General features: G+C 71.9%; 50 protein-coding genes (1 of these 50 running past the window's edge). 27 read left to right on the top strand and 23 right to left on the bottom strand.

Going from position 1 to position 57,671, the window contains the following annotated elements; genetic code table 11:
- Positions 1-121, top strand: partial view of an imidazolonepropionase gene (hutI, locus tag IF19_RS0126450; protein ID WP_030115419.1) — the final stretch only. It extends 1,052 nt beyond the left edge of the window; 121 of the gene's 1,173 nt are visible here — the last part of the coding sequence; the start codon falls outside the window, past its left edge; its stop codon occupies positions 119-121.
- Positions 122-281: 160 nt separating this feature from the next.
- Here hutI and IF19_RS0126445 read toward each other — a convergent pair whose 3' ends face one another.
- Complete coding sequence (locus IF19_RS0126445) at positions 282-1,253, bottom strand: RNA polymerase sigma factor SigF (RefSeq protein WP_030121557.1); 972 nt, start codon at positions 1,251-1,253, stop codon at positions 282-284.
- A 284-nt stretch (positions 1,254-1,537) separates the two neighbouring features.
- Here IF19_RS0126445 and IF19_RS0126440 point away from each other — a divergent pair, with 284 nt between their 5' ends.
- The 6 genes from IF19_RS0126440 (at position 1,538) to IF19_RS0126415 (ending at position 7,337) form a co-directional block, all read left to right on the top strand.
- Positions 1,538-1,906: an STAS domain-containing protein gene (locus tag IF19_RS0126440; RefSeq protein ID WP_030115416.1), complete on the top strand. Its 369-nt coding sequence runs from the start codon at positions 1,538-1,540 to the stop codon at positions 1,904-1,906.
- Between the two features lie 223 nt (positions 1,907-2,129).
- A complete protein-coding gene (locus tag IF19_RS0126435; protein WP_030115415.1) occupies positions 2,130-2,621 on the top strand; it encodes an ATP-binding protein in 492 nt (163 codons plus the stop codon).
- A gap of 212 nt (positions 2,622-2,833) precedes the next feature.
- The gene (locus IF19_RS0126430; protein WP_030115414.1) at positions 2,834-3,553 is read left to right on the top strand and encodes a hypothetical protein; all 720 of its coding nucleotides are present in this window, start codon (positions 2,834-2,836) and stop codon (positions 3,551-3,553) included.
- Positions 3,554-3,676: 123 nt separating this feature from the next.
- Positions 3,677-4,777, top strand: coding sequence for a hypothetical protein (locus tag IF19_RS0126425; protein ID WP_234313244.1), 1,101 nt, complete (start codon positions 3,677-3,679; stop codon positions 4,775-4,777).
- On the top strand, positions 4,774-5,898 hold the full coding sequence (locus IF19_RS0126420) for a hypothetical protein (RefSeq protein WP_030115412.1): 1,125 nt from the start codon (positions 4,774-4,776) through the stop codon (positions 5,896-5,898). The genes IF19_RS0126425 and IF19_RS0126420 overlap by 4 nt, the downstream gene beginning before the upstream one ends.
- Before the next feature lie 14 nt (positions 5,899-5,912).
- Positions 5,913-7,337 (top strand): hypothetical protein, encoded by a 1,425-nt coding sequence (locus IF19_RS0126415; RefSeq protein WP_030115411.1) that lies wholly within the window; start codon positions 5,913-5,915, stop codon positions 7,335-7,337.
- A gap of 191 nt (positions 7,338-7,528) precedes the next feature.
- Here the strand turns inward: IF19_RS0126415 and IF19_RS0126410 are convergent, their stop codons facing one another.
- Positions 7,529-9,028 carry a peptide MFS transporter gene (locus IF19_RS0126410; RefSeq protein ID WP_030115410.1) on the bottom strand — a complete coding sequence of 500 codons (1,500 nt, stop codon included), beginning with the start codon at positions 9,026-9,028 and terminating at the stop codon, positions 7,529-7,531.
- Positions 9,029-9,520: 492 nt separating this feature from the next.
- On the opposite strand from IF19_RS0126410, the gene IF19_RS0126405 reads away from it, so the two are divergent.
- Positions 9,521-10,198 (top strand): response regulator transcription factor, encoded by a 678-nt coding sequence (locus tag IF19_RS0126405; RefSeq protein WP_030115409.1) that lies wholly within the window; start codon positions 9,521-9,523, stop codon positions 10,196-10,198.
- 58 nt (positions 10,199-10,256) lie between these two features.
- Positions 10,257-11,522: an ATP-binding protein gene (locus IF19_RS0126400; protein WP_030121561.1), complete on the top strand. Its 1,266-nt coding sequence runs from the start codon at positions 10,257-10,259 to the stop codon at positions 11,520-11,522.
- Between the two features lie 200 nt (positions 11,523-11,722).
- Here IF19_RS0126400 and IF19_RS0126395 read toward each other — a convergent pair whose 3' ends face one another.
- Positions 11,723-12,244 carry a GtrA family protein gene (locus IF19_RS0126395; protein WP_030115406.1) on the bottom strand — a complete coding sequence of 174 codons (522 nt, stop codon included), beginning with the start codon at positions 12,242-12,244 and terminating at the stop codon, positions 11,723-11,725.
- 96 nt (positions 12,245-12,340) lie between these two features.
- On the opposite strand from IF19_RS0126395, the gene IF19_RS0126390 reads away from it, so the two are divergent.
- The 3 genes from IF19_RS0126390 to IF19_RS0126380 are packed head-to-tail and all read left to right on the top strand — an operon-like array spanning position 12,341 to position 15,306.
- Positions 12,341-13,570 (top strand): 5-(carboxyamino)imidazole ribonucleotide synthase, encoded by a 1,230-nt coding sequence (locus IF19_RS0126390; RefSeq protein WP_412103920.1) that lies wholly within the window; start codon positions 12,341-12,343, stop codon positions 13,568-13,570.
- Positions 13,567-14,106, top strand: a complete 540-nt coding sequence (gene purE, locus IF19_RS0126385) for a 5-(carboxyamino)imidazole ribonucleotide mutase (protein WP_030115404.1) — start codon at positions 13,567-13,569, stop codon at positions 14,104-14,106. Before IF19_RS0126390 ends, purE begins: the two co-directional genes overlap by 4 nt.
- 9 nt (positions 14,107-14,115) lie before the next feature.
- Positions 14,116-15,306, top strand: a complete 1,191-nt coding sequence (locus tag IF19_RS0126380) for a dipeptidase (protein WP_030115403.1) — start codon at positions 14,116-14,118, stop codon at positions 15,304-15,306.
- Positions 15,307-15,321: 15 nt separating this feature from the next.
- Here IF19_RS0126380 and IF19_RS0126375 read toward each other — a convergent pair whose 3' ends face one another.
- Both IF19_RS0126375 and IF19_RS0126370 read right to left on the bottom strand, forming a co-directional pair.
- On the bottom strand, positions 15,322-16,509 hold the full coding sequence (locus IF19_RS0126375) for a GDSL-type esterase/lipase family protein (RefSeq protein ID WP_030121562.1): 1,188 nt from the start codon (positions 16,507-16,509) through the stop codon (positions 15,322-15,324).
- Positions 16,510-16,580: 71 nt separating this feature from the next.
- Positions 16,581-17,924, bottom strand: coding sequence for a UDP-glucose dehydrogenase family protein (locus IF19_RS0126370; protein WP_030115400.1), 1,344 nt, complete (start codon positions 17,922-17,924; stop codon positions 16,581-16,583).
- A 207-nt stretch (positions 17,925-18,131) separates the two neighbouring features.
- On the opposite strand from IF19_RS0126370, the gene IF19_RS0126365 reads away from it, so the two are divergent.
- On the top strand, positions 18,132-19,289 hold the full coding sequence (locus IF19_RS0126365) for an acyl-CoA dehydrogenase (protein ID WP_030115399.1): 1,158 nt from the start codon (positions 18,132-18,134) through the stop codon (positions 19,287-19,289).
- Between the two features lie 300 nt (positions 19,290-19,589).
- Here the strand turns inward: IF19_RS0126365 and IF19_RS0126360 are convergent, their stop codons facing one another.
- The 6 genes from IF19_RS0126360 to IF19_RS0126335 form a co-directional block, all read right to left on the bottom strand.
- Positions 19,590-20,057 carry a hypothetical protein gene (locus IF19_RS0126360; protein ID WP_030115398.1) on the bottom strand — a complete coding sequence of 156 codons (468 nt, stop codon included), beginning with the start codon at positions 20,055-20,057 and terminating at the stop codon, positions 19,590-19,592.
- An 88-nt stretch (positions 20,058-20,145) separates the two neighbouring features.
- Entirely contained in the window at positions 20,146-20,370 is a 225-nt protein-coding gene (locus IF19_RS0126355) for a hypothetical protein (RefSeq protein WP_030115397.1), read from the bottom strand.
- 120 nt (positions 20,371-20,490) lie between these two features.
- Positions 20,491-20,910: a hypothetical protein gene (locus IF19_RS0126350; protein ID WP_030115396.1), complete on the bottom strand. Its 420-nt coding sequence runs from the start codon at positions 20,908-20,910 to the stop codon at positions 20,491-20,493.
- Positions 20,911-21,166: 256 nt separating this feature from the next.
- Positions 21,167-21,997, bottom strand: coding sequence for a helix-turn-helix domain-containing protein (locus IF19_RS0126345; RefSeq protein ID WP_030115395.1), 831 nt, complete (start codon positions 21,995-21,997; stop codon positions 21,167-21,169).
- Positions 21,994-22,518 (bottom strand): DUF6879 family protein, encoded by a 525-nt coding sequence (locus IF19_RS0126340; protein ID WP_030115394.1) that lies wholly within the window; start codon positions 22,516-22,518, stop codon positions 21,994-21,996. The genes IF19_RS0126345 and IF19_RS0126340 overlap by 4 nt, the downstream gene beginning before the upstream one ends.
- Positions 22,502-22,693: a hypothetical protein gene (locus IF19_RS0126335; protein ID WP_030115393.1), complete on the bottom strand. Its 192-nt coding sequence runs from the start codon at positions 22,691-22,693 to the stop codon at positions 22,502-22,504. Before IF19_RS0126335 ends, IF19_RS0126340 begins: the two co-directional genes overlap by 17 nt.
- A 406-nt stretch (positions 22,694-23,099) precedes the next feature.
- Between IF19_RS0126335 and IF19_RS0126330 the strand changes: the two genes are divergently transcribed.
- Positions 23,100-23,639, top strand: coding sequence for a P-loop nucleotide/nucleoside kinase family protein (locus tag IF19_RS0126330; protein WP_030115392.1), 540 nt, complete (start codon positions 23,100-23,102; stop codon positions 23,637-23,639).
- A 153-nt stretch (positions 23,640-23,792) separates the two neighbouring features.
- Here the strand turns inward: IF19_RS0126330 and IF19_RS0126325 are convergent, their stop codons facing one another.
- Positions 23,793-24,365 (bottom strand): dihydrofolate reductase family protein, encoded by a 573-nt coding sequence (locus IF19_RS0126325; protein ID WP_030115391.1) that lies wholly within the window; start codon positions 24,363-24,365, stop codon positions 23,793-23,795.
- Positions 24,366-24,516: 151 nt separating this feature from the next.
- On the opposite strand from IF19_RS0126325, the gene IF19_RS0126320 reads away from it, so the two are divergent.
- The 4 genes from IF19_RS0126320 (at position 24,517) to IF19_RS0126305 (ending at position 28,386) form a co-directional block, all read left to right on the top strand.
- Complete coding sequence (locus IF19_RS0126320) at positions 24,517-24,987, top strand: hypothetical protein (RefSeq protein WP_030115390.1); 471 nt, start codon at positions 24,517-24,519, stop codon at positions 24,985-24,987.
- Complete coding sequence (locus IF19_RS0126315; RefSeq protein WP_234313242.1) at positions 24,984-26,687, top strand: DUF6571 family protein; 1,704 nt, start codon at positions 24,984-24,986, stop codon at positions 26,685-26,687. Before IF19_RS0126320 ends, IF19_RS0126315 begins: the two co-directional genes overlap by 4 nt.
- Positions 26,688-26,720: 33 nt before the next feature.
- On the top strand, positions 26,721-27,290 hold the full coding sequence (locus IF19_RS0126310) for a hypothetical protein (protein ID WP_234310580.1): 570 nt from the start codon (positions 26,721-26,723) through the stop codon (positions 27,288-27,290).
- Between the two features lie 85 nt (positions 27,291-27,375).
- Positions 27,376-28,386, top strand: coding sequence for a DUF5954 family protein (locus IF19_RS0126305; RefSeq protein WP_030115387.1), 1,011 nt, complete (start codon positions 27,376-27,378; stop codon positions 28,384-28,386).
- Between the two features lie 101 nt (positions 28,387-28,487).
- Here the strand turns inward: IF19_RS0126305 and IF19_RS0126300 are convergent, their stop codons facing one another.
- Positions 28,488-29,804: an LCP family protein gene (locus tag IF19_RS0126300; protein WP_078580897.1), complete on the bottom strand. Its 1,317-nt coding sequence runs from the start codon at positions 29,802-29,804 to the stop codon at positions 28,488-28,490.
- A 117-nt stretch (positions 29,805-29,921) separates the two neighbouring features.
- On the opposite strand from IF19_RS0126300, the gene IF19_RS0126295 reads away from it, so the two are divergent.
- On the top strand, positions 29,922-30,491 hold the full coding sequence (locus tag IF19_RS0126295; protein WP_030197068.1) for an acyl-CoA thioesterase: 570 nt from the start codon (positions 29,922-29,924) through the stop codon (positions 30,489-30,491).
- 223 nt (positions 30,492-30,714) lie between these two features.
- Here IF19_RS0126295 and IF19_RS0126290 read toward each other — a convergent pair whose 3' ends face one another.
- From IF19_RS0126290 to IF19_RS0126270, 5 genes are all read right to left on the bottom strand, one after another.
- Entirely contained in the window at positions 30,715-32,226 is a 1,512-nt protein-coding gene (locus tag IF19_RS0126290) for an LCP family protein (RefSeq protein WP_436293305.1), read from the bottom strand.
- A 231-nt stretch (positions 32,227-32,457) separates the two neighbouring features.
- Positions 32,458-34,227 carry an LCP family protein gene (locus IF19_RS0126285; RefSeq protein ID WP_030277447.1) on the bottom strand — a complete coding sequence of 590 codons (1,770 nt, stop codon included), beginning with the start codon at positions 34,225-34,227 and terminating at the stop codon, positions 32,458-32,460.
- Between the two features lie 37 nt (positions 34,228-34,264).
- On the bottom strand, positions 34,265-36,046 hold the full coding sequence (locus tag IF19_RS0126280; RefSeq protein ID WP_030115380.1) for an LCP family protein: 1,782 nt from the start codon (positions 36,044-36,046) through the stop codon (positions 34,265-34,267).
- A gap of 224 nt (positions 36,047-36,270) precedes the next feature.
- Positions 36,271-37,860, bottom strand: a complete 1,590-nt coding sequence (locus tag IF19_RS0126275) for an LCP family protein (protein ID WP_030115379.1) — start codon at positions 37,858-37,860, stop codon at positions 36,271-36,273.
- Positions 37,861-38,036: 176 nt separating this feature from the next.
- A complete protein-coding gene (locus tag IF19_RS0126270) occupies positions 38,037-38,789 on the bottom strand; it encodes a TIGR03089 family protein (RefSeq protein WP_030115378.1) in 753 nt (250 codons plus the stop codon).
- Between the two features lie 149 nt (positions 38,790-38,938).
- On the opposite strand from IF19_RS0126270, the gene IF19_RS0126265 reads away from it, so the two are divergent.
- The 3 genes from IF19_RS0126265 (at position 38,939) to IF19_RS0126255 (ending at position 42,868) form a co-directional block, all read left to right on the top strand.
- Positions 38,939-40,561: an N-acetylmuramoyl-L-alanine amidase gene (locus IF19_RS0126265; protein WP_030277445.1), complete on the top strand. Its 1,623-nt coding sequence runs from the start codon at positions 38,939-38,941 to the stop codon at positions 40,559-40,561.
- A gap of 80 nt (positions 40,562-40,641) precedes the next feature.
- Positions 40,642-41,733, top strand: a complete 1,092-nt coding sequence (manB, locus tag IF19_RS0126260; RefSeq protein WP_030115375.1) for a mannose-1-phosphate guanylyltransferase — start codon at positions 40,642-40,644, stop codon at positions 41,731-41,733.
- A 112-nt stretch (positions 41,734-41,845) separates the two neighbouring features.
- A complete protein-coding gene (locus tag IF19_RS0126255) occupies positions 41,846-42,868 on the top strand; it encodes a DNA-3-methyladenine glycosylase family protein (RefSeq protein WP_030115374.1) in 1,023 nt (340 codons plus the stop codon).
- Between the two features lie 35 nt (positions 42,869-42,903).
- Here the strand turns inward: IF19_RS0126255 and IF19_RS0126250 are convergent, their stop codons facing one another.
- The 4 genes from IF19_RS0126250 to IF19_RS0126235 all read right to left on the bottom strand — a co-directional run bounded on the left by IF19_RS0126250 (position 42,904) and on the right by IF19_RS0126235 (position 47,787).
- On the bottom strand, positions 42,904-44,856 hold the full coding sequence (locus tag IF19_RS0126250; protein ID WP_030115373.1) for an APC family permease: 1,953 nt from the start codon (positions 44,854-44,856) through the stop codon (positions 42,904-42,906).
- A gap of 99 nt (positions 44,857-44,955) precedes the next feature.
- Positions 44,956-46,284 carry a coenzyme F420-0:L-glutamate ligase gene (locus tag IF19_RS0126245; RefSeq protein ID WP_078580899.1) on the bottom strand — a complete coding sequence of 443 codons (1,329 nt, stop codon included), beginning with the start codon at positions 46,282-46,284 and terminating at the stop codon, positions 44,956-44,958.
- Positions 46,281-47,237 (bottom strand): 2-phospho-L-lactate transferase, encoded by a 957-nt coding sequence (gene cofD / locus IF19_RS0126240; RefSeq protein ID WP_030277442.1) that lies wholly within the window; start codon positions 47,235-47,237, stop codon positions 46,281-46,283. The genes IF19_RS0126245 and cofD overlap by 4 nt, the downstream gene beginning before the upstream one ends.
- Positions 47,238-47,250: 13 nt before the next feature.
- Positions 47,251-47,787 (bottom strand): cysteine dioxygenase, encoded by a 537-nt coding sequence (locus tag IF19_RS0126235; RefSeq protein WP_050491052.1) that lies wholly within the window; start codon positions 47,785-47,787, stop codon positions 47,251-47,253.
- A gap of 739 nt (positions 47,788-48,526) precedes the next feature.
- Here IF19_RS0126235 and IF19_RS0126230 point away from each other — a divergent pair.
- From IF19_RS0126230 to IF19_RS0126220, 3 genes are all read left to right on the top strand, one after another.
- Positions 48,527-48,790 carry a WhiB family transcriptional regulator gene (locus tag IF19_RS0126230; RefSeq protein ID WP_003968728.1) on the top strand — a complete coding sequence of 88 codons (264 nt, stop codon included), beginning with the start codon at positions 48,527-48,529 and terminating at the stop codon, positions 48,788-48,790.
- 498 nt (positions 48,791-49,288) lie between these two features.
- The gene (locus IF19_RS0126225) at positions 49,289-53,164 is read left to right on the top strand and encodes a glycosyltransferase family 2 protein (protein WP_030277440.1); all 3,876 of its coding nucleotides are present in this window, start codon (positions 49,289-49,291) and stop codon (positions 53,162-53,164) included.
- Entirely contained in the window at positions 53,161-54,699 is a 1,539-nt protein-coding gene (locus IF19_RS0126220) for a DUF5719 family protein (protein ID WP_030115365.1), read from the top strand. Before IF19_RS0126225 ends, IF19_RS0126220 begins: the two co-directional genes overlap by 4 nt.
- 39 nt (positions 54,700-54,738) lie before the next feature.
- On the opposite strand, the gene IF19_RS0126215 is transcribed toward IF19_RS0126220, so the two are convergent.
- A complete protein-coding gene (locus tag IF19_RS0126215) occupies positions 54,739-55,167 on the bottom strand; it encodes a metallopeptidase family protein (protein ID WP_078580901.1) in 429 nt (142 codons plus the stop codon).
- 499 nt (positions 55,168-55,666) lie between these two features.
- Here IF19_RS0126215 and IF19_RS0126210 point away from each other — a divergent pair, with 499 nt between their 5' ends.
- Together IF19_RS0126210 and IF19_RS0126205 are read left to right on the top strand one after the other, a co-directional pair.
- Positions 55,667-56,044 carry a DUF3499 domain-containing protein gene (locus IF19_RS0126210; protein ID WP_030115363.1) on the top strand — a complete coding sequence of 126 codons (378 nt, stop codon included), beginning with the start codon at positions 55,667-55,669 and terminating at the stop codon, positions 56,042-56,044.
- 218 nt (positions 56,045-56,262) lie between these two features.
- Positions 56,263-57,633, top strand: coding sequence for a phosphomannomutase/phosphoglucomutase (locus IF19_RS0126205; RefSeq protein ID WP_030115362.1), 1,371 nt, complete (start codon positions 56,263-56,265; stop codon positions 57,631-57,633).
- Positions 57,634-57,671 lie beyond the last annotated feature (38 nt).

Genomic DNA, 57,671 nt, shown 5'->3' with positions numbered 1-57,671 from the left:
CACCCCCGGGGCCCGCGCCGACCTGGTCCTCCTCGACGCCCCGAGCCATGTCCACCTCGCCTACCGTCCGGGTGTCCCGCTGGTCGGCGCGGTGTGGCGGCGCGGTGAGCGGCTGGTGTGAGGCCCGGTCAGAAGGCGGCACGCAGGGGCCCCGGAGCGGGGGAACGGGCCCACCGGACCCTGGCGCCCCGCACGCGGAAGGACCCGCTCCCGGCGATCCGGGAGCGGGTCCTTCCGCGCTGTTCCGCTCGACCCGTGGGGCGGTGGGCCGGGCGGGGAGGTCACTCCTCCACGGTCAGGCCCTTGCGGAGCTTGGCGAGCGTCCGCGAGAGCAGCCGCGACACGTGCATCTGCGAGATGTTCAGCTCCTCGCCGATCTCCGACTGCGTCATGTTGCTGACGAAGCGGAGCGAGAGGATCATCCGGTCCCGCGCGGGCAGCGCGGCGATCAGCGGCTTGAGCGACTCGACGTACTCGATGCCTTCGAGGCCGTTGTCCTCGTAGCCGATGCGGTCCGCGAGCGCGCCCTCGCCCTCGTCGTCCTCGGGCTTGGCGTCCAGCGAGCTCGCGGTGTACGCGTTGCTCGCGGTCATGCCCTCGACGACCTCCTCCGGGGTGATGCCGAGCCGCTCGGACAGCTCCGCCACGGTGGGCGCGCGGTCCAGCTGCTGGGAGAGCTCGTCCCCGGCCTTCGCCAGGTCGAGCCGCAGCTCCTGGAGCCGGCGCGGTACGCGCACGGACCAGCTGGTGTCCCGGAAGAAGCGCTTGATCTCGCCGATGATCGTCGGCATCGCGAACGTGGGGAACTCCACACCGCGGCTCAGCTCGAACCGGTCGATCGCCTTGATCAGGCCGATGGTGCCGACCTGGACGATGTCCTCCATCGGCTCGCTGCGGGAGCGGAAGCGGGAGGCGGCGAACTTGACGAGCGCGAGGTTGAGCTCGACGAGGGTGTTGCGGACGTAGCTGTACTCGTGGGTGCCCTCGTCGAGGGTCTCCAGGCGCTCGAAGAGCGTCTTCGACAGCGCTCGGGCGTCCAGGGCGCCCACTTCGGCGTACGGCGGGATCTCGGGAAGTCCTTCGAGTCCTTCGAGCTCCTCGCCGGTCACACCGGAGAAGTCTGTGGTGGTGCTGGGGGTGCCGGTGCGCGGGCCGGGGACGGCGCTCGCGGCGGGGGAGTCGGAATTGGTCGGTCCCTGAGGACATGCCGACGACGCGTAGTGGGTACGCGCTCCGTCGAGCCGGGGTGACATGGTTCTCCTCCATCGTTCTCGGCATATGGCTGCCGATGCCCATACGTGTTCCTGCGGTGAAGCGGCGCCTCCGAAGCCGGCCGTGTTGTGGGTGTCCCTCTACCCATACCCGGTTCCGGCCAGTAGTGACAAGCGCCAATTACCGCCATATGTCCGGTTTGTGGAGGTCTCCGACTACCGCGGGACGAACGGAACGCGTACTGTTTCCCGAACGTCGGCGGCAACGACGCATTCAGCCGCACAGGCAGTGACGTGCACAGTGACGAAGGCGAAGAGGGACTGGCATGGACCGCGGGACGGTCGGCAGTGCGAACCGGGGTCGACTTCAGGTCGAGGCCCGGACTGAAGGGCGCAACGAGGTTGTGACGCCGGTGGGTGAGCTGGACCACCACACCGCGGATCTGTTGCGGGAGCCCCTGGAGAGTGCGGTCGAGCAGGGGCGTGCGCGCCTGGTGGTCGACTGCTCGCGGCTGGATTTCTGCGACTCCACCGGGCTGAACGTGCTGCTCGGCGCCCGCCTCAAGGCGGAGGCGGCCGGCGGCGAGGTGCACCTGGCCGGAATGCAGCCCGTCGTGGCGAGGGTGTTCGAGATCACCGGGGCGGAGGCGGTCTTCACCGTCCACGCCACGCTCGACGACGCCCTGGCCACCTGACCCGGCGCGGGCACACGGTCGCGGACGTCCCCGATACCGGGCGTGGTACGCGATATACCGGCGGTGGTACGCGATCGTGTGCTTCGAGTGGGTGTTGTTGCGACATGGCAGGGCAGGAGACACCCCGTCGGCGCCTCGCAGGGGCCCCGGCACATGCGGTAACTGATCATTATCCGTTCAAAGGCGACATGGCGACATGGCGAATCGGTGAGGTGAAGCGCTGATGAGCACCACCCGGCAGCATCCGCCGGGCGACCTCGGTCGTGAGCCGGACGAGGCGGCCTCGACGGCGCCCGATCCGGTCGATCGGCAGTGGCGCACGCTCTCGCTGGCGCAGGCGAGCGGCATCGTCCCGATGGCCCGTGACTTCGCCCGGCAGGCTCTGCACGACTGGGGCTGGCTCCCGGCGTCCAGCGCCGACCGCCGGGCCGCCGCAGAGGACGTCCTGCTGGTCGTCTCCGAGCTGGTGACCAACGCCTGCCTGCACGCCGAGGGGCCGGAGGAGCTGCGGATCGGCCACACCCCGAAGGCGCTGCGCGTGGAGGTCGTCGACCGGGGGGCCGGGCAGCCCGCGCCTCGTACGCCGCACCGCGCCGGACGGCCCGGAGGGCACGGCATGTTCATCGTGCAGCGGCTCTGTACCGACTGGGGCGTCCTGCGCTCCGAGGACGCCCCGGGCAAGACCGTCTGGGCGGAGCTCGCCGCTCCCGCCTAGAGCGTGCGGCGGCCTCGCCGCCCCTTTCCGTTCCGTACGCCGCCGTATGCGCGTGCGCGACACGCACTCCGAAGAGCGCGCCGATCCGGCGCGCTCTTCGTCTTCCCTCCGTCAGGCCCCCGGCGTACCTTGAGCGCCAATCTGATGCGCCGTCAGTCCTTCTCGCCCGTACGGGGCGTGGCGCGCGGCGTCCGGGATGAGGGGAGCACGAGGTGCCGAACCGTAAACGGACAACTCTCGCGCTGGCGGCCGCCCTGGCGGGCCCGGTCGTGGTGGTGGGCGCGCCCGCGGCGCACGCGGAGGTCGTGGACGTCAACTACCAGTGCGTGACGCCGATCGGGCCCAAGGGGGCGGTCTCGCCCATCGACATCAAGAGCGTGAGGAGCGGCGGCGGCCACAAGCTCACCATGTCCTTCCAGAAGGGCGTCTCCTCCAGCCCGGTCGAGCTGGGCAAGGGGGCGATGAACCCGAGCGCCGTGATCGAGGTGGGCGGCGCGGACAAGGGGAAGGTCCAGGTCTCCGGCCCGGCGAACACCGAGGCGATACCGGCCAACACGCCCATCAGGATCAGCGACCTCTCGGGGACCTACACCCCGAAGAAGAGCGGCAAGGTCACCTTCACCGCCGGGGTCCTGACCATCAAGGCCCTCGGTACGACGACCACCTGCACGCCCAGGAACAACCCGGGCCCGTCCCTCGAACTCGATGTCGTGGGGCCGGGCGGGCCGTCGGACGGCTCCACCGGCGACGGTTCCAAGGGCGGCGGCTCCACCGGCGGCACCTCGGGCGGCTCCTCGGCCGGTGGCGAGCTGCCCCGCACCGGTCCACTGGACTCGGCGGCGGCGCTCGGCACGCTCGGCGGCACCGTCCTGCTGACCGGAGCGGCCGGGGTCCTCTGGCTGACCCGGCGGGGACAGCGCCCCGCCGGCTGACCACGGTCCGCACGTCGGCACGGATCCGACGGACCGAACGGCCGGGAGACCCGCGAGGGCCGGAACGGTCCGCCGGGCCCGCACACGGCGGCACCGTCGCCGCCGGACGCAGAGGAGCCGCCCATGTCGCCACCCGCCCCACGCCCGAGCAGGACGCCGGACGACCCGCGCCCGCGCCGTACGCCGCCCACCGCACCACCCGGCAGGACGCCTCCCGGCAGGACGCCTCCCGTTCCGCGCCCGCGCCTGACGCCGTCCGTCCTCGCGGCCGTGCTCACGGCGGTGTTCGCCGCGCTGCTGCACGCCCTCACACCGTTCCCGGCTGCTGCCGACGCCGGTGCCGGTGCCGCCCCGGGCGGCGCTCCGGCCGACTGGGCGGCCCGCCCCGGTGGAGGCGCCGGCGACCGGGACGCCCGGCCGTACGTCTATCTGGAGGGCACCCCCGGCACGGCCCTCCAGGACCGGCTGACCGTGACCAACTCCGGGCGGGCCCCGCTGACCGTGCGGCTGCGGGGCGACGGCCGGGCCGGGGCGTGGGCGCGGTTCGCCGAGGACACGGTCACCGTCCCGCCCCGTACCCGCGCCGAGGTGCCGCTCGCCCTCACGGTGCCGCCCGCCGCGATGCCCGGCGACGCCTCCGGGGAACTGGTGGCGACGGGCCGGGGCGCGGAGGTCCGCGTACCGGTACGGGTCCGGATCGGCGGTCCGACGCTGGCGGCGCTGACCGTCGAGGACGTCGAGGTCGCCGGCGGCGCCATCCGGTACGCCCTGGTCAACCGGGGCAACGCGCTGCTGAGGCCCCGTCTGGCGGTCCGCGTGGAGGGCGTGTTCGGCACACTGCTGGACCGCCCGGAACGCCCCCTGCCGCTGGAGCTGGCCCCGGGCCGGCGGGTGGAGCGCACCGAGCCCTGGCCCGACGCCCCGGCCCTGGACGCCGTCACCGTACGGCTGCGGGTCGCGGCGGAGGGCGGCGCCCGGGACGAGGCCGAGGCGTCGGAGACGTACGTCCCGGTGGCCCCGGCGGCCGGTGGCGGGCTGCTGCTCGGCGGCCTGGCCGCGCTCGCCTCGCGCGCGTACCGGAAGCGGCGCACGGGACGCGGCGCGCCGCGGCCGCCCGAGCCGCCGGAACCCCCGGAGGCCGGGGCGCCGCCCGGGACCGGGGCTTCGCACCGGGGCCCGGACCCCGACCACCGACCCCTCGCACAGGCGGGAGCACGACCGTGACGCGACGGACCGGACCCGAGACCCTCCGGCGCGCCGCGTCGCCCGCCCGCCTCCTGACCCTGGCCGTCCTGCCGGCGCTCCTGGCGGCCCTCTTCCTGTCCGTCCTGGCCGTGCCCGGCGCACGGGCGGCAAAGAGCGCCCCCACGGTGAGCCTCTCCAAGAAGGAGGCGGGCAAGGGCGGCGAGATCACCGTGAGCGGGAAGGGCTGGCGGGGCGAGGCGCTGCTGATGCTGCTGATCTGCGGGCAGGCCACCCCGGAACGGGGCGTGATCGGCGGCACCAACTCCTGCGCCAACGGAGCCGGCCGCGCCGTCACGACCGACGAGAAGGGCGCGTTCAGCAAGAAACTGCCGGTCGCCGAACCGCCGGAACCGTGCCCCTGCGTGGTGCACGTGGCCACGGTCACCGGCGAACAGGCGTCGGCCGACGCGGCGTTCACGGTGGCCGGCCACCCCACGGCGGAGCTGCCGCGCCGGACCGGCGGCGGGAAGCTCGCGGTGCTGGCCGCCACCCGGCTGGAGGGCGACAGCTCGCTCCTCACGTGGTTCGGGGCCCCGCCCGCCCGCCGCCTCGTCTTCACCGTCGGCAACCTCGGGCCCGCCCCCGTCGAGGACCCCGTGTTCGAGATCGGCACCGCGCACGGCGTCTACGCGCCGCAGTGGGAGGAACGCCAGTGGCGCGGCACGGTCGCGCCCGGCGCGCGCGCCCGGATCGCGCTGCCGGTCGAACTGTCGGCGGGCGCGCACGGCGACTACCAGATCTCCCTGCGGTACGGGAAGAAGGTGCTGGCCGAACAGCCCTGGGGGGTCGGCCGCCCGTGGGGCGTCACGCTCTTCTGGGTCCTGCTCTGCCTGGTCGTGCCCGCCGCCGTCTTCCGTATCGGCATGGCGGTCGTGGACAGAATCCGGCCCCGCACCGGCGGCGCGCACCGTACCGCCAACGCGCGTCCCGGTTCGGCCGTGAGCAAGGGCCTGCCCCGGCGCACCATCCCCGTCGCGAGGACCGCGAGATCCGCCGCGGCCGGCGACGCCGACGCCACCACGGCCGTGCTGCCGTGGTTCACCCCGGACTCCGCACCGTCCGAGAACCGACCCCGACCCACGACGAAGGGACAAGCGTGAGAACGCAACGGAGGATGAGCGCGGCCGGAGTCGCGCTGATGCTCGGCGGCGCGGGCATCCTGATGGCCGCGAGCCCCGCACAGGCCGCCGAGGTCAGTTATGCGACGGAGTGCGTCCCGCCGCCGATCTCGGGGCTGCCCGCGGTGCAGGGCACCACGAAGGTGCGGCTGACCGCGCCGGCCGAGGCGAAGGTGGGCGACGAGGTCGAGATCGTCTGGAAGACGGTCGAGGCCGCGTCCAAGAACCCGGACGTGCTGAATCTGGGCGCGGACACGGTCAAGCCGACCGGGACCCTCACCCTGGGCGGCGCGGCGAGCGGCGAACTGAAGCTGGAGGGACCCCGCCAGAACCCGCCGATCCCCAAGAACAGCCCCATGGTGCTGTCCGACATGAAGGCCAAGCTGAAGCTGGAGACCGCCGGGGAGGTCACGCTGACGCCGGGCGCGTACACCATCAACGTGTCCAAGCCGATCTCCACGGACACCAAGTGCAAGCCCACGGCGCAGGTACAGCCGGGCGCCACGATCAAGGTCACGGAGGCCGGCGGAACCACGGGCGGCACGACCGCCGGAGGCACGGACACGGGCGGCACGACGACCAACGGAGGGACGACGACCAACGGAGGCACCACGACCAACGGAGGCACGACGAACGGTGGCACGGACACCGGCGGTACGACGACCGACGGAGGCACGACCACCGGCGGGACGGACGCGGGCGGAACCACCACCGGCGGGGGTGACTCCGGAGGCTCCGGCGGTGACTCCGGCGGCAACGGCGGCCCGACCGACTTCCCCGGCAAGGAGGTCTCCGTCGCCTACGCGTGCAAGACCCCGATCGGCGACAAGAACGCCACCTCGCCCGTCCGGATCAGCGCGAAGAAGAGCGGTGGCGCTTACGGCCTGACGGTGGAGTTCAGCAAGTCCGTGATGGACAGCCCGATCGACATCCCGGCCGGCCAGGTCAAGCCGTCCATGGACGTCAAGCTCGGCGGGGCGGACAAGGGCACGGTGAAGGTGGAGGGGCCGGTGAACAAGGACGTCATCAAGACCGGCGCCCCGATCGAGATCCCCGACCTCACCGGTACGTACAAGCCCGGCGCGAGCGGGAAGTCCACCCTCAGCCCCGGCGTCCTGACGGTGATGGCCGCCGGGACGACGACCACCTGCACCCCGCCCGCCGGTGTGGCCGTCTCCCTGGAGCTCGACACCTCCGCCCAGCCGGGCGGCGCGTCCGGCGGCGGGAGCGGCGGCGCGGCGGGCTCCGGGGGAGCGGCGGCGAGCGGCGGCGGCACGGACTCCGGCGGCGATCTGGCGGCCACCGGGGCCGAGGACGACGGCGCGCTGCGGGCGCTCGGGCTGGTCGCCGGCACGGCGATCCTGCTGGGCGGCGCGGTCTTCACCTTCACCCCGTGGCGGAAGCTGCGCGAGACCCGCTGACCCGGACCCCGCTGACCCGCACCCCGCCGAGCGGACCCCGCCGAGCGGGACACGGCGGCGGGCGGCCGGCGGCGGGCGTGCGGCGGCCGACGGGCACCGGGGGAGGAACGAGAACGACGGCGGGTCCGCACCGACCTCGTGCGGACCCGCCGTCGTCCGCCCCGTACGGTGCGGGGCGGTGATGTCCTGCGCTACTTCACGTCGCCCATGAGGGCGCGGATCTTGCGGCCCGCCACCATGAAGGCGATGCCCGCGGCGACGGCCACGACCGCCTGGAGCGTGTAGTACGCGGCGTCGCCCAGCGGGGCGTTCAGCTTGGTGGTCCAGCCGTTCAGGGCGTTGCCCGTCGAGGTGGCCAGAAACCACAGACCCATGATCTGGCCCACGAACATCTTCGGCGCCAGCTTCGTGGAGAGCGACAGGCCGACCGGGGAGAGGCACATCTCGCCCATGGTCTGCGCCAGGTAGACCGCGAGCAGCCAGAAGACGGTGACCTTGCCGGTGTCGCTGCTGGCCGCGGCGGCGCCCGCCAGGCCCATGATGCCGAAGGAGCCGCCGATGAGGAGCATCGCCAGGGCGAACTTCATCGGGGTGCTGGGCTCACGGTTGCGGGTGGCCAGCTTGACCCAGAGCGTGGCGAAGATCGGCGCCAGGATGATGACCAGGGCCGGGTTGACCGACTGGAACCACGAGGCCGGGAACTCCCAGCCGCCGATGAAGCGGTCCGTCTTGCCGTCCGCGAAGATCGTCAGCAGCGAACCGGACTGGTCGTAGATCATCCAGAAGAGGACGGCGGTGATGAAGAACCACACGTACGCCTTGATCTTCGGCCGGTCCTCCGCGGTCAGCGCCGGGTCCCGGAAGATCGTGAAGAAGTAGACGGCCGGCACCACGACGCCCAGCACGGCCAGGACGTTGACGATGTGCTCGATGTCGTACGTGCCCAGCGCCAGGTCGATCAGGAGCGCGGCGACGGCGATGCCGGCCCACAGCGCCACCTTGCGCAGCGTGCTGCGGCGCTCCTCGGGGGAGATGGGCTTGGCGGGCAGCTTGCCGACCTCGCCGAGGTGCTTGGAGCCCAGCGCGTACTGGATCACCGCGAAGGTCATGCCGACACCGGCGACACCGAAGCCGAGGTGCCAGTTGACGTGCTCGCCGAGGTAGCCGACCAGCAGCGGGGCGGCGAAGCCACCGATGTTGATCGCCATGTAGAAGAGCGTGAAGCCGGCGTCGCGGCGGGCGCTGGGCTGGCCCTCGTAGAGGGCGCCCACCATGGCCGAGATGTTCGGCTTCAGCAGACCCGTACCGGTCGCGATCAGGGCGAGACCGACGAAGAAGGCGATGTCGCTCGGCAGGGCCAGGGTGAAGTGGCCCAGCGCGATGACGATCCCGCCGACGAGAACGGCCTTGCGGGCGCCCCAGAGGCGGTCGGCGACCCAGCCGCCGGGCATCGCGGCCATGTAGACGACGGCGTTGTAGACACCGTAGATGGAGGCGGCGAGCGCCTCACGGCCCTCCAGGGGGCCGTCGAGCACGGCGGCCACCAGGTACAGGGTGAGGATGGCGCGCATCCCGTACCAGGAGAAGCGTTCCCACATCTCCGTCATGAACAGGGTGGCCATACCGCGCGGGTGGCCGAAGAAGGTCTTCTCGCCGGGGCCGGGCGAATCCTTCGTCAGGCTGGACGCCATGATCGATCCTTGCTGGTCGGGACGCGCCGCCTCGTGAGCGGTACGCGCCCGGTGGGGGGCAGCCGGCACCGGCGCGGCCGAACCCCGTCCCTCACGCCTGAGGGGGACGTGCTCCGCGCGGCCGGGCTCCTGGACGGAGGGGCGGCGGCGGAGCGGGGAAGAACCGCGTCGGGATCCACGCCCGGTACGCGTCCTCGCGCTCCGGGCCCGGCTCACAGGTCATTCACTCGGAAAGGCCGGCGGGAACCGGCCCCGCACACAAAAGAGACCTTTGGCGCTCATGGCTGCCCAAAGGTCCTTGAGTAGTGCAACAGGCGTCGGGACACCATACGACACGACACGGCCGGATATGGAAGGACTTGAGAGATGGATCACAGGTCCTCGTGGAACCACACTCCCATATTCAAAGGTCTACGTCGCCTTTGCGAGCCTGACCCGCAGGTCGCGTCCCGGGCCTCACGTGCGGCTCCCCGTCCGGACTACCATCAGTCCATGACCCGTGTTTTGCTCGCCGAGGACGACGCGTCCATCTCGGAGCCCCTGGCCCGCGCCCTGCGCCGGGAGGGTTACGAGGTCGAGGTCCGCCAGGACGGTCCTTCCGCGCTCGACGCCGGACTCCAGGGCGGCATCGACCTGGTCGTCCTCGACCTGGGGCTGCCCGGGATGGACGGGCTGGAAGTCGCCCGCAGGCTCCGCGCCGACGGCCACACCATCCCGATCCTGGTGCTGACGGCCCGCGCCGACGAGGTCGACACGGTCGTCGGCCTCGACGCGGGCGCCGACGACTACGTCACCAAGCCGTTCCGCCTCGCCGAACTGCTGGCCCGCGTCCGCGCCCTGCTGCGCCGCGGCGCCTCCGAGCCCGTCGCCCAGCCCGCCACCCACGGGGTGCGGATCGACGTCGAGTCGCACCGGGCCTGGATGGGCGAGGAGGAACTCCAGCTCACCGCCAAGGAGTTCGACCTGCTGCGGGTCCTGGTCCGGGACGCCGGCCGGGTCGTCACCCGCGACCAGTTGATGCGCGAGGTCTGGGACACCACCTGGTGGTCCTCCACCAAGACACTGGACATGCACATCTCCTGGCTCCGCAAGAAGCTCGGCGACGACGCGGCCAATCCCCGCTACATCGCCACCGTCCGGGGCGTCGGCTTCCGGTTCGAGAAGAGCTGACGTACGAAGCTCCCATGTGCCCTGAGAACCGTTCCGGCGGCCCCCCGAGGCGGCGGACATGCGCCGCCGCCTGATCAACTCCACGCTCGCCGTGGTGCTCGTCGTCATCGCCGTCTTCGGCGTCTCGCTGGTGATCGTGGAGACCCGCACCATCAGCGCCAGCGCCCAGGAGAGCGTGGAGTCCGAGGCGCTGCGGCTGATCAGCGTGGTCGACAGCCGGCTGCTGGGGGAGGAGCGGATCAACCCCGGGGTGCTGGCCGAACAGATCGACCCCAAGCGCTACGCCCTGGTCGAGATCCCCGGCCGGGAGCCCATCGCCGTCGGCGAGCGTCCCTCCGGAAGCGTCCTGCGCGCCATCGAGACGGGCGAGCGGGGCGAGACGGTCACCGTCGAGGAGTCCCGTACGGCCGTCACCCGCGAGGTCGGGCGCACGCTTCTGATCATCGGCGCGGTGGCGCTGCTGGCGATCGTCTCGGCGGTGCTCCTCGCCGTACGCCAGGCCAACCGGCTGACCTCCCCGCTCACCGACCTCGCCGAGACCGCCGAACGCCTCGGCTCCGGTGATCCCCGCCCCCGCCACAAGCGGTACGGGGTGCCCGAGCTGGACCGGGTCGCCGACGTCCTCGACTCCTCCGCCGAGCGGATCGCCCGGATGCTGACCGCCGAACGCCGGCTGGCCGCGGACGCCTCGCACCAGCTGCGGACCCCGCTGACCGCTCTCTCGATGCGGATCGAGGAGATCTCCGTCACCGACGACCCGGACACGGTGAAGGAGGAGGCGAACATCGCCCTGACCCAGGTCGAGCGCCTCACCGACGTCGTCGAACGGCTGCTGACGAACTCCCGCGACCCGCGCACCGGCTCCGCCGTCGTCTTCGACCTCGACGAGATCGTCAAACAGCAGATCGAGGAGTGGCGCCCGGCCTACCGCAGTGCGGGCCGCGCCCTGGTCTGCTCCGGCAAGCACGGGCTGCGGGCCGTCGGCACCCCGGGGGCGGTCGCCCAGGTCCTGGCGGCGCTGATCGAGAACTCCCTCATGCACGGCGGCGGCACCGTCGCCCTGCGCACCCGGGTCACCGGGAACCAGGTCGTCATCGAGGTCACCGACGAGGGCCCCGGCGTCCCCGCCGAACTGGGGGCCCGAATCTTCGAGCGGACCATCAGCGGCCGCAACTCCACCGGCATCGGCCTGGCGGTCGCCCGCGACCTCGCCGAGGCGGACGGCGGCCGGCTGGAACTGCTCCAGCAGCACCCGGCGGTCTTCGCGCTCTTCCTCAGCCGGACCCCGATGGACCGGGAGACCCCTGAGCGCCCGGTGCGCTGAACAACGAAGAAGGAACGGGCCCGGTTCCGCACAGGGGGCGGCGTCTCACTTCCGTACGCGGGCGAGAACTCCGTACGCGCGCGACGACCCGACCCGGTACGGCGACGGCTTCGACCCGACCCGGTAGGGCGACGGCTCCGACCCCGCCCGGTACGGCGACGGGCCCGGCGCCCGTGCCCCGCCCGGGCCCGGGAGCGCGCTCAGTTCCGTACCGGGTCCGGGGTCACTCGCTCCTCGGCCGGTCGGCGCTGCTCCAGAAACCGTTCCGCGTTCAGCACGGCCTCCTTGGCGGGCAGGGTCTTGAAGACCCAGGTCCGGTAGGACCAGAAGCGGAACAGGGTGGCGATCCCGATGCCGACGATCTTGAAGACGTTGCTCTGGACCGGGGTGTTCCATCCGAACCCGTACGTCGCCAGGTAGAGCACGCCCGTCTCGATCACCGCGCCCGCCGCGCTGAACAGCAGGAAGAGGGCCAGTTCACGGGTGCGACCGGTCTTGTCGCGGTCCCGGTAGGTCCAGTAGCGGAAGCCCACGTAGTTGAAGAGGATCGCGACGAACGTCGCCAGCACGCTCGCCCGGACGACCTGGAGGTCCGTCGTGTGCCGGACCAGGTTGAAGACCGCGATGTTGACCAGCAGGCCGAAAGCGCCGACCGCGCCGAACTTGGCGACCTCCCGGCCCAGGGCTTCAAGCCGGGTCCGCAGTGCGCCCCGTTCGCTCATGGTGATCGCTGGCCCCGTCCGTTGGAAGGCGTCTCCGTGGTGTCGACGCAACCACGTCAACTCCGCCATGCTAACCAGCCCTCCCGTGTGACGCCCGTGAGTGGACGGGCCGGTGGCCGGAGTGCGTCTGTACGGCCGTCCGGAAACCACCGGCGTGGCGGATACCCTGGAGGCGTGACGTTCCCGGTAGTCGGCATGGTCGGCGGCGGTCAGCTCGCCCGTATGACCCACGAGGCGGGCATCCCCCTCGGCCTGACATTCAAGCTGCTCAGTGACACTCCCCAGGACTCGGCGGCCCAGGTGGTGAACGAGGTCGTCATCGGCGACTATCGCGACCTGGACACCCTGCGCGCCTTCGCACGCGGCTGCGACGTGATCACCTTCGATCACGAGCACGTGCCGACCGAGCACCTCCGGGCCCTGGAGGCGGACGGCATACCCGTCCGTCCGGGCCCCGACGCCCTGGTGCACGCCCAGGACAAGGGGGTGATGCGTGCCCGCCTCACAGAGATCGGCGCCCCCTGCCCCCGCCACCGCATCGTGAGCGGCCCGGCCGACGCCGCCGCGTTCGCCGAGGAGGTCGGGGGCTTCCCCGTCATCCTCAAGACCGTGCGCGGCGGCTACGACGGCAAGGGCGTGTGGGTGGTCCGCTCCGAGGAGGACGCCGCCGACCCGTTCCGCGCCGGGGTCCCCGTCCTCGCCGAGGAGAAGGTCGACTTCGTACGGGAGCTGGCGGCGAACATCGTCCGCTCGCCGCACGGCCAGGCCGTCGCCTACCCGGTCGTCGAGTCCATCCAGGTCGACGGCGTCTGCGACACCGTGATCGCCCCGGCCCCCGGGCTGGACGAGGAACTGGCCGGCGAGGCCCAGCAGCTCGCGCTCCGCATCGCCGCCGAACTCGGCGTCGTCGGACACCTCGCGGTCGAGCTGTTCGAGACCCGCGGCCCCGACGGGAAGCCCGGCATCCTCGTCAACGAACTGGCCATGCGCCCGCACAACTCCGGCCACTGGACCATGGACGGCGCGATCACCTCCCAGTTCGCCAACCACGTCCGGGCGGTCCTCGACCTCCCGCTCGGCGACCCGCGCCCCCGCGCCCCCTGGACGGTCATGTGCAACGTCCTGGGCGGCGACTACCCGGACATGTACCAGGGGTACCTGCACTGCATGGCCCGCGATCCGCAGCTCAAGATCCACATGTACGGCAAGGACGTGAAGCCCGGCCGCAAGGTCGGACACGTCAACACCTACGGCGACGATCTGGCGGACGTGCGGGAGCGCGCCCGGCACGCGGCCGACTACCTGCGAGGAACGATCACCGAATGACTTCCCCCTCCGCACCGGCTCCCGTGATCGGCGTCGTCATGGGCTCGGACTCCGACTGGCCCGTCATGGAAGCCGCCGCCAAGGCGCTCGACGAGTTCGAGATCCCGTACGAGGTCGACGTCGTCTCCGCCCACCGCATGCCGCGCGAGATGATCGCGTACGGCGAGCGGGCCGCGGGCCGCGGCCTGAAGGCGATCATCGCGGGGGCGGGCGGCGCCGCCCACCTGCCCGGCATGCTCGCCTCCGTCACCCCGCTGCCCGTCATCGGCGTGCCGGTGCCGCTGAAGTACCTGGACGGCATGGACAGCCTGCTCTCCATCGTCCAGATGCCGGCCGGCGTCCCCGTCGCCACCGTCTCCGTCGGCGGCGCGCGCAACGCGGGCCTGCTCGCCGCCCGCATCCTGGCCGCCTCCGACCCCGCGCTCCAGGAGCGGATGGAGGAGTTCCTGCAGGAGCTGAACGACCAGGCCACCGAGAAGGGCAAGCGGCTGCGCGCCAAGGTCCAGGGCGCCGACTCCTTCGGCTTCGGAAAGTAGGGGCCGGCCATGGACCACCTCGCCCGCGCCCGCGAACTGCTCGCCGCCCACCCCGTCGTCGACGGCCACAACGACCTGCCCTGGGCCCTGCGCGAGCAGGTCGGCTACGACCTCGACGCCCGCGACATCGCCGCCGACCAGCGCGGCCTGCTCCACACCGACCTGAACCGGCTGCGGGCCGGCGGGGTCGGCGGCCAGTTCTGGTCGGTCTACGTCCGCACCGACCTGACCGGGGACGCGGCCGTCAGCGCCACCCTGGAGCAGATCGACGTCGTCGGCGTGCTCATCGCCCGCTACCCGACGCACCTGCGGCGCGCGCTCACCGCCGACGACCTGGAGAAGGCCCGCGCCGAAGGCCGCATCGCCTCCCTGATGGGGGCCGAGGGCGGCCACTCCATCAACAACTCGCTGGGCACCCTGCGCGCCCTGTACGAGCTGGGCGTCCGCTACATGACGCTCACGCACAACGACAACATCGACTGGGCCGACAGCGCCACGGACCTGCCCCGCCTCGGCGGCCTCTCCGCCTTCGGCCACGAGGTCGTCCGCGAGATGAACCGCGTCGGCATGCTGGTCGACCTCAGCCACGTCGCGGACGGCGTCATGCGCGACGCGATCGCCACCAGCACCGCGCCGGTGATCTTCTCGCACTCCTCGTCCCGCGCCGTCTGCGACCACCCGCGCAACATCCCCGACGACGTGCTCGCGGCCCTCCCGGCCAACGGAGGCGTCGCGATGGCGACCTTCGTCCCGAAGTTCGTGCTGCCCGAGGCCGTCGCCTGGACGCTGGCCGCCGACCGCAACATGCGCGAGCACGGGCTGCACCACCTGGACACCACCCCGCAGGCCATGCGCATCCACGAGGACTTCGAGGCGGCCCACCCGCGCCCCGAGGCCACGGTCGCGACCATCGCGGACCACCTGGACCACATGCGCGCGGTGGCGGGCATCGACCACATCGGCATCGGCGGGGACTACGACGGCACCGCGTTCACCCCGCGCGGTCTGGAGGACGTCTCCGGCTACCCGAACCTCATCGCCGAGCTGCTGGGGCGCGGCTGGTCCGAGGGCGACCTCGCCAAGCTGACCTGGCGCAACGCCGTACGGGTGCTGCGCGACGCGGAGGCGGTGGCCCGCGACGAGCAGAGCCGGCGCGGCCCGTCCCACGCGACCATCGCCGAGCTGGACGGCGTCCACTAGGGACAGCCGCAGCCGTCAGCCCCGACCGCCCACCGCCGCGAACGGTCCGCCCGGACCGAAGGCGAACGCCCCGAAGCGCTCGCCCATGCGGCGGTGGGCGGCGGCGTCCGGGTGCAGGCGGTCGGGCAGCGGTAGCTCGGCGTGGTCCGCCTCGCCGTACAGGTCGCGCCCGTCCAGGTACGAGAGGTACGGGTCCGAGGCCGCCCGCTCCGCCGTGATCCGGGCCAGCTCCTCCCGTACGACGCGCAGTGTCAGCTTGCCCGCGGCGGTCTCGGCCGGGTCGCCCAGCGCCACGAACTCCACCTCGCCGCCGCTCACGTCCGGCGCGGAGGGGCCCGGGGTGTCCTCGTGTGCGGGGCACAGGACGGGCGAGACGACCAGCAGCGGCGTGGTGGGGTGGCCCTCGCGCACCGTGTCCAGGAAGCCGTGGACGGCGGGCCCGAACGCGCGCAGCCGCATCACGTCGGCGCCGACGACGTTGATGCCGAGCTTGACGCTGATCAGATCCGCCGGGGTGTCCCGCAGGGCCCGCGCGGTGAACGGGTCCAGGAGCGCGCTGCCCGCCAGCGAAAGGTTGACCAGCTCCACCCCTCCCGCCGCGGCGGCCAGCGCCGGCCAGGCGGTGGCGGAGCTGTCCGCGCACGAGCCCTGGCTGATGGAGCTGCCGTGGTGCAGCCAGACCCGCCGCCCGCTCGGCGCCTCCGGGGACACGGGGGCGTCGGTGCGCAGCCCGAGCAGTTCGACGGTCTCGGTGTACGGCAGCCAGATCTCGACGCGCTTGTCCCGGGCGGGCAGACCGGTGAAGGTCACGGACCCCGGATCGCCCGGGAACACCTCGCGCGCCCCGTCGGACAGGTCGACCATCAGCACGTCGCCGCCGCTCGCCGTGGCCCGCGCGGCCGGCTCCCCGTCCACGTACAGGTCGTACGCCCCGTTCGGGAGCGGCGGGAGGCCCCGGTGGCCCATGACCGTACGCCGCACGTCGAGCGCCACAGCGGTGGCCCGGGTACGGAACACCACCCGCACCCCGGACGGCTGGGCCTCCGCCTGGGCGACCTGCTCGTCACCGCGGGCGCGGGCACGGGCCGCGGCGGGCAGCCGGTGCGGGAACAGCCCGCCGTGCGCGGTGCGCTCCAGTTCGAGCGCGCCGCGCAGCAGGTCGCCGGTCAGGGGGGTGGTGATCCAGTCGTACGCGTCGTCCATGGCCTCAGCCTGTCCGCCGGAGGCGGGGACGATGCCGCACGGCCGGGACGCGTATCCGGAGCAGGCCCGGTCTACGCCTTCGGGCGGCCCATCGCGCGGTAGGTCCATCCGGCCTCGCGCCAGACCGCGCTGTCCAGGGCGTTGCGGCCGTCCAGGATGACCCGGCGGGCCGCCACCTCGCCCAGCTCGGCCGGGTCCAGCTCGCGGAACTCGCGCCACTCGGTGAGGTGCAGCACCACGTCCGCGCCGCGCACCGCCTCCAGCGCCGAGTCCGCGTAGCCGAGCGTCGGGAACAGCCGTCGGGCGTTGTCCATGCCCTTCGGGTCGAACACGGTGACCTGGCCGCCCTGGAGGTGGATCTGCCCGGCCACGTTGAGCGCGGGGGAGTCGCGTACGTCGTCGGAGTCGGGCTTGAACGCGGCGCCCAGCACCGCCACCCGGGTGCCGAGGAACGAGCCGCCGCCCACCGCCTCCCGGGCCAGCTCGACCATGTGGCCGCGGCGCCGCATGTTGATGGAGTCGACCTCGCGGAGGAAGGTGAGCGCCTGGTCGGCGCCCAGTTCGCCCGCGCGGGCCATGAAGGCGCGGATGTCCTTGGGCAGGCAGCCGCCGCCGAAGCCGATCCCGGCCCGCAGGAACTTCTTCCCGATCCGCTCGTCGTGCCCGATGGCCTCCGCGAGCTTCACCACGTCCCCGTCGGCCGCCTCGCAGACCTCGGCCATCGCGTTGATGAAGGAGATCTTGGTGGCGAGGAAGGAGTTGGCGGAGGTCTTCACCAGCTCGGCGGTCGGGAAGTCGGTCACCACGAAGGGCGAGCCCTCCGCGACCGGTACGGCGTACACCTCGCGGAGCAGCTTCTCGGCGCGCTCGCTGGTGACGCCGACGACGATCCGGTCGGGGTGCAGGGTGTCCTTGACGGCGAAGCCCTCGCGGAGGAACTCCGGGTTCCACGCCAGCTCGGCGCCGGCGCCGGCCGGGGCCAGCTCGGCCAGCCGGTCCGCGAGACGCGCGGCGGAGCCCACGGGGACGGTCGACTTGCCGACGACCAGGGCGGGGCGGGTCAGATGCGGGGCCAGCGAGTCGAAGGCGCTGTCCACGTAGCTCATGTCGCAGGCGTACTCGCCGTGCTTCTGCGGAGTGTTCACACAGACGAAGTGGACGTCGCCGAACTCCGCGACCTCCTCCCAGGAGGTGGTGAAGCGCAGCCGCCCGGTGGAGCCCTCGATTCCGGCGACGTGCCGCTGGAGCATCTCCTCCAGTCCCGGCTCGTACATCGGCACGCGGCCGGTGGCGAGCAGCTCGATCTTCTCCGGCACCACGTCGAGCCCCAGGACCTCGAAGCCCAGCTCGGCCATGGCCGCGGCATGGGTGGCGCCGAGGTAGCCGGTGCCGATCACAGTGATCCTGAGGGCCATGAGGTGCTCCTGGGAGGTACGGACAGACGTGCGGACCGAGCATATCCGTGGGCGCGGAGGCCGGGGTTCACCGCCCGGAACGCCGGGTAGCTCCCCGGTGACCCACCCCTGTCGGCAAGCTCACGTGGCCGTCACGTATGCCGCCGGGCGGTCGGCGCACTAAAATCGAGTTACTTAACGGTAGTTAGCATCTGGGGAGTGAGCGTCTTGGCGGGTTCGACCGATTTCGACCTGTACCGTCCGGCCGAGGAGCACGACATGCTCCGCGAGACCATCCGCGCGCTCGCCGAGTCGAAGATCGCCCCCTTCGCCGCCGCGGTCGACGAGGAGAGCCGCTTCCCGCAGGAGGCGCTGGACGCCCTGGTCGCCTCGGACCTGCACGCCGTCCACGTCCCGGAGGTGTACGGCGGGGCCGGGGCCGACGCGCTCGCCACGGTCATCGTGATCGAGGAGGTGGCCCGCGTCTGCGCCTCCTCCTCCCTGATCCCGGCCGTCAACAAGCTCGGCTCGCTCCCGGTCATCCTCTCCGGCTCCGAGGAGCTGAAGGCGAAGTACCTGGGCCCGCTCGCCAAGGGCGACGCGATGTTCTCGTACGCCCTCTCCGAGCCGGACGCCGGCTCGGACGCGGCGGGCATGAAGACGAAGGCCGTGCGCGACGGCGACTTCTGGGTCCTCAACGGCGTGAAGCGCTGGATCACCAACGCGGGCGTCTCCGAGTACTACACGGTCATGGCCGTCACCGACCCGGAGAAGCGCTCCAAGGGCATCTCGGCGTTCGTCGTCGAGAAGTCCGACGAGGGCGTCTCCTTCGGCGCCCCGGAGAAGAAGCTCGGCATCAAGGGCTCCCCGACCCGTGAGATCTACCTCGACAACGTCCGCATCCCCGCGGACCGCATGATCGGCGAGGAGGGCACGGGCTTCGCCACCGCGATGAAGACCCTGGACCACACCCGCATCACGATCGCGGCCCAGGCGCTCGGCATCGCCCAGGGCGCCCTGGACTACGCGAAGGGGTACGTCCAGGAGCGCAAGCAGTTCGGCAAGCCGATCGCGGACTTCCAGGGCATCCAGTTCATGCTCGCGGACATGGCGATGAAGATCGAGGCGGCCCGCCAGCTCACCTACGCCGCCGCCGCCAAGTCGGAGCGCGGCGACGCCGACCTGACCTTCCAGGGCGCGGCGGCCAAGTGCTTCGCCTCGGACGTCGCGATGGAGGTCACCACGGACGCCGTCCAGCTGCTCGGCGGCTACGGCTACACGCGGGACTACCCGGTCGAGCGCATGATGCGCGACGCCAAGATCACCCAGATCTACGAGGGCACGAACCAGGTCCAGCGCATCGTGATGGCGAGGAACCTGCCGTAGCAGGGTTTTCGCAGGTCAGAAGCTGTTTCGAAGGTCCGGAGGCACACTTTTGGCTCTCTGCCCGTTGCGGCCCGATCAGGACCGTTCCTGAGCGTCATGCTGGGGGAATCCTGGGTGGATGCCGGGCTGAGAACGGCCACTGACCTGCACAAACAACACAGCCCCCGGCGTGCTGCCGGGGGCTGTTGCCGTGCGTGGACCAGGCGACCTCTGACGCCTCCGAGGGTCGTCCGCGCCGGACTGCTCTAACCAATCAAACGAAGTCCCGGCCGAATGGCCGGGGCTTCTTTGTTGCTTCGACTATGCGACTGGGCAGGCCAGTTCAGGAATCGCATGATTCGGGGAACACGTCACCACCGCCAGGGACAGATACAAGGGGCGTTCGAGGTAGCAGCCATAGGACACATCACTGCCCGAGTGCAGTCGTTCGGCAGCAGCGTTCACCACCTGGGCCAGGCGCGTGGTGTTTCGGTCCTTCTCCGACGCGAACCGAGGGGCGTGCTCGGCCAGGCGCTCACCGAGCCAGACCGCCGCCTCCTTGGCTTCCTCCCAGGTTCCACGAACGAGGGAGCGGGGCTTGATGAGCCAGTACGCCGTTTCGATGGGCGGCAGATCGACAGTGGGGAACTCCGTCACCACTTCCCGATAGCGCTGGATCAGTTCCGGTCTGCTCCCAGCCGGGGCCGGCTCAGGATGAGGGGGCCGTCGCAATGCTTCCTGGTCGAAACGCTCTTTCGGGCCGGTCCACAGATAGCCGTGGTGGTGCACCTGGTGTTCCCGTTCGGTGTCAGCGGTCGGAGGACCAGTCGGGCCCGACCCAGGAAAGCGGCCGGGCCCGACTGGCGGGGGAGGGGGATCAGACGTTCAGGCCGAACCGCGCCGGGTCGATACCGGCCGCGTCCAGCTCCTCCGTGGTGAACCGCAGCGGCTGCGCGTTCGGCCGCTTGCTGTCACCGAGGGCCCAGGCGTCCTCGCCGATCCGGGCCAGCGTCACGCACCCTTCGGAACAGGGGCCGCCGCACGCCTGGACGAACGCGGCCCTGTTGATGTCGAGCGCGTACAGGTCGGTTCCGTTCTGCATCACTGCACCTTCCTGCTCAACTGATCGCGGCCATGGCTGACCGCCGCCGCCCATACCGGACGGGAGTCTGTTCCCCTGGGTCAGTTGGGGACCGTGCGCGGAGAGGTCAATGGGGAGCTGTCACGTGTAGTTGGGATGCCCGTAACGCTGGTGCAGCCGCATCGCCTTGACGGTCTCCAGCGCCTTGGCCGGATTTCTGGATCGATTGGCCGTGCGAACCCGCTTGCGGAGTGTTGCGTATTGGACGCACGACGCCGGAGCCACCCGACCTGTCCGGGGTGCAAGCAGGTTCGACAGATCCGGAACGGACACGGAGTTCTCCCGAGTGATCTGGAGTTTCCAGGCGCGCGTTACTTGTTGCGAAGGGGCCAACCACTCTCTTCCGCCGCCCTCGGGCCACAGGAAGGCAACGGAGTGCTTCTGCCGTTCGCCCGGCAGTTCCCCAGGGTCCTCGCAGTCCCTCATCACGTCGCGGAGGATGCCGATCCTTCCGGAAGCGTCCTGGACCCGCATACCGATGTCCTCGGCCGTGACGCTCACGGCTGGTTCCCCGCGTGCTCGTCTCTCTGGTGCTGACGCATCCTCACGTTGGCGTCAGATACGGCGCTGTAGTCACCGCCCGAGCGGGCGTTCTCGCGGGCGACCGAGTGAGAAAGGCACGCGGGGCAGCAGGGCACGGGTGACGGCTCGCGCGGCAGCTCCGACAGGCACGTCCCCGCCGGGGGTTCGGTCGCAGGACCGGACGTTCTCTCTTCGCTCTCCATGCCGCCATCTTCGGCGGGTCATGGATGCATCTCTAGCCTGTTTCCTGTTCCCTCAAAAAGTCGTTCCGGATGCCCTCGATCAGATTCCGCATGTCCGCGCCGGCCAGCGCCATCTGCTCGAATCTTTCGAACTTATCAACGTACAGACTTACATCCCGGGGGTCTGTGACGACCACCTCTGCGTGAACCGTTTCTATGGTGACCATTCGGTCGTCACGGATGACGAACGCGTGACTGGCGATTTCCTGCTGCTGAATCGCCAGCGGAACGACACGGATGTCCACATGGGGTAGTCGAGATATGGAAGCGATGCGGTCCAGCTGTGCAGCCATCATCTGTGCCGGGACGATTCGCCAGCGTAGAACTGGCTCCGTGATGACGAACCGGAGCGACTTGGCGTTGTCGTAGAGAATCGCTTGTCGTTCAAGTCGTCCGTTGATTGTCCGCGTGAGGGCGTCCTCACTCAGATTGTGGCGTTTCAGAATGGCCCGGATGTATTCGGGCGTCTGGAGTAGTCCAGGCACGAGTGCGGGTTGGAACAACCGCAGCGTCGACATCTGGGCTTCCAGGGCCTTGGCGGCCTGCTGGCCCTTGTGAACCCCGATGCGCTTCAGGAGCCGCCACGCTGTCGCCTCAGTCGCCGATGCTCGGGCCGCGTCGGTGTATTCGGCCTTGACCTCATCCGATACGCCAATGGCTGTCAGGATGCGCTCAGCGTCCGTTGCGCTGGGTGCCAGCTTGGCATTTTCGATCTTCGATAGCTTGGACGGAGACATGAGAGCGCTGCGGGCCACCGCTTTGGCTTCCTTTCCGGATGCTACTCGCAGCGCCCGCAGGGCGGCCCCAAGCTGTGCTCTGTTCACGTCCCGTACTTGGCCCACCATTCGGGAAATGGCTCGGCGTGGGCAAGTGCCGCGTCACGGTACCGCATGAATTCCGCCGTTCGTTCTGACGGCAGCACTTCCGGGCCGAGATACTTCCCGTTTCCGTCGTAGTTCATCACGGCGACGGATGCCGAGTCGAACAACCAGAAATCCGGGACGTTCTCCAGAGGGTTGGGCTTCTCGGTGATGTCGAGAATGAAGAACTCTTCGCCACCGGTCATGTTCTTCCGGTACCCCCACCCAAGCTCGAACCTAAGATAGTCCGAGAGCGGGCGGGTCAGAACGTGGACCCGGTGGACCCTCTTGCCGTTTTCGGTGTGTGAACGGAGCTCTTCGACCCAGCCCGCGTTGTACTCGTCCGGCTGCGGCTGCCCGGCCAGGAACGCGTGATAAGCGTCCACGCTCCCGGACTTGCTGTAGTCGTCCAGGGTTTCCAGGCGGAATGCCTCACGCTCGAACGAGTCGAAGAGGTCGCCGAGGGTCTTAGATGAGGTTGTCACGAATGGCCTTCTGGATCAGTTCCATCGGGATCTCGACCAGGGTTTCGTGTGCGGGAATCTGAAGCCCGTGGTCGGTCGGTGTCTCGCCCTGAACCAGGAAGGTGCCGCGATCCGTCGCGTAGATCGTCGGACAGTCCTTGATGTCGCACGTGCTGACCAGTTTGGTGACCTTCATGGTCCGGGTTCCCCTCTCCCGTGCCGCTGCCAGGGCCTCGCATCTGGGTTGATGCTCCCGAGGGTGAGACACGCGGGTCAAGCGATCACGGTTGACGGAACAGGAAACCGCGTAACCTGCGCCGAGCTTGCTCATCTACCGCGCGGCCGGTGGTGGTGCCTCCGGCGCGGTCCCTACCTGGGCAGACCGTAGACGATCATGGGGAAATGCTGGGTAGGGCCCTCTGGCAGGGGTGTTCGTGCAGGTCGGAGCCATATGACCTGTAAAGCACCCAGATTTACGAGGGCACGAACCAGGTCCAGCGCATCGTGATGGCGAGGAACCTGCCGTAACTCCCCTCCGCGCGGCACCTCTTGCGGCCCTCGGCGACCTGCCGGGGGCCGCACGCGTCCCCTAGGGTGAGCCGATGATCATCTGGCTGAACGGAACCTTCGGCGCGGGCAAGACCACCACCTCCCACGAGGTGGTCTCGCGCCTTCCCGACTCCCGGCTGTTCGACACCGAGAAGGTGGGGGAGATGCTCAGGCACGTGCTCGGCGTGCCGGAGAAGGACTTCCAGGACTTCCCGCCCTGGCGGGGGCTGGTGGTGGAGACCGCGCGGCAGGTCCTCGACCATGTGGGCGGCACGCTGGTGGTCACGCAGACCGTTCTGGTCGAGGCGTACTGGCGGGAGATCCACGATGGTCTGACCCGGGCGGGCATCCCCGTGCACCACTTCCTGCTCCACACCGACCGCGACACCCTCGTGGAACGCATCGAGACCGACACCAAGCCGGAGAGCGCGGGTGCGCGGCAGTGGCGGCTGGACCACCTGGACGACTACGAGCGGGCCCTGCCCTGGCTGCGCCGGGAGGCGCGGGTGGTCGACACCACTGGCGTTCCGCCCGCCGAGGTGGCGGCGACCGTCCTGCGGGGAGTGCCGTCGGCTGAGGGGCTGAGGGGCTGAGAGGCCGGCGTGGCGGGCCGGCCGGCTGACGTGGTGGGCCGGCCGGCTGACGTGGGCCGGCCGACGGTCGGCTGACGTGGTGGGCCGGCCGGGCCCGTCAGAGCGGCCCGGCCCCCGCCCCCGCTCCCGTCCCCGGTGCCCGCCGCCCGTGCGTCAGCGGACCACCTCGAAGACGTTCTTCTGGATGCCGTTCGCGTACGCCTCGTGCTCGACCAGCTTCAGCAACTGCCGGTCCTTGTCCGCGGCGCTGAACAGGCGCTTGCCCGCGCCGAGCAGCACCGGGAAGACGAGCAGGTGGTACCGGTCGATGAGGTCGGCGTCCGCGAGGTTCCGGTTGAGCTCGGCGCTCCCGTGGACGATGATCGGGCCGCCCTCGGTCTCCTTGAGGGCGGCGACCTCGTCGAGCGACCGCAGAATCGTGGTCTCGCCCCAGCCGGACACCAGCGCGTCGTCGGCCAGCGTGGTGGAGACGACGTACTTCGGCATGGCCCTGTACCCCGCGAACTCCTCCATGCCCGGCCACACGGGGCTGAACGCCTCGTAACTGGCCCGCCCCAGCAGCAGCGCCGCGGCCTCCTCCTGCTCCCGGCCCTTGAGCTCGTACGCCTCCGGCAGGAACGCGACGTCCTTGAACGTCCACCCCGAATTCCGGTAGCCGGGCTCGCCGCCCGGGGCCTCCATGACGCCGTCGAGCGAGACGAACGCGGTGCTGATCAGGGTGCGCATGCGGTTCTCCCGGGTGGGTCGTGGCGGGCCCGGCCGGCGCCCGGTCTCGCCTCTCACTCTTGCGGAAGTACTGACCGTACGCCTGGCGAGAACTCATCGGTCCCGGCCGGCTTCATCCGGCAGCCCCTGGCAGCCCTTAGTCTCCCTTCCCATGACCGAAATCGACACGCTGACCGCCCTCTTCGGCGCCCTGGGCGCGGACGCCGACGCCCGGGACTGGGCCGAGTCCGAGGTCGAGGAGGGGCTGCCCCAGCTCGCCCGCTACCGGCTGCTGCGGACGGTGTGGCAGGACGTCGACGCCTGGAGCACGGCCGCCCCGCAGTGGGTGGACGCCTACCGCGCCGACGGGGCGGCGGCCGGCGCCGTCGACCGTGCCCTCGCCGCCGGGCTCACCCCCGAAGACCTCGGCACCCTGGCCCGCGAGATCGCCCGGGAGACGGCGTTCGGGGTGCTGCACGCCCTGGCCGATCCGTCCGACGGCTCGCTCCCCGCCGAGATCGAGGCGCGACTCCCCGGCTGGCGGCTCGCGGAACTCGACGCGCGGGGCACGCCCACCGGCCGCCATCTCGACGCCCTGCACGAGGACTTCGCCGAACTCGAACCGAAAGGCGTTGCGCCGTGACCCGCGTGGCGGCCCTTGAGGTGTTTCGCGGTGACCCGCGTGGCGACCCTTCCGCCGGGTCGGCCGACCGCCTCGTCCCTCCCGTGCGGCACGCCGCCCACGGCCCGGGCGTCCTGTTCGCGTTCACCTGCGAGGCGTTGCAGGTGCACTCGCCCGCGCGGCGGAGGGCGGAGGCTCAGCCGTGGAGACCGTTTGATCATGCAGGTATCGTGACGCGCGCGAAACTGGAGTCGGGCGGCCGCGACGGCCAGCTCTCCAGTACGGACGCCCGCCTCTACAGGGCGCTGTCCGGCTCGCTCGCCACCGCCACAGGGCCCGACTCCCCGATCGGTTCCCCCGGCGGCGTGACCTCGGCGTGGACCAGCAAGCTCATCACCACGGCCCGCGACGGCAACGGCCTCCCCGCGCGTCACCCCGGCTCCATCGGCGGAGGCTCCGCCACGCTGAAGGACCTCACGGACCTGATGGCCGCGGACGCCGGCGAGAACACCCCGTACGTCCCGAACAAGGGCCCCAAGGAGAAGTCGTCCCCCTGGAAGAAGGACGAGGGCGACCCGGTCTACAGCGAGGCGTTCCTGACCGAGGTCGGCGACACCATCCGTGATGGGGAGACGGGCAACGACGACGCCTACGACGGCGTCATGAAGAACTGGCAGGGCACGCAGGAGGACCCGATGAAGGGCCTCCTGAACGCCATGAGCCGCAACCCGTCCGCTGCCACGCACTACTTCGACCCGAACGCCACCGACAACCTCGCGTACTTCCTGGAAGACCGGAAGTGGCCCGGCGGCACGGTCGAGAGCGAGATGCCGGACGAGAAGCAGTACACCTCGGCCCGCGCCGAACTCGGCCTCGCACTCGAAGCCGCGTCCACGGGCCGTGCGCCCGGATCGGACATGCACCGGGTGCCGGCCCACCACGACGTCGCCGAGACCGCGATCTTCGAGCGGGTGATGAGCGAATACACGACGGAGCTCCGAAAGGACCAGACCGCCGTCCCCGTATCGATGCGGCTGCCGATGGCCGACATGATCGCCGACTACGGCTCCGACGTGCATCAGATCCTGGGCAAGGAGATGGACGGGGCGACCGACTTCAACCAGCTTGAGATCGACCGGGGCGATCTCACCCGGATCATCCGCGCCACGGCGGAGGATCCCCAGGCGTACAAGATGATCCATGCCTCGCGGAGCATGGTCATCAGCGAGGGACTCAGCCACTTTCCCGCGGAGTCCTTCCGTGAAGAGGACCAGAAGCTGCGGGCCTGGGTCCAGCAGTCCGCCAACGTGCTGGGTCATCTCGACGGTGTGCGGGGCGACGTCATCTCCGACCTGGGCCAGGCGGACAAAGATGCCAATGCCTACAGGAAGATGCTCAATTACCACGTTATCGGTGGTCTGTTGACCCCGATTCCGTTCGCTGGTGACGGGCTGCAGCGAGCAGTGGACTGGGGCCTGAGTGATGGCCTGAACGAGGACAACGCCAAGATCGATGCCGAGACTCAGGAGAACAGGATCAACCATTACGAAGATGGCGAGAAGCAGATGAACGGTATGTTGCGCGATACGGCCATAGCGCGAGGCATCTCGAAGAGGGAGCTGGACGCGAGCCCGGGCGAGTACGAGGACCACCTTCAGCCGAAAACGAAGGAGTGGTACCTGAGCGGTATGGCCCAGGCCGACAAGTTGATGGGGCAGTAGCCGATGGACAAGAAGTGGTTGCCGTTGACTGTCGTGTTGGGGGCCGCGACGGTGGCTGTGGTGACGGCGAGTGTGTGGCCGGACGATGTGGAGAAGCCGCAGCTGTCGAAGTCTCTGTGCCATGGTGCGCTCAGCCGGGAGGCGGCGGAGCTGATCGATGACGGCAAGGGGGGCGAGGTCAGCGCGGAGGAATGGGAGAGCAAGGGCAGCACCACGGACTACGCGGTATTCAGAGGCTGCCACGTGCAGCGGGCCAACTCGGAGAACGACGAATACCCCCGAGGAGTCGCCAAACTGGTTGTCGCGGACACCCGTGCCGCTCCCTACATCAAGGAGGGGTCCACCCGGCTCGGCACCGGCTTCGACGGCTGGGCGCTCCCCGACCAGGCCGAGGTCACGCTGCCCGCAGGCTGCGCCGTCCGGATGGGCTCGACCGCTCCGTACATCACGGCGACACTCGCCGTGCCCTCGCAGGACAAGGAGCGCCTGGCGAGACGGGGAGAGACGCCGCTGGTCGACGCGGACACGGCGCTGCACAACAACAAGATCGTGATGCGGGACGTGGCCACCCGGCTCGCCGAGCGGTACGGCTGCGCCGACTGAGGGGCCGCCGCCCTCGCGCGGGAGCCGGACCACCTTTTGCAGGCGAACTCCGGACAGCGGCAGCCGACTTCGGCACACTGAGTGCATGGACGATCACCCGGGGAAATCGCCGGACCATCTGACCATCAACGTCACGCACCGGGACGACCCGCTCTTCGAGGTCGCCGAGGCCGACGCGCTCGCCGCGCTCCGCAAGTACCCCGACATCGTGGTCCGGGGGCCGCTGTTCGGGCTCGCCGAGCAGCGGCCCGGCGACCGGCCGCGCTGGCGGCTGATCGGCGAGTTGGAGAACGGGGCGCCGCAGCTCGCGCGGGACGAGTTGAACTCGCACCTGTGGTTCAAGGCGAAGGACGAGACCGACGACCCGGCCGTACGGCGGTCGCTGCTGGCCGCCGTGGCGCGGCTGGAGACCGCGCCGGTCAACGAGGTGTCGGCGGCCGGAACCCGCTACCGGGTGGTGCGTGCCGACGAGTTCGCCCGGATCGGCGGCGGCCGGCTGGAGCCGCCCCGCCCCACCGACCCGGACTCCGAGAGCTGGGATCCGAAGACCGTCGATCCCTCCCGCAGCGACGGTTTCGTGATCGACCACGCGGCGGCCGTCGGCCTCTCCGAGGGCATCGGCCGGGCGAACCTGCTGTCCCTCTCCTACACCGCCGGCCACTACCCCAAGGACGTACGGGCCGATTCCGAGAAGGCGTTGACCAGCCATCCGGGCGTCGTGCTGCTGCCGCCGACGTTCCGGGTGGTCGAACGGAAGGAAGGCTCCTGGGGGTTGGTGACCGGACTGCACCCCACCCCTCAGGACGCCCGGCGTGCCCTCGTCTACCACCTCAAGGTCTACCTGCCGGACATGGTGGGGATCGACCCCAAGGAGGCCGCCGTCTACGCCAAGGCCGCCGACCGGTTCGCCCAGCGGAAGAGGCCCGACGAACTCCTCGTGCGCGGAAAGCGGTTCGACCTCGTCCGGGTCGAGCGGATGGTGCGCATCGGCCCCAACGGCCCGGAGACGCCGCGCCCCTCCGACGTGGACGAGTACGAGCCCTCCAAGATGCACCCGACCATGGACGAGCACGGCGTCATCACCTACGACGAATAGCGCCGCGGCCCGGCCGACAGTGCCCGGAACGGCGCCGGGGGCCCGACGGGCGGACATCCGCCCGTCGGGCCCCCGGCCCGTGCCGATCAGGGCCGCCGGCGTCAGTCGCTGCTGACGGTGACCTTCTCGTCGTTGTTGAGCTGCTGCACCAACTGCTTCACCTTGGCCTTGTCCCAGACCAGGTTCCCGCCGACACTGCCCGAGATCGGCATGTTCATCGACGTGCCGTCGCCGCCCGTGACGCCCTTCATCGCGAAGAACATGTTGCCCAGCGACCAGAGCGACATGTCCTTGTCCACGATCAGCGTGTCCAGGCCCGCGCCCATCGTCGGGTACAGCTTGAACGGGTTGATGATCGTGGAGGGGGTCGCCGTCTGGCTCGCCAGCGCCGCGAGGAACTTCTGCTGGTTCTTCGTACGGTCCAGGTCGCTGCCGGCGAACGCGTAGCGGGTCCGGACGAAGGCGAGGGACTGCTCGCCGTTCAGCGTCTGCTTGCCCGCCTTGAAGTCGGCCCCCGACTTCTTGTCCTTGAACGCCTTCGGGATGTCCAGCTCGACCCCGCCGATCGCGTCCACGATCTTCGCGAAGCCGCCGAAGCCGATCTCGACGTAGTGGTCGATGTGCAGCCCGGTGTTGAACTCGACCGTACGGACGAGGAGTTCGGGGCCGTCCTCGGCGTAGGCGGCGTTCAGCTTCACCTGCCGGCCGGTCCCCGGGAACTTCTTTCCGGACTCGGAGCCCACGAACGACGGGATCTCGACGTTGGAGTCGCGCGGCAGCGAGATCAGCGTCGGCCCGTTGGAGCCGTCGTGCAGGATCATCATGGAGTCGGTCCGCTTGCCCTCGGCGGAACCGGTGCGCAGCCGCTTCTTCTCCTCGGCCGACATGCCCTCGCGGCTGTCGGACCCGACGATCAGGTAGTTCGTGCCGTCGCCGGACTCCGGCCGCTCGATGACCTTCGAGAGGTCGACCTCGCGCTTGAGCTTCGAGTCGGCCCAGAAGTACGTCGAGACGGAGACCACCAGCAGGACGACCACCAGGGTCAGCGCGCCGAGCTTGATCCGGCGGCGCCAGTCCGGAGCCGGGCGGCCCACGTACCCCCCGTCACCGCCGCCCCGGCGACCGCCGCCGCCCCGGCCGGAGCCGCCGCTGCCGCCGCCGTAGACCTGGCCGGTGTTGTAACCGCTGTCGTAGCCGGGCTCGGGGTTGCCGTAGCCGCCGTCCTGGTAGCGGTCGTCGTACCCCTGGCTCTGCGGCGGTACCTGCGGTCGCTGGGGCGGCATCTGCGGCCGCTGCGGCGAGGACGGGCGGCGCTGGATGTGCGGCATCGCCCGCGCGCCCTCGGGCTGGGGGCTGGCACTGCCCCGCCCGTAGCGGTCGCTGCGGTCGCCGGTCCGTCGATCGGGCCAATCGTTCATCCGAACAGTGTGCCGTCCCGGCCCACAGCTATTACAGGGTGTAAGGGAAATCGCACCAGGGCTGTTGCCAACCTGATGCATTCTGCGGGATCGCGCGGCCCGCATAAGGTGGACGGTATGACAGATCAGGCCACTGGCGTAACAGAACCGGCCAACCGCTCAGAGGAAGAGATTCCGGGCAAGCCGACTGCGGCGTCCCGGACGACCCTCAGCCACATCATGACCGGGAGCGACACCAACCTCCTCGGGACGGTGCACGGCGGCGTGATCATGAAACTGGTCGACGACGCGGCGGGCGCGGTGGCCGGCCGCCATTCCGGCGGTCCCGCCGTGACGGCGTCGATGGACGAGATGGTCTTCCTGGAGCCGGTCCGCGTCGGTGACCTGGTCCATGTGAAGGCCCAGGTCAACTGGACCGGCCGCTCCTCGATGGAGGTCGGCGTCCGCGTGATGGCCGAGCGCTGGAACGAGTCGACCCCCGCCCAGCAGGTCGGCAGCGCCTATCTGGTCTTCGCCGCCGTCGACGGGGACGGCAAGCCCCGCCGCGTACCACCGGTGATCCCCGAGACCGAGCGCGACAAGCGGCGCTACCAGGAGGCGCAGATCCGGCGCACGCACCGGCTGGCCCGCCGCCGCGCGATCAAGGAACTGCGCGAGAAGCGGGCCGCGGACGGCATCGACGACTGAGCGCGGACCGGGGGACGGCGAACGGGGGACGGCGAACGGCCGAGCCGCTACCCGGACCGCACGTGTCGCCTGTGCGTCCGGGGCCGTACGCGCCTCAAGCCGTACGCCGACCCGGCCCGTCCCGCCCCGACCGCCCCCGTACGTGACCGACGACCCGTTCAACCCGACCCGACCCGACCCGTCCCGCCCCGGTCCGACCTGACCCGGCCCGCCCCCGCGTCGCCTACGGGCACACCACCTCGTCCCCCCGCACCGGGGAGAAGTCGCCCGCCGTCTGCCGGCTCTCCGCCTTCACCGGGTGCACCTTCGTGAAGTCCGAGCCCACCGTCACCCGCATCTGCGGCCCCTGGTCCTTCACCGGCTTCAGCTCGCTCCCGGGCAGCGCCGCGGCCAGCGACTTCGCCGAGCGGTCCCAGCGCGGGTCGTACTCCACGAGCGTCCGCTCCCGGTCCCGGGTCTCCCCGTTGAGCGGGGCCTGCGTGGTCGCGAAGCCGGTGGCCCGCAGCGCCTCGTCCACGGACCGGCCCAGACCGTCCTTCGGGGTCCCGTTGTAGACCTGCACCCGGATCTCCTTCGGCGCGACGTCCACCAGCGTGCCCGCGGCCTGCTTCTCCGCCCCGGCCGCCGGTTTCGGCTTCGGCGGGGCCAGCGGCTTGTCCTCCCGCAGATCCGCGAACAGCTTCTCCGACTTCTCCGCGTCCCACCGGACCGTCGAGCCGATGCCCTTGACCGGGAAGCTCGGATCGCCCACGGGCACGGAGGCGAACTCCGACGAGGCCGGCCCGAAGCCCTTCATCGCCTTGCCCAGCGCCAGCATCTGCTCCGTACCGAAGCCCTTGTCGGCCCGGACCGAGCCGAGCACTGTCGTCGAGACCTCCCGGAACCGCACCGGGTTCAGCAGCACCCCGCTGCTCGTCGCCTGCTTGATCAGCGCCGCCATGAACTTCTGCTGGCGCTCCATCCGGCCCAGGTCGGCCGCCACGTCCACATGGCGCGAGCGCACGTACTGGAGCGCCTGGCCGCCGTTCAGCTCATGGGTGCCGGCGGGCAGATCCAGCCCCGTGTACGCGTCCTTCATCGGCCGAGCCGTGCAGATCTCGACCCCGCCGACCGCGTCCACCGTCTTCATGAAGCTGGTGAAGTCGACCTCCAGATAGTGGTCGATCTTGACCTTGGTCATGTTCTCGACGGTCCGCACGGTCAGGGTCGGCCCACCCTCCGCGTACGCCGCGTTCAGCTTCACCGGGTGGCTCTCGTGGCGTTCGCCCGTGGTGCGGTCGGTGTGGGCGGGCATCTCGGCGTAACTGTCGCGGGGGAGGCTGACCACGCTCGCCCGCCGCCGGTCGGCCGACAGATGGACCAGCATGATCGTGTCGGTGCAGTGGCAGGGCGCGCCGCCCAGCCGGTACTTCTTCTTCTCCTCCTTGGTGATCGTGTCCCGGCCGTCGGTGCCGACGAGCAGCAGGTTCGTGCCGTGGCCCCCCTGCGGACGGTTCTTCATGTCCTTGAACGGATCGACCCGGCCGATCCCGTCCTCCAGGCCGCTCACCAGAGCGTGGCCGATCCCGCCCGCCCCCAGCACCAGCACCGAGAGACCGATGGCCACCCGCATGCCCCAGCGCGGGCGCTCGTCCTGCTTCCGGGAGCGCACCGGCCGCGTGCCCTGCGGCGGACGGCGGCGCGGGGGAGCGGGACGGGACTGCGGCGGGCGCTGCGGACGCTGCGGCACGGGCACGGGGGAGACACCTCCGGGGCGCAAGGGAGACACCTCTGCGGTGCAAGGGGACCATCGCACGTTAGGCCCATACGATCTCCGCCCCGGCCCGCGACCCGGCGGCACGCTCCGCTATCCCCCGTTCGCGGTAACGCGGCGGCCGAAAGCTGACGCGCCACGGCCGCGAACACGGCGAAGGGCCCCACCGTTCCAGCGGTGGGACCCCGTCCGTACGCGCGTTCCCCTGTTACGTCACCAGGTGTAGTTCGGATTCACCTTCATGCACGCCTTGTCGTCGTCGCCGTTGAGCGCGCCCGCCGACTCCGGGGTTTTCTCCGTGCCCTTCGACACCGGATAGGCCCCGTCCTCGCGCCAGTCCGCCCCCACGGCGAGCGAGATCCCCGAGACGTCGGTGGACCTCTTCACCTGCGACACCGGAACGCCGAGGGCCTTGGCCACGGCCTGCGCGTCGCCCTCCAGGTCCGCGCTCGGGAACAGGACCGTCGTCCGCGCCACCCCGGTCACGTTGTTCGCGTCGACGGTCGTCCGCGCGAACCCCGCCTCCGTCAACTGGTCCGCGACCTCCCGCGCCCGGCCCGACGCCGGCCCCTGCTGGTCGCTCGCGGTGGCGTTGCGTACGGCGACCACGATCTCGCCGACCGGGGCGGACGGGTCCTTCGCCTCCGCCACCGGCTTCTTCCGCTTCGACCCCTTGCCGTCCAGCGGCACATCGTCGCGGACCATCCGGAACAACTGCTCCGCGTCACCGGCCTTCGGGTAGACCCGGCCGTTGTTCACACCGGTGCCGTACACGTTCGGCATGGTCGACATCGTGATGCGCTTCGTGGGGACCTTCTTGAACTCCTCGGCCAGGTCGTAGAGCTTCTTGACCGTGTCGAGGCCCTTGTCGACGGTCAGCGCGTCGGTGGCCGCCTCCGCGAGGTTCATCAACTTCGCCGGGTCGGTCAGCTTGGTGCCCTTGCGCAGCTCGCGGACCATCGAGTTCATGTACATGTGCTGGGCCTTCGCCCGGCCCAGGTCGGTGTTGTCCTCGAAGCCGTACCGGGTGCGCAGCCACTGGAGGGCCTGCTCGCCCTGGACGGACGTGGTGCCCTTCTCCAGCTTGAGACCGGAGCCCTTGCCGTCCCGCCCCCGCGAGTTGATGTTGGCGTCGACGCAGACCGGGACACCGCCGATGGCGTCGGCCATGGACACCACCCCCGCGAAGTCGATCATCATGAAGTGGTCGATGCGGATGCCGGTCAGCTCGTACCAGGTGGCCACGGTGCACCCCGGGCCGCCGCGTCCCAGGCTCTCGTTGGTCTGCACGTCACCCTGGCTGGCCGGGAAGACCTTGCCGTCGGGGGCCGTGCACTTGGGCATCTTCAGCATCGTGTCGCGCGGCATGCTGATCACCGAGAGGTTGCTGCGGTCCGCCGATATGTGGAGCAGCATCTGCACGTCGGCGAGCGGCGGTGCTCCGAAGGTCTCCTTGGCCCCGCCCAGCTTCTGGTTGGCCTTGGAGTCCCGGGCGTCGGAACCGATGAGCAGGATGTTGATCGGGGTCTGCCCGGCGGCGTTGGCCTTGTGGTCGGCCATCTGCTTGTCGCCGAGGGTCAGATCCTCTTTCTTGATGTTGCCGTTGAGGTGCTCGTAGTAGAGGTAACCGGTCGCCCCGGTACCGAGTATCAGCACGGCGAGCACGGTGGCGCTCCAGCGCAGGACGCGCCGCTTGGGGCTCTTGGGCGCGCGGCGGCTGCTGGCGCCCCGGGCGCCGCCCCCGCCTCCCCGCCGGCCCTGCGCCGACCGGCGGCCGCCGCCCTCGGACCTCTTCGCCTTCGGCTCCGCGCCCGAGGCCGCCTCCGGGCCGCGGCCGGCGTCCCCCGCGGCGCCCCCCGGCGCCTCGCCGCCCTTCTCGTACAGGCTCTCGTCCCAGCCGAGTTCATCGGCTCGGTCGGCGCGGCGTACGCGTGACCGCGTCCGCTCCCCGGGCGTGCTGCTCCGTCCCACCGGACCCCCCATGCTGTTCAGATTTCCGCTGCGGCGCGGTGACCCGGTGTCACTTGGCGCATACCGCCTTGTCGGCGCGTGCTTGCTCGACGCCCTCCGGAGCCTTCGCCGGTCCGGTGATGAGCTGCCCGGCGCCCTTGAAGTCCGCCCCCAGCGTGAGCACCATCGCCTCCAGCCCCTCGGCGTCGGCGGTGCCCTGCTTCATGGCCGTGGCGGGCAGCCCCATCATCTCGGCGAGCGCCCGGGCCTGGTCGGCCTGGTTGGGCGCGTACTCCAACGTCGTCTTGTCGGCCTTCTCGGGTGCGTTGGCCTTGTTGGCGGACTTCAGCACCCCCTGCTCGTTCTGGAGCCAGGTGACGGTCGAACCGGCCGCACCGGGGATCTCGCCGCCGTTGAGGACGTCCACCCGTACGTCGGCGGGAGCGGCCTTCGGGCCCTTGAGCAGAGCCGCCTGCTTGCTCTTGGCGGCCTTCTCCTTCTGCTTGACCTCGGTCAGCGAGGTGTCGGAGCGCATCATCGCGAAGAGCTGGTCGCCCTTGGTCGGGTCCACGACCACGGTGACGGGCTTCGGCTCGGCCGGGTTGTCTATGACCGGCATCGTGACGAAGGTGATGTTCTTCGTGTCGACCTTCGAGATCTCCTGGGCGAGCGTCATCAGCTTCTTCGCGTCGGCGATGGCCGAGTCGACGGTCAGAGCGTTGGTGGCGGCGTCGGCCAGCTTGTAGAGCTTCTTCGGGTTGGTCAGGGTGTCGCTCGACTTCATCTCGCGGATCATCGAGCCGAGGAACTGCTGCTGCACCTTGATCCGGTCGAGGTCGCTCCGGTTGCCGAAGCTGTCGCGCGTACGCAGCAGGCCCAGCGCCTCCTCGCCCTGCACCTTCGACTCGCCCTGGGGCAGCTTCAGATGGGACTTCGGGTCGTCGATCGGCTTGGCCATGCAGACCTTGACGCCGCCGACCGCGGTGGTCAGCTCCTTGACCGCGTTGAAGTCGACCATCATGAAGTGGTCCGGCTTGACGCCCGTGATGTTCTCGACCGTCTTCATCGTGCAGCCGGGGTCGCGGCCGTTCTGCCCGAGGCTGGTGTTGAAGCGCGCGCTGGCGGTGCCGGGGATGGCGGTCGTGCTGCCGTCCTGCTGCTTCGTCTCGCACTCGGGGATCTCGGTCATCAGGTCGCGCGGGATGCTCATCGCCGTCGCGTTGGTGCGGTCCTCGGAGACGTGGAACAGGATGTTCGTGTCGGCGTGGCCCATGCTGCCCTTGTCGCCGTAGCCCTCGTTCCCCTTGCCGGTCCGCTTGTCGGTGCCGATGACCAGGATGTTTATCGGGCCGTCGGTGACGACGCTCTTGCTGCCCGCGTCGCCCACGTCGATGGCGTCGATGTTCCCGTTGAGCTTCTGGTAGACGACGTACGCGCCGACCGAGGTGCCGACCACGACGAACGCCAGCACGCCGCCCGTCCACAGCAGCGCCTTCTTCCTGCGCGACTTCTGGGGCTTGCGCTTCCGGCGGCCGGCCGCGGGCGGCTCGGCGGCCGCACCGCGCGTCCCCTGGGAGCCGCGGCGGGAGCGCTGGCCCGGGACCACCTCGCGGCGCTTTCCGGCCGCGTCGTCCTCCCGCGTACGCGTCCGCGAGCCGCTTTCGCGTGCGGCGCGACGGCCGCCCCCCTCGGCCGTCGCCGTTCGCGAGGATCCCGCGGCGGCTCCGGACGCATCACCCGACTCCCCTGTGGAGTGATCCAGTCGCAATTCGTAATTGCCGGTCTGCGGGTTGAGCACCCACTGGTCGGCGGGGTCGATACCGTCCGCCCGTCCACGACTGTGCGCGTCCACGGTTGCCTGCGTCCTCCGTCGGTGCCACGCGAGGCGCCCTCCCCCGGCAAGGCGCTCGTTCCTTCGCTCCAGCAGTGCACGACCTGACGGCCGGAAGCACCGGATCGCGTCACACTATCCGGCCGATTCCGTGTCGAGCGACGTGCGTGACACATTCCACGCCCCTTACAACCGGGCATTCTTCCCATTACGCGTCGATTTTGTTCTGTGTCTTGGCAATTGCTTTACTGCTTGCACAGGTCGTCCGCCGCACTCGACCCCGAATAGGTGGGTGTGGGCGTCGGACTTTCGGAGCCGGCGTCGTCCGGCTTCCCGTCCTGTTCCCGCGCCTCTCCCTTTTCCTGGTCCTGGCGCGCTCGCTCCAGTTCGTCGGCCGGGACCACCGCGACGGGCTTGTCCTCGCGGAGTTGCTTGAACAGCTCACCTGCGTCCGGTTCGACGAGTTCGTCCCGGTTCGGGTCCTGGCGGTACGGCTGCCTGGGCACGGTCAGGAACTGCACCTGGTCGGTGGGCACATCGCGCATCCCGCGCACCAGGTCGTACAGGTCGCGCAGCGAGTCGAGGCCCGGGTCCGTGGTCAGCGACTTGGTCGCCGCGTCGAGCACCGGGTAGAGCCGCGTCGGGTTGAGCAGGACGCCGTTGCTCTGCATCTTGTTGACCAGCGCCCCCAGGAACTGCTGCTGGCGCTCCATGCGTTCGGTGTCGCTGCCGTTGCCGAGGGTCTTGCGCGCCCGTACGTAGCCGAGCGCCTCCTCGCCGTTCAGCGTCTGCCGGCCCGCCGGAAGCTCCAGGTGCGCGTCCTTGTCGTTGATCGGCTTCTTGAGGCAGATCTCGACCCCGTCGACGGCGTCGACCATGTCCTTGAAGCCGTTGAAGTCGACGACCATGTGGTGGTCGATCCGGATGCCGGTCATCCGCTCCACGGTACGGATCGTGCAGGCGGTGCCGCCCGTCTCGAACGCCGAGTTGAACTGCGCGAAGCGCTCGCGCGACTTCTCGTCGTCCGCCGTGCGGCAGCCGGGGATCTCCACCATGAGGTCGCGGGGGAGGGACACCGCCGTCGCGCTCTTCCGGTCCGCCGCGAGGTGCAGCAGGATCGTCGTGTCGGAACGCTGGCTGCCGCCGTCGTCCCGGCCGTACTCGCGGTTCTCCCCGGCCCGGCTGTCCGAGCCGATGAGCAGGATGTTCTGGGCGTTCGTCACGACCGGCGTCGGCCGCTCCCTCTCGTACGCCTTGAGCTCGGCGGCGGCGCCCGTGTCGGTGGTGATGTTCCCGTCGAGCTTCCGGTACATCCACCAGCCGACCCCGGCGGCGACCAGGACGAGGAACGAGGCGGCGAGCGCGGACCAGCGCACCCAGCGCCGTCTGCGCGCGACGACGACGCCGTCCTTGGGATGGTCGGCCCAGGTCTGCACACCGGAGCCGGGCCCGGCTGCCGTGCCGGGGGCGTCGGCTCGCGCGCCCTTACCGGCTTCGGCGCCGGTCGCGGCTCCGGCTCCGGCGGCGTGCTGGGCCTTCGCGTCGCCCTCGGCCTTCGCGCTGCTTTCGGCCTGCGCGTCGCCCGCCGCTTCGGCGCTGCTCCCGGTGGCTTCCCCGGCGGCCGCGGGCTTCTCGGCGTCCGCGGGCTTCTCGGCTTTCCCGGCGCCCGTCGGCTTCCCGGCCTCCCCGGGGCTCGCGGTCCGCCCCTCACCGCCGTCCCCGGGGGGCGGGCCCTCGGGTCCTGACTTCTCCTGCGACCTGCCCTGCGGTGTGTCCCCGGCCTGGTGGTCCGGGTCGGACGGCGGGCCAGCACTGTCGGTCACGTCTGCGTCCATCCTTCACGTTCGGCGGCGCGAGGGGCCGCCGGTCGCAGGAGTAGACGGCTGAAACTCACGCTTGGTTGTGCACGGCAAGGAGAGTGGTCTGTACCGCTCGATCATCTACCCGCGCGGGTGCCGATCATTGAGGACTCGGCCCGCTGTGGGCCGGACGAGTGGACGCGGAGCGCTTGTCATACCGCAGTGTCGGTGACCCGCTCGCTCTCGACCCGCTTGGCCAGCCCGTCCGCGTCGAGCTGCCCGAGGTGGCGGCACAGGACCACGGACCCGTCGGCGGCCAGCGGCGCGAAGAGCCCGGCGCTCAGCCCGTCCCAGGTGTCGTACGTCCGTCCGCTGAGCAGCCGGGATCCGGGCGCGAGACCGAGGGTCGCGGCGTCCTCACGGGCCCGGGCGACGAGCTGCGCACCCGTCAGCTCGACCCCGTCGACGGCCAGCGCGGGCCCGTCGGGGTCCACCGGGGCGAACGGCGCGAAGCGGTCGCCCTGGCTCGGCGCCTCCACCGCGTAGTCCGCGAACCCCTCGGGCGGCTGCGGGAAGCGGCCGCCCAGCGGCCGCAGCGCGAGGGCGACGCGCTCGCCCCGGCAGGCCCTCGCCCGCTCCAGGGTGTCCGGGCCGGTCACCACCAGGTCGGCGGCGGCCGGGTCGCCCTGCACGTCGGCGACGACCCCGACGGAGGAACAGGCGAGCAGCCAGACCGCGGTCTGCCAGTGCGCGGGCAGCAGCAGCGCGAGCCGGTCGCCGGGCTCGGCGGCGAGGTCGCCCTGGAGCAGATTGGCGGTCTTGGCCACCCAATTGGCGAAGGTGGCCACCGAGAGTTCGACGCGCTCTCCGGTGGCGTCGTCGTAGAAGGTGACCAGGGGGCGGGCGGGGTCCGCGGCGAGGGCGGATCGCAGCAGGTCGGCGGGGGTGCGGTCGCTGGAGTTCACCCGCGCAAGCGTACGCGGGGGCGAGGCGCCGGGCGGGCCGAACGGGTGCCTGAGCGGGGGGTGCGTCCACCGGTTCGGCAGACGGCACGTCACGTCGGGGGCAATGTCCGGGTCGCCGGAGTGGTGACGCTATGGCAAATATCGTACGTATGCGTTCACTTATGGTCACCTCCATCGGCGTCACCTGCGCGGCAGCCCTGACGCTGCCGCTCGCCGCCCCCGCCCTGTCCGCCCCGGTTCCGCACGCCTCGTCGGCCCGGCCGCCCTCGGCCGCGCCGCAGTCGCCGGGAGCCGGCCCGCCGGCCGCGCCCGCCACCCCGGCCGCGCCCGCCACCCCGGCCGCGCCCGCCACTCCGGCCGCCCCCGCCGGATCCGCCACCCACGCCGGGTCCGCGCCCACCGAGTCCACCCCCACCGACTCCCGTACCGCCCCCGCCGGTGAGCCCGACGACCGTTCCGCCGGAGTCGCGGGTTCCACGCAGTCCCTGCCGCTGGAGCGCCTCGCCGCGTCCTCCGACCGCTCGGCGGCCCCGGCGCCCGGCCGGGGCCTGGACCGGCGGACCACCCGCCCGTTCTCCCTGGTGGGCGTGGTCTGGGACGACGCCGAGGCCGAACTCCACGGCACGGTCCAGGTCCGCACCCGCGCGGCCGGCGGCGAGCGCTGGTCGGACTGGCAGGACGTCGAGACCCACAACGACGAGCACGCCGCCGACCTCGGCAGCGACGAACGGGCCTCCGGCGCCGTACGCGGATCGACCGCCCCCCTCTGGGTCGGCGCCTCGGACGGCGTGGAGGTACGCGTCCACCCGGAGGCGGCCGACGAGGAGGGCCGGTCCATCGCCGTCCGCCTCCCCGAGGGGCTGCGCCTCGAACTCGTCGACCCCGGGCCCGACCCCGCCACGGAGTCCGCGCCCGCCGGGCAGGCCGGCGCCGTCCCCGGAGGCCGGACGTCCGCCACCCCGGCGTCGCTCCCCGTCCGCCCGGGCCCGCCGCCCGCCGGGACGGCCGCGGTCGTGCCGGAGACGCTCACCGCGGCGTCCGCGGCGGCCTCGGCCGTCAACGCGGAGTTCGCCCCGCTCGGCGCCTCCCTCATCCCCGCCATGACCCAGGCCGAGACCGCCGAGGCGGCGGCGGAGGCCGCGGAGGAGGCCGTGGGCGCGAAGCCGTACATCGGACCCCGGCCGGGGATCATCACCCGCAAGGGCTGGGGCGCCGACGAGAAGCTCCGTGAGCGGAACTTCGCGTACACCAAGACCGTCAAGGCGGCCTTCGTGCACCACAGCGCGACCGGGAACAACTACACCTGCAAGCAGGCCCCCTCCGTGCTCCGCAGCATCTACCGCTACCACGTCAAGAGCAGCGGCTGGCGCGACTTCGGCTACAACTTCGCCGTCGACAAGTGCGGAAACATCTACGAGGGCCGGGCCGGAGGCGTCTCCCGCGCCGTCCTCGGGGCGCACACGCTGGGCTTCAACACCAACACCATGGGCATCGCGGTGCTGGGCTCCTACTCCTCCACCAACCCGCCCGCCGCCGCCGTGACCGCCGTCGCCAAGCTCACCGCGTGGAAGCTCGGCCTCTTCGGGCGCAACCCGAAGGGGAAGGTGACGCTCGTCTCGGGCGGAAGCAACAAGTACGCGAAGGGCAAGAAGGTCAAGATGAACGTCATCTCGGGCCATCGGGACGGTTTCGCAACCGAATGCCCCGGAGCGCGTCTCTACAAGAAGCTCGGCACGGCCCGGACCAGCTCCGCCCACCTGCAGGGCCGCTGACCGGGGCGTTCCCGACCGGTCTGCTTAGACTGGCCAGCCATCAACGAGGCCAGGCCCCAGCAGGAAGCAGAGACGGTGCTGTGACAGAGGCAAAAGAAGCGATTCTCCTGGTCGGCGGCAAGGGCACCCGACTGCGCCCGCTCACGGTGCACACCCCGAAACCGATGGTTCCGGCGGCGGGTGTCCCCTTCCTCACCCACCAGTTGGCGCGCGCCAGGGCGGCCGGGGTCGAGCACATCGTGCTCGCCACCTCCTACCTGGCGGAGGTCTTCGAGCCGTACTTCGGCGACGGCTCCTCGCTCGGTCTGCACATCGAGTACGTCACCGAGCAGGAGCCGCTCGGCACCGGCGGCGCCATCCGCAACGTGGCGTCGAAGCTGTCCTCGGGCCCGGACGAACCGGTCCTGATCTTCAACGGCGACATCCTGACCGGGCTCGACATCCGGGCCCTGGTCACCTCGCACACCGTCTCCGGGGCGGATGTCTCCCTCCACCTGACCCGCGTCGAGGACCCGCGCGCCTTCGGTCTGGTGCCGACCGACGGGACCGGCCGGGTCACCGCCTTCCTGGAGAAGCCGCAGACGCCAGAGGAGATCGTCACCGACCAGATCAACGCCGGGGCGTACATCTTCCGGCGCTCGGTCATCGACTCCATCCCCACCGGCCGCCCGGTCTCCGTCGAACGCGAGACCTTCCCCGGGCTGCTGGCGTCCGGCGCCCACCTCCAGGGCATGGTCGACTCCACCTACTGGCTCGACCTCGGCACCCCGGCCGCCTTCGTGCGCGGCTCGGCCGACCTCGTCCTCGGCCGCGCCCCCTCCCCGGCGGTCCCCGGCCGCTGCGGCGACCGGCTGGTGCTGCCCTCCGCCTCCGTGGCCCCGGACGCCAAGCTCACCGGCGGCACGGTGGTCGGCGCGGACGCGGTGGTCGGCGCCGGCGCGCGGCTCGACGGCTCGACGATCCTGGCGGGCGCGGTCGTCGAGGCGGGCGCGGTCGTCACGGACTCGCTGATCGGGGCGGGCGCCCGGATCGGCGGCCGTACGGTGCTGACGGGCGCGGTGATCGGCGACGGGGCCCGCGTGGGCGCCGACAACGAGCTGCGCGACGGCATCCGCGTCTGGTGCGACGCGGTCCTCCCGGACGGCTCGGTCCGCTTCTCCTCGGACCAGTAGGACACGCTCGCACCGGCCCGTCCGGCGCCGGCGGCGGGCGTACGCGTACGCCCGCCGCCCCCGTACCCTCGAAGGGACCGACCGCACCCCCCAGGAACACCGAGGCCCCTCCGTGGCAGGACGATTCGCCCCCCGCACCGCGCGAGCGGCGCTCCCGCCGCGGACCGGCGCCCCCGTGCGGCGGACCCCGGCGCCCCGTGCAGCGCCCGCCCCGCCCGAGGCCCCGCCCGTGACCCGGGAGTGGACGCCGCCGGGGCCGCTGGACCTCCGCGTGGTGCTGGGGCCGCTGCGCCGGGGACCGGCGGACCCCACGTTCCGGATGGTCGCGGACGGAACGTTCTGGCGGGCCTCCCGTACGCCGGAGGGGCCCGGCACCCTGCGCGTCGCGGCGCGCGGCGGCCGGATCGCGGCGACGGCGTGGGGACCCGGCGCGACGTGGCTGCTGGATGGCCTCCCGGGGCTGCTGGGCGCGGACGACGACCCGGACGCGTTCGCGCCCCGGCACCGGCTGCTCGCCCTGACCCGGCACCGCCACCCGGGGCTGCGGCTGCTGCGCACGGGGCTGGTGATGGAGTCGCTGATCCCGTCGGTCCTGGAGCAGAAGGTCACCACGGACGAGGCGTACCGCGCCTGGCGCCACCTGGTGCGCCGCTTCGGCACCCCCGCCCCCGGCCCCACGGCGGAGCTGGGTCTGCACGTGATGCCGGACGCGCGCGGCTGGGCGATGATCCCGTCCTGGGAGTGGCACAAGGCGAACGTGGACGCCAAGCGGTCGTCGACGATCCTGCGCGCGGTCCGCGTGGCCCGCCGGCTGGAGGAGGCGGCGGCGATGGACCTCCCCGAGGCGGCGGCCCGCCTGGAGCTGATCCCCGGCATCGGCCCGTGGACCTCGGCCGAGACCCTCCAGCGCTCCAACGGCGCGGCGGACGCGGTCACGGTCGGCGACCTGCACCTCCCGGGCATCGTGGGCCACGCCCTGGCCGGCAACCGCGACGCGGACGACGCGGAGATGCTCGCCCTGCTGACCCCCTACGAGGGCCAGCGCCACCGGGCGACCCGCCTGATCCTGCTCTCCGGCCGCACCCCGCCCCGGCGCGCTCCGAGAATGACCCCGGGCGACATCGTGCACCTGTAGTCCGATCCCGGAAGTCCCGGCGGGCCCTCCCGGCCTCAGTCCAGGTCGGGCAGCCGGTCCGTCTCCAGGGCCTCGATGGCGTGCGACGCGTTGAACGGCAGGATCGTCACCGAGACGTGCGGGAGTCGCTCCAGGGTCCGCGCCATGCTCTCGCCGGTGCCCCGGTGGAGCGCCTTCCCGAGCGCGTTGGCGTACATCCGCCGGGGCACGAGCACGGTCAGGGCCGTCTGCCCGTCCTCGGTCGTCCGGACGGCGAGCTCCCTCATCGCGTGGCGCAGACGGCGGTCCGGGCAGGCCACCAGCTCCAGCTCGACGGAGGTGGCGGACGTCGACTCCCAGAGTGCGGCGAGCCGCTGGGCGTGCGCCTCGTCGATCGCGAAGTGCACCGCGCGGACGGAGTCGGGCCGCAGTTCGTGCGCGTGGCGCAGGGCCTTCAGCGCGGCCAGGTCCAGCGTCTCCACGAGGACGAGGACCTGGTGGCGACGGGTGCGCGGCCGGTCCGCCCCCTCCGGCAGGCGCTCCAGCGCGGCCGCCTCGCGCCGGTACTCCCGGTTGATCCGGGTCAGCGCCCAGACGCCGAGCGGGAACACCACGACCACCAGCCAGGCGCCCTCCGTGAACTTCGTGACGGCGAAGATCACGACGACGGCGGCGGAGGCGACCGCCGCCAGGGCGTTGACCGTGATCTTCATCCGGCGCAGCGGGCCCCGGCGGCGCAGGTGGTAGGCGGTGAGCCCGGCCCCCGCCATGGTGAAGGCGGTGAACACGCCGATCGCGTACAGGGCCACGAGCCGGTCCACGCTGGCGCCCGTGACGAGCAGCAGGGCCAGGGAGAGGACGGTCAGCGCGATGATGCCGTTGGAGAACGCCAGCCGGTGGCCGCGCCGCGTGAGCACCCGGGGCAGGAACCGGTCCCGTGCGACGAAGCCGGCCAGGAAGGGGAACCCGGTGAAGGGCGTGTTGGCTCCGGTGTACAGGATGAGCGCGGTCGCCAGCTGTACGAACACCAGCCCGACGGTCCCCGCGACGCCGTCCCCGAACGCGAGCCGGGCCTCCTGCGCGATGACGGTCGGGGTGCCGTCCGCGTACGGGACGGCGTGGGTGCAGTACGCCAGCGTCGAGACGCCCAGGACCAGGACGGCGAGGACGCAGCTCATGGTGACGAGGGTGCGCCGGGCGTTGCGGCCCTGGGGCTCGTGGAAGACGGAGACGCCGTTCGAGATCGCTTCGAGCCCGGTGAGGGAGGAGCCGCCGTTGGCGAAGGAGCGCAGCACGATGAAGAGCGACGCGCCCTGCAGCCAGCCGTCGCCGGGCTCTCCCAGCGGGACGACGCCCGGCGCGCCGAGATCGGCGCGCGGCAGGTCGCCCGTCAGGCCGCGAACGGCGGCCACGAGGAAGACCAGCCCCATCGCGGCCATGAAGAGGTAGGCGGGCAGCGCGAACATCCGGCCCGCCTCCCGCACCCCGCGCAGATTCCCGTAGGCGAGCAGCACGATCACCGCCACCGAGACGGGCAGCTGCAGATGGTCCAGGCCCGTCCAGCCGTCGCCGACCAGGTGGGCGAGCGAGATCAGCGCGTTCGTGCCGGCGGACACCTGGACGGCGACGGTGACGACGTAGTCCACGAGCAGGGCGACGGCGGCGATCTGCGCGACGTTCGGCCCGAAGTTCTCGCGGGCCACCACATAGGAACCGCCGGCCCGGGTGTAGATGCTGACGACGTCGCTGTAGCAGAACGTCAGAAGCAGCAGCACCAGCAGAATCGCACCGGTCACCGGCAGGACCAGGGTGAACGCCGCCGCTCCGACGACCGGCACGAGGACCCGGAGCATCTGCTCGGACCCGTAGGCGGACGAACTGATGCAGTCGGAGGCAAGCACCCCGAGCGCGGTCGGGTTGTCCAGCTTCTCCTCGCCGACCCGCTCGGTGGTGAGCGGCCTGCCCAGGAGTCGCAGTTTGGCGCGGTACAGCGGCCGGTCGGGCGTCATGCGCCCATCAGACCGGGCCCCCGGCCCGGAACCGCGCAGACACCACCGGCGGAGCGCCCGGACCCCTCCCTCGCAGGACGCGCGCCGGGCGGCCGGACCTCACCGCACCGTGATGAACTCCTCCGGCTCCCGCCGCCCCCGCTCCCGGGGCGCGCCCGCCGCGTGGCCCACCGCGACCGCCCCCAGCGGGTCCCACGACGGCTCCAGCCCCAGCGCCTCCCGCACCACCGGCCGGCAGAACATCGTCGAGGACACCCACGCCGAGCCGAGCCGTTCACCGGCCAGCGCGACCAGGAAGTTCTGCACGCCGGCCCCCGCGGCGACCACGAACATCTCGCGCTCCGCCGTGTCGCGGCGCTCGTCCCCGTACGTGTGCGAACCGTCCATCACCAGGCACGGCACCACCAGGTACGGCGCGTCGCGCAGCACATCGCCCCGCCGGATCCGCTTGGCGATCGACTCCTCGCTCCTGCCGTCGCGCCGCAGGTCCTCGATCCAGGCGTCCCGCATCGCGTCGAGCAGCCGGGTCCGCGCCTCGGCGGACTCCAGCAGGACGAACCGCCACGGCGTCGTGTGGTGCGGCGCCGGAGCCGTCACGGCGGCGGCCACCGCGCGCCGTACCGCCCCCGGGTCCACCGGCTCGTCGGTGAACTCCCGCACCGTGCGCCGCAGCGTCACCGCCTCCCGTACGGCCTCCGACGTCCCCAGCCGGAACATGTCGTCGGCCGCGCCGCGCACCAGGGCCCGCGCCCCGGGGACGTCGTCCCGCGCCGCCACGAGGTGCGGCAGCCCCCGGACCACCGCGACCGGCAGCCCCTTCGCCTTGCCCTTGACCAGGTCCCCGGCGGCGGCCAGCTCGTCGGCGGTGGCCACCACCGTGGCGCTGAGCGGATTGCCGTACGCGTCCGTGGAGCCCCGCAGATCGTCCAGGACCCGCACCCCAGCCGCACCGATCGCGACATCGGTCAGCCCGTTGCGCCAGGGCCGTCCGAAGGTGTCCGTGACGACGACGCCGACGTCCACGCCGAGGGCGTCCCGCAGCCCGTCCCGGACGGCCCGGGCCGAGGCGTCGGGGTCCTCGGGCAGCAGCAGCACGGTCCCGGCCGGGGTGTTCGACGCGTCGACCCCGGCGGCCGCCATGACGAGCCCCTGCCGGTTCTCCACGATCCGCAGGGTTCCGCGCCGGGCCACCACCCGTACGGTCTCGGCGTCGATCGCGGCCTCCCGGTCGGCGGCCTCGACGATCCGGCCCTCAGCCTTGGAGACGATCTTCGAGGTGACGAGGAGGACGTCGCCGTCGACAAGCCCTGGCTCGGTCGCGGCGATCAGCTTGGCGAGGTCGTCACCGGCCCGCACCTCGGGCAGGCCGCCGAGGGCCCACACCCGGAACGACGGGGCGCCGGCATCGGTCCCGGGGCCTCCGCTCACGGCCGGACCTCCTCGGCCAGGGCCAGCGCCTGCCGGGCCATCTCGGCGGTCGCGTCCACATCGGTCATCATCAGCGGCACCGCCCGGCAGCGGATCCCCGCCTCCTCCACCGCGTCGACCGCACCGGCGTCCACCGTGTCCACCAGCCACCCGTCCAGCAGCCCCGAACCGTAGTGCCGGGCCACCGCCGAGGCCGTCGACTCGACGCCCACCGCCGCGAGCACCTTGTCCGCCATCCCGCGCACCGGCGCGTCCCCGACGATGGGGGAGAGGCCGACCACCGGAACGCCCGCGTCCGCGATGGCCTCCCGGATGCCGGGCACGGCGAGGATCGTGCCGATCGACACCACCGGGTTCGACGGCGGGAAGAGGATCACGTCGGCGGAGCCGATCGCCTCCAGCACCCCCGGAGCCGGCTCGGCCTGCTCCGCCCCGACCGGCACGATCGCCCGCGCCTCGACGGAGGCGCGCAGCTTCACCCAGTACTCCTGGAAGTGGATCGCCCTGCTCTCGCCGTCCGTCTCGACGGCGACATGCGTCTCGACCCGGTCGTCCGACATCGGCAGCAGCCGCACGCCCGGCTGCCAGCGGGCGCAGAGCGCCTCGGTGACCGCGCTCAGCGGGTAGCCCGCGCCCAGCATCTGCGTACGGACGATGTGGGTCGCGAAGTCCCGGTCGCCGAGCCCGAACCACTCGGGGCCCACGCCGTACGCCGCGAGCTCCTCCTTGACGCGGAAGGTCTCGTCCCTCCGGCCCCAGCCCTGCTCCTCGTCGATGCCACCGCCGAGGGTGTACATCACGGTGTCGAGGTCGGGGCAGACCTTCAGCCCGAACAGATGGATGTCATCACCCGTGTTGCCGATCACCGTGATGTCCGCGTCGCGCGCGGCCTGCTTGAGGCCGCGCAGAAAGCGGGCACCGCCGATACCACCGGCCAGAACAACAATGCGCATGCACAGCAGTCTGTCAGGCGGGCACGGTGTCCACGGCTGTCGGGTCGGCGGCGTGCGCGGCGTCTACGGCCGTCGCGGCGGCGGCCTGCGTGGCGTGCATCGGCATCTCGGTCAGGCCCGGGTAGTAGACGTGCAGACTGACCGCAGGTTCGAGCGAGTCGTTGACCACCTCGTGGACGTACCCCGGGGCGAAGGCGCGCTGCGCGCCCGTACCGAGCGAGCGGGCCCCGCGCTCGGTGCGCTCGGTCAACTCGCCTTCCAGCACGGTCAGTACGCCGGCGGAGCCGCCGTGGTCGTGGAGGCCGCTGCCCTGGCCGGGCACCCAGCTGAGCAGCCACACCTCGTAGCCGGGCCCCTGGTGCAGGCGGTGGTACCAGCGGGAGGCGGAGTCGTACCGCACGAGATCCGCCCACCGTGCGCGGTCGGCCGCGATGGAGCGGGCGAGGCCGACGAACTCGGAGACGGTGGCGGGGTGCTCGCGGGCGGGCTGCAGGAGGTGCTGGACCTCGAGGATGTCGCCGGCGATCTGAAGGTCGCTGTCGCTGTTCATGGCTGCGGTGGTTCCTCGGCATGGGGGGGAGTGCGTACGGGGCGGCGGACCGGACAGATCCACGGGAGACGCGCGTACGGCGGAGCTGGGGGAAGAGCGGGGAGAGCGACTCCGCTCGACCGGAGGGACCCGGCCGGAGAGGCTCCGGGAGGGGTGGTCCGGCGGCTGGGTCGGAGCCGGAGCCGGAGCGCTACGGCGTCAACAGCTGCGACAGCTGGAACAGCAACAGCGGGCCTGGACAGCGCTACGGAACCCACGGACGTGGGTGACGTGCAGGGCTGAGGTCGCTGGCATGGGATCAAGGAGACCGGTTCGGCCGTCCGCTGTCAACCCAATGCCCGGTTTGGGGGCAATCCGTCACTCTTTCCGGTCGGCAGTGCGGCAGAAAGGTTTATGCGCCCAGGACGGGGACACGCGGCGCATGATCCGTGCTCCGAATCATGACTGACGGGCCGTGACCTGGCTGTGATCTTGATCGCTTCGGTGATCGAATCGCAACACAAGGGCGCGCTCACTCGTCTTTCCGGTGGAAGATACGCAGTCGTGGCGCCCGTGGCATATGTCAGGTTTTTGCTGATTTGAACACTTTCTGCATACGCTTGGTTCCGCAGAGTGAATCCCTGGGTCAATAGCAGATCCTCGCTTGACTGGCTCGGAGCTACACACTTGTAATTTCACTCGTGTCGTTCAGCCGCAAATGGCTGCAACACGGGACGCAAGAGACAGACGAGGGGCGCACATGACCGAGCTGTTCCAGCAACTGCTGGTCGAGGACGCGGACGAGGAACTCGGCTGGCAGGAGCGCGCACTGTGCGCCCAGACCGACCCCGAGTCCTTCTTCCCCGAGAAGGGCGGATCGACCCGCGAGGCCAAGAAGGTCTGCCTCGCCTGCGAGGTCCGCTCGGAATGCCTGGAGTACGCCCTGTCCAATGACGAGCGCTTCGGCATCTGGGGCGGCCTCTCCGAACGGGAACGGCGCCGCCTCAAGAAGGCCGCGATCTGACGAAGAGGCCCACGAGGCCACCGGGCCACCGGCCACAGGCCGTCACCGGCCCTGATCCGACGACCGGCACCCGTCGGCCACCGGCCGTCACCGGTCCTCCGGCCGCCACCGGACCGCAGGCCGCCATCGGGCCACCGGCCCTGATCGTCGCCCGTAGCCCGACGCCGGACGCCCGACGACCAGCGCCCGCCGACCGCCCGCGGTCCCGCGCCCGCCGCCGCACCCGCGGCGGCAGCCCATCGTCGCCGCACCCGGCCCCCCCCCGGCCCACCGGCTCACCCCGACGGCCCGTCCACCGCCTCCCCGAGGGCGCGGTGGGCGGGCCGTCGGCGCGTCCCCCGCCCGGCTCCTCGGCCCGCACGGAACTCCGCCACCTGTCCGTACCGTTAGTGTGGGGCCCCGTCCGAGACGCGCCAACGCCCCGCCGGGGCGCGCGTGTACACCGATGCAGCCCCCGGGGATCACGCCCCCGGACCCGGCCGGAGGGCCCGTACCCCGATGTCCGTGCACAGCCACCCGGCGGCGCCGAACGCGGCCGCCGCCGCCCCAGAGTTCCCCCGGCACGTCGTCACCGCCGTGCTCGTCTCCCACGACGGCGCCCGCTGGCTGCCCGACGTGCTGGCGGGGCTGCTCGGGCAGGAACGCCCCGTACAGAACGTCGTCGCCGCCGACACCGGAAGCGCGGACGACTCGGCCCGGCTGGTCGCGGAGGCGCTCGGCGACGAACGCGTCCTGCACCTCGCCCGCCGTACGAGCTTCGGCGCCGCCGTCGACGAGGCGGCCCGCACGGCCGGCGTCCTGACCCCGGAGGAGCTGCCCTACCTCAAGCGCCCCGGTGGCTGGGACCCGGCCACCCGCACCTGGGTGGACGAGAACTACGACCTCCCCGAACTGCCCCACGGCGAACCGGTCCAGTGGCTCTGGCTGCTGCACGACGACTGCGCCCCCGAGCCGGACGCGCTCGCCGCGATGCTGCGCGTCGTCGACACCGACCGGCACGCCGCGATCGTCGGCCCCAAGCTGCGCGGCTGGTACGACCGCAAGCAGCTCCTCGAAGTCGGCGTCTCCATCGCCAACAGCGGCCGCCGCTGGACCGGGCTGGACCGCCGCGAGCAGGACCAGGGCCAGCACGACCAGGTCCGCACCGTCCTGTCCGTCTCCTCCGCCGGCATGCTCGTCCGCCGCGACGTCTACGAGGAGCTCGGCGGCTTCGACCGCATGCTCCCCCTCATGCGCGACGACGTCGATCTGTGCTGGCGCGCCCACCTCGCCGGCCACCGGGTCCTCGTCGCCCCGGACGCCGTCCTGCGCCACGCCGAGGCGTCCGCCCGCGAACGCCGCCCCATCGACTGCGCCGGCCGCTCGGTCGCCGGCCCGCACCGCGTCGACAAGGCGGGCGCGGTCTTCACCATGCTCGTCAACGCCCGCGCCAAGGCCCTGCCCTGGGTCCTGCTCCGGCTCGTCGTCGGCACCCTGCTGCGAACCCTCGCCTACCTCGTCGGCAAGGTGCCCGGCCAGGCGCTCGACGAGGTCACCGGCCTCCTCGGCACCCTGCTGCGGCCCGGCCGCATCCTCGCCGCCCGCCGCGACCGCGGCAAGGGCGCCGTCGACGCCGCCGAACTGCGCGCCCTCTTCCCGCCGCCCGGCGCGACCGTGCGCGCCACCGTCGACCAGGTCATGAGCAACTTCGGCAACCGTACGGACTCCGACGCGGGCGGTTCACGCCATGGAGCCGTCGAGTCCGGACCCGGCGGCGACGACGCCGACTTCCTCGAAGTCGACCAGTTCGCCCGCCTCAAGCGCATCGGCCGCAAGCCCGGCCCGGTCCTGTTCGCCCTGCTCCTGATCGTCTCGCTCGTCGCCTGCCGCAACCTGCTGAGCGGCGGCTCCCTGGCCGGCGGCGCTCTGCTGCCCGCCCCGGCGGAGGCCGGCGCGCTGTGGGACCGGTACGCGGACGCCTGGCACACGGTCGGCACCGGCGGCACCCAGACCGCCCCGCCCTACCTCGCGCTGCTCGCCGCCCTGTCGGCCCTCTTCCTCGGCTCGACCGGGGCCGCCGTCGGCGTCCTGCTGATCTGCTCGATCCCGCTGGCCGGGGCCACCGCCTACTTCGCCTCCCGGCCGCTGCTGCCCTCCCGGCTGCTGCGGGCCTGGGCGAGCGTCGCGTACGCCTTCCTGCCCGCCGCGACCGGGGCCCTGGCCACCGGCCGCCTGGGCACCGCCGTCCTCCTCGTCCTGCTCCCGCTGATCGCCCGCGCGGGCGTCGCCGCCCACGGACTGCGCCTCGACGGCGCGGCGGGGGAGCGCGGCAGCTGGCGCGCCACCTGGGCGTACGCGCTGCTGCTGACCGTCACCATGGCGTTCACCCCGATCGTCTGGCCGCTTGCCGTGGTCCTCGGCCTCGGCGTGCTCGTGCTGCGCCGCCGCGACATCACGGCGTACGGGCTCCGCTTCGTCGCCGCCGTCGGCACCCCGGTCCTGGTCCTCGCGCCCTGGTCGCTGAGCCTCCTGGCCGGCCCGTCCGCGCTGCTGACGGAGGCGGGCCTCGACCTCGGCACGGGGGGCGCCTCCGGCCTCGACCTGCTCGGCATCAGCCCCGGCGGCCCCGGCGCGGCCGGCGGCGTCCTGCTCCTCGGCATCGTGCTCGCGGCGCTCGCCGCCCTGCTGCGCGAGGACCGGCAGTTCGCCGTCCGCACCGCCTGGGCCGTCGCGATCGTCGGCTTCCTCTTCGCCGCCGTCGCCAACGGTTCCACCTGGGCCGGGCCCGCCACCCTCGTCTACGGCACCGCGCTGATCGCCGCCGCCCTGGTCGGCGCGGACGGCGCCCGCATCCGGGTCGCCGAGCAGAGCTTCGGCTGGCGGCAGCCGGTGGCCGTGCTCATCGCGCTGGCCGCGGGGCTGGCCCCCGTACTCGCCGCGGCCGGCTGGATGATCGGCGGCGCGGACGGCCCGCTGGAGCGCCGCGACCCCGTCCAGGTGCCCGCCTTCGTCGCGGAGGAGAGCACCACCCGCGACCAGCCCCGCACCCTCGTCCTCGGCGGCTCCTCGCCCGACACCGTCTCCTACAGCCTGGTCCGCGGCTCCGGCGCGCGGCTCGGCGACGGCGAGCTGACCGAGGCGGGCGGCGGCAACCGCCACCTCGACAAGGTCGTCGCCGCCCTGGTCGCCGGCTCCGGCGCCGACCAGGGCGGCCAGCTCGGCGGCTTCGCGATCCGCTACGTCCTCGTCCGGGACGGAGCGCCGCGCCAGATGAGCCGCGTCCTCGACACCACCCCCGGCCTCAGCCGCCTCAGCCAGCTCGACGGCAGCGCCCTGTGGCGGGTGGACCGGCAGGTCGCCCGGGTCATGATCGCCCCGGCCTCCGGCGAGGGCGAGCACGTCGCGGTCGGTTCGGCCGCCGTCGAGGCCCACTCCGACATCCCGTCCGGCGAAGCGGGCCGCGTCCTGCGGATCGCGGACGCCGCCGACCCGGGGTGGACCGCCACCCTGGACGGCAAGCCGCTGACCCGCAAGACCGTCGACGGCTGGGCCCAGGGCTTCGAACTGCCCGCGAACGGCGGACGCCTGGACCTCACCTACGACGCCCCGATCACGCACACCGCGTGGGTCTGGGCCCAGATCGGGCTCCTCGTGGTCCTCGTGGTCATGGCCCTGCCCGGCCGCCGCCGCGAGATCGACGACGACCTGCCCGAGGAGGCGCTCGCCGTCGCCGCCGAGCCGGTGGACGGCGAGGGCCGCCGCGCCCGCAGGCTGCGCGCCGCCGCCCAGGCCGAGGCCGCCGCCGAGGAGTCCGGGGACGACGACCCGTCGCACCCCGCCGGCCCGGGGGAGTACATCCCGGCCCAGCAGTCCGCCGACCCGTACGCCCCGAACCCGCCGGCGCACGACCCGTACGCCGACCAGGGCCACCAGGACCCCCGGGACCACCAGGACCAGCAGGAAGCCACCGGCGACTACGCGGCGGTCCCGCAGCAGCAGCCGTACGACGCCTACGCGCAGTGGGACGGACAGCAGCAGCAGTCCGCCGACCCGTACGGCGCGTACCCGCAGCAGGACCCGTACGCCCAGCAGAACGCCGGCTACCAGGACGGCTACGGCGCACCGGACCCGTACCAGCAGCAGTACGCCGACCCGAGCGGCCTCTACAACGCCCAGGGCGGTGCGTACGACGAGCAGGGCGGTACGTACGCGGGCGGGAGCGCCTACGACGAGTACGGCCGGTACACCGGCGACCCGTACCAGCAGCCCCCGCAGCAGCCCCCGTACGCCGATCCCGCCGCCCACCCCGCCGAGAACGGCGACCAGACCGACCCCCCGGCCCCGGGCCAGGCCCCGTGGCAGACCGGTAACGCATCGCGAGGCGAGTCCGAGTGAAGTCCACCCACCTGTCCCTGATCGCGGGCGCGGCCGTCCTGGCCGCCGTCACCGGATTCGCCACGGTCACCGCGCCCGGCCCCCCGGCGAAGACCGCGGCGAAGTCCGCCACGGTGCTGCCCGTCGAGCGCTCCAGCCTGGTCTGCCCGGCGCCCAGCGGCTCCGACCTCGCCGAGACGCGGTACACGGCGTTCACTCCGGCGGGCGAGGGCGGCGACGCCGAGGGCACCGCCGAACTGAAGCCCGCGCTGCCCGTCGTGGACGACGAGGACGAGACCGACCCGAAGAAGATCGAGAAGGCCGAGGAAGCGGCGAAGAAGGCGAAGGAGAAGGCCGACAAGCCGGTCCTCGCCGTCAAGGAGCCCGGAAAGCCGGTCACCGCCGAGGCGGACGGTGCGAGCGCCCCGGCCCTCGCCGGAACGGCCACGGGCAGGCTGGCCCCCGGCTGGGCCGCGCAGCAGACCACCGAGGTCACCGCCGGCGGGGCGCGCGGCCTCCTCGGCGTCTCCTGCACCGCCCCCGACACCGACTTCTGGTTCCCGGGCGTGAGCACCGCGAAGACCCGCCAGGACTACCTCCACCTCACCAACCCGGACGACTCCGCCGCCGTCGCCGACATCGAGCTCTACGGCACCGAGGGCGCGCTCAAGTCCGAGGTCGGGGACGGCATCACCGTGCCGGCCCGCTCCAGTGTCGCCGTCCTGCTGTCCACGCTCACCGACGAGGCGGCCGACCGTCTGACCGCGCACGTCACCACCCGCTCGGGCCGGGTCGGGGCCGTCGTCATGAGCGCCGAGGACGGCGCGGGCAGCGACTGGATCTCCGCGTCGGACGACCCGTCCGGCACGCTCGTGCTGCCCGGCATCCCGGCGGACGCCACCTCCGTCGAGCTGGTGGCGTACGCGCCCGGTGAGGACGACGCGGACGTGAAGGTCCGGCTCGTGGGCAAGAACGCGACGTTCTCCCCGGCCGGGAGCGCCACCCTGCACGTCAAGTCCTCGATGACGGCGGTCGTCGACCTCAAGGACGTCACCCGCGGCGAACCGGCCTCCCTGCTCCTGACCCCGGTACGGAAGGACCGCGCGACGCCGATCGTGGCGGCGCTGCGGGTGGTCCGGGGCAAGGGCGACAAGCAGGAGATCGCCTACATCCCGGCCACCGGACCGGTCGGGGCGCGGGCGACCGTCGCGGACAACCGGGGCAAGGAGGCGACGCTGTCGCTGACCGCGCCGGGCGCCACGGCCGAGGTGAAGGTCACGGCGTCGGCGGGCAGCGAGGGCGGCGAACCGGTGGTGGAGACGCACACGGTCAAGGGCGGTACGACGCTCGCGGTCACCCCGAAGGCCCCGGAGGGCCTCAAGGGCGCCTACGCGCTGACCGTCGAGACGACGTCGGGCGGCCCGGTCCACGCGTCACGCACCCTGGCACGCACGGAGGGCGGCGTGCCGATGTTCACCGTGCAGACGCTTCCCGACGACCGGGGCACGGTCGAGGTCCCGGCGGCCCGTCAGGACCTGTCGGTCCTGGACGACTGAGGCGGGGCGGCCGCCCCGCCCCTTTACGGAAGCCGCCGGTCAGTCCTGCCCGTACCGGGGATCGACCGACTCGGGGGAGAGCCCGAGCAGCTCGGCGACCTGCTCGACGACCACCTCGTGCACGAGCAGGGCGCGTTCGTCGCGGCTCTTTGTACGGAGCTCGACGGGCCGCCGGTAGACGACGATCTGCGCGGGCCGCCCCTTGCCGGCCGACACCGAGCCGCCGAGCGGAACCGTGTCCTCCGCGACGGCGGGCACATCGAGGACGACGAAGTCGACCTCGGCCAGCTGGGGCCAGCGCCGCTCCAGCCGCTCCACCGAGTCCTGGACCAGATCGCGGAAGATCTCGCCCCTGCTGGCCGAGAGCGGCACCTGCGGCGGCGCGAGCGGCCCGCGCATACCGCGACCGTGACGGTCGCGGCGCCGGGGCCGCGGCTCGAACGTGGGGGGAGGTACGGGGCTGTCCATCACCGACGCAGCGTAACGCTCCGGCGACCGTGACGACCGAGGAGACGAACGGCGGGGCGGCCCGGCGCGCTCGGCGATGCGGGGGAGGGCGGGGATCGCGGGGAGTGCGAGGACCGCAGGGAGCGCGGGTATCGCGGGATCCCGGGCGAAGGCGGCGGGGCCGGGGCCGGGCCAGGGGGCGGTGTCGGGGCGGGGGTGATGAGACCCGCGACGAGGGCGGAAGCGGACGATCCTCTTCCGGTTGTCCGCAGTTGAACATTTCGGCCAAGGTTGCGCCCTTTTTAGGCCCCTCATCCGATCATCTACTCCGTGTCCGACGTCGTCCCGGCCCCCGCCCCGTCGTCGGCACAGCGGTGGCCCGGCGCCCGGACGCGGCCCTCACGCAGGTCAGGGCGCACCCCCGAGGAGCCGATGTGCCGCAGGTCACCGGGCGACACGGTGGGGTGAGGCGAGGGGGAGTCGTCGCAGCCCGCTCAAGAGTGCGGTACCGTCCAACATCGTGAGCCCTGTACGTCGCTGTTCGCGCACCGCGTGCGGCCGCCCCGCCGTCGCGACACTGACGTACGTCTATGCCGATTCGACCGCGGTCCTCGGCCCGCTCGCCACCTACGCCGAGCCCCACTGTTACGACCTGTGCGCCGAACACAGCGAGCGGCTCACCGCGCCACGGGGCTGGGAAGTGGTGCGGCTCTCCGACGGCTCCGCTCCGGCCCACCCGAGCGGTGACGACCTCGAAGCCCTGGCCAACGCGGTCCGCGAGGCGGCACGCCCGCAGGACCGGGGTCCGGACGGCGGCGGCCGCGGCCCGCGCTCGGCGGATCCGGTGGAAGTGGCCCGCAGGGGCCACCTCAGGGTGTTGCGCTCCCCGGACTCCTGAGCCCGTTCCCTGACCGCGTCCTTCGCGAACACGTTTTCCGGCCATGTCCGGGTGAGTGAGCGTGCTCGTGCGGCGAACGGGCGCGGTCGTGCGGTGGGCGGGCGTGCCCGTGCGGTGGACGTGAGCATGCTCCGCCCCGTCTCCTCGGCCCGTATCCGGGGCATCGGACCGGGCCGGGTAGTTTGGGCGGTCCGCAGATACCCCCAGGAGGACCGGCCGTGGTTGCTGATCTGTCGCAGCTCGTGAAGGCGTACGACGTGCGCGGTGTGGTGCCCGACCAGTGGGACGAGTCGCTGGCCGAACTGTTCGGCTCCGCGTTCGTCCAGGTCACGGCCGCCGACGCGATCGTGATCGGCCACGACATGCGGCCCACGTCGCCGGGGCTCGCCGGAGCGTTCGCCCGGGGCGCGGCGGCACGCGGCGCGGACGTCACGCTGATCGGCCTCTGCTCGACGGACCAGCTGTACTACGCCTCGGGGGCCCTCGGCCTCCCCGGCGCGATGTTCACGGCCTCGCACAACCCGGCGCAGTACAACGGCATCAAGATGTGCCGGGCCGGTGCCGCCCCCGTGGGCCAGGACACCGGTCTCGCCGAGATCCGCACCCTGGTCGAGCAGTGGTCGGAGGGCGCCCCGCAGCCGCCGGCCGCCCCCGCCCCCGGCACGATCTCCGAACGGGACACCCTCACCGACTACGCGGCCCACCTCCTGGGGCTGGTCGACCTCACGTCCGTCCGCCCGCTGAAGGTCGTCGTCGACGCCGGCAACGGCATGGGCGGCCACACGGTCCCCACGGTCTTCGGCGGCCTCCCGATCGACCTCGTCCCGATGTACTTCGAACTGGACGGCACCTTCCCCCACCACGAGGCCAACCCGCTCGACCCCAAGAACATCGTCGACCTCCAGGCCCGCGTCCTCGCCGAGGGCGCCGACCTGGGCCTCGCCTTCGACGGCGACGCGGACCGCTGCTTCGTGGTCGACGAGCGGGGCGCGGGCGTCTCCCCGTCCGCGATCACGGCCCTGGTCGCCGCCCGCGAGCTCGCCCGCAACGGCGGCGAGGGCGTCGTCATCCACAACCTGATCACCTCCTCGTCCGTCCCCGAGGTGGTCCGCGAGAACGGCGGCACCCCGGTCCGCACCCGGGTCGGCCACTCCTTCATCAAGGAGGAGATGGCGCGGCACGGCGCGATCTTCGGCGGCGAGCACTCGGCGCACTACTACTTCCGCGACTTCTGGAACGCCGATACGGGCATGCTCGCCGCCCTCCACGTCCTGGCCGCGCTCGGCGGCCAGCAGAAGCCGCTTTCCGAACTGGTCGCGGAGTACGACCGGTACGCCGACTCCGGCGAGATCAACTCCACCGTCGCCGACCAGACCGCCAGCCTGACCAAGGTCAAGCAGGCGTATGGCACGCGCGAGGACATCGCCTTCGACGACCTGGACGGCCTCACGGTCACCGCCGCCGACTGGTGGTTCAACCTCCGCGCCTCCAACACGGAACCGCTGCTGCGCCTGAACGTGGAGGCGAAGGGCGAACACACGATGGCGGCGGTACGCGACGAGGTCCTGACCCTGATCCGCACAAGCTGAACCCCGACCCACCCGCCCGCCGCTCCCCGGGCCCGCGC

The organism is Streptomyces californicus (assembly GCF_000717645.1).
GTDB lineage: Bacteria > Actinomycetota > Actinomycetes > Streptomycetales > Streptomycetaceae > Streptomyces > Streptomyces californicus.
This window is presented reverse-complemented; position numbering and strand designations above follow the sequence as displayed.

Bases quoted from the DNA above. Each gene is read 5' to 3' on its own strand.
- IF19_RS0126445 (WP_030121557.1), bottom strand. From the start codon at position 1,253: ATGTCACCCCGGCTCGACGGAGCGCGTACCCACTACGCGTCGTCGGCA.
- IF19_RS0126440 (WP_030115416.1), top strand. From the start codon at position 1,538: ATGGACCGCGGGACGGTCGGCAGTGCGAACCGGGGTCGACTTCAGGTC.
- IF19_RS0126435 (WP_030115415.1), top strand. From the start codon at position 2,130: ATGAGCACCACCCGGCAGCATCCGCCGGGCGACCTCGGTCGTGAGCCG.
- IF19_RS0126425 (WP_234313244.1), top strand. From the start codon at position 3,677: ATGTCGCCACCCGCCCCACGCCCGAGCAGGACGCCGGACGACCCGCGC.
- IF19_RS0126415 (WP_030115411.1), top strand. From the start codon at position 5,913: ATGAGCGCGGCCGGAGTCGCGCTGATGCTCGGCGGCGCGGGCATCCTG.
- IF19_RS0126410 (WP_030115410.1), bottom strand. From the start codon at position 9,028: ATGGCGTCCAGCCTGACGAAGGATTCGCCCGGCCCCGGCGAGAAGACC.
- IF19_RS0126405 (WP_030115409.1), top strand. From the start codon at position 9,521: ATGACCCGTGTTTTGCTCGCCGAGGACGACGCGTCCATCTCGGAGCCC.
- IF19_RS0126400 (WP_030121561.1), top strand. From the start codon at position 10,257: ATGCGCCGCCGCCTGATCAACTCCACGCTCGCCGTGGTGCTCGTCGTC.
- IF19_RS0126395 (WP_030115406.1), bottom strand. From the start codon at position 12,244: ATGAGCGAACGGGGCGCACTGCGGACCCGGCTTGAAGCCCTGGGCCGG.
- purE (WP_030115404.1), top strand. From the start codon at position 13,567: ATGACTTCCCCCTCCGCACCGGCTCCCGTGATCGGCGTCGTCATGGGC.
- IF19_RS0126380 (WP_030115403.1), top strand. From the start codon at position 14,116: ATGGACCACCTCGCCCGCGCCCGCGAACTGCTCGCCGCCCACCCCGTC.
- IF19_RS0126375 (WP_030121562.1), bottom strand. From the start codon at position 16,509: ATGGACGACGCGTACGACTGGATCACCACCCCCCTGACCGGCGACCTG.
- IF19_RS0126370 (WP_030115400.1), bottom strand. From the start codon at position 17,924: ATGGCCCTCAGGATCACTGTGATCGGCACCGGCTACCTCGGCGCCACC.
- IF19_RS0126355 (WP_030115397.1), bottom strand. From the start codon at position 20,370: ATGCAGAACGGAACCGACCTGTACGCGCTCGACATCAACAGGGCCGCG.
- IF19_RS0126335 (WP_030115393.1), bottom strand. From the start codon at position 22,693: ATGAAGGTCACCAAACTGGTCAGCACGTGCGACATCAAGGACTGTCCG.
- IF19_RS0126330 (WP_030115392.1), top strand. From the start codon at position 23,100: ATGATCATCTGGCTGAACGGAACCTTCGGCGCGGGCAAGACCACCACC.
- IF19_RS0126325 (WP_030115391.1), bottom strand. From the start codon at position 24,365: ATGCGCACCCTGATCAGCACCGCGTTCGTCTCGCTCGACGGCGTCATG.
- IF19_RS0126320 (WP_030115390.1), top strand. From the start codon at position 24,517: ATGACCGAAATCGACACGCTGACCGCCCTCTTCGGCGCCCTGGGCGCG.
- IF19_RS0126305 (WP_030115387.1), top strand. From the start codon at position 27,376: ATGGACGATCACCCGGGGAAATCGCCGGACCATCTGACCATCAACGTC.
- IF19_RS0126300 (WP_078580897.1), bottom strand. From the start codon at position 29,804: ATGAACGATTGGCCCGATCGACGGACCGGCGACCGCAGCGACCGCTAC.
- IF19_RS0126295 (WP_030197068.1), top strand. From the start codon at position 29,922: ATGACAGATCAGGCCACTGGCGTAACAGAACCGGCCAACCGCTCAGAG.
- IF19_RS0126285 (WP_030277447.1), bottom strand. From the start codon at position 34,227: ATGGGGGGTCCGGTGGGACGGAGCAGCACGCCCGGGGAGCGGACGCGG.
- IF19_RS0126275 (WP_030115379.1), bottom strand. From the start codon at position 37,860: ATGGACGCAGACGTGACCGACAGTGCTGGCCCGCCGTCCGACCCGGAC.
- IF19_RS0126265 (WP_030277445.1), top strand. From the start codon at position 38,939: ATGCGTTCACTTATGGTCACCTCCATCGGCGTCACCTGCGCGGCAGCC.
- IF19_RS0126250 (WP_030115373.1), bottom strand. From the start codon at position 44,856: ATGACGCCCGACCGGCCGCTGTACCGCGCCAAACTGCGACTCCTGGGC.
- cofD (WP_030277442.1), bottom strand. From the start codon at position 47,237: ATGCGCATTGTTGTTCTGGCCGGTGGTATCGGCGGTGCCCGCTTTCTG.
- IF19_RS0126235 (WP_050491052.1), bottom strand. From the start codon at position 47,787: ATGAACAGCGACAGCGACCTTCAGATCGCCGGCGACATCCTCGAGGTC.
- IF19_RS0126230 (WP_003968728.1), top strand. From the start codon at position 48,527: ATGACCGAGCTGTTCCAGCAACTGCTGGTCGAGGACGCGGACGAGGAA.
- IF19_RS0126225 (WP_030277440.1), top strand. From the start codon at position 49,289: ATGTCCGTGCACAGCCACCCGGCGGCGCCGAACGCGGCCGCCGCCGCC.
- IF19_RS0126215 (WP_078580901.1), bottom strand. From the start codon at position 55,167: ATGGACAGCCCCGTACCTCCCCCCACGTTCGAGCCGCGGCCCCGGCGC.